The 56,045-nt window shown below is 69.0% G+C and carries 54 protein-coding genes (2 of these 54 cut by a window edge); 31 read left to right on the forward strand and 23 right to left on the reverse strand.

Annotated features, from left to right (window positions below; all coding sequences use genetic code 11):
• A protein-coding gene (locus tag ACLJRL_RS03770) for a lysophospholipid acyltransferase family protein (RefSeq protein ID WP_410654562.1) crosses the window boundary here: on the forward strand, window positions 1–54 show its final stretch. Its footprint begins 708 nt before the window's first position; only the last 54 of its 762 coding nucleotides appear in the window; its start codon lies beyond the left edge, outside the window; it ends in the stop codon at window positions 52–54.
• A gap of 20 nt (window positions 55–74) precedes the next feature.
• Window positions 75–560, forward strand: a complete 486-nt coding sequence (locus tag ACLJRL_RS03775) for a polyadenylate-specific 3'-exoribonuclease AS (protein WP_410654563.1) — start codon at window positions 75–77, stop codon at window positions 558–560.
• 82 nt (window positions 561–642) lie between these two features.
• Here ACLJRL_RS03775 and ACLJRL_RS03780 read toward each other — a convergent pair whose 3' ends face one another.
• Window positions 643–1,719, reverse strand: coding sequence for a 3-deoxy-7-phosphoheptulonate synthase (locus ACLJRL_RS03780; RefSeq protein WP_410654564.1), 1,077 nt, complete (start codon window positions 1,717–1,719; stop codon window positions 643–645).
• Window positions 1,720–2,003: 284 nt separating this feature from the next.
• Between ACLJRL_RS03780 and ACLJRL_RS03785 the strand changes: the two genes are divergently transcribed.
• Together ACLJRL_RS03785 and ACLJRL_RS03790 are read left to right on the forward strand one after the other, a co-directional pair.
• Complete coding sequence (locus ACLJRL_RS03785; protein WP_410654565.1) at window positions 2,004–3,029, forward strand: 6-phosphofructokinase; 1,026 nt, start codon at window positions 2,004–2,006, stop codon at window positions 3,027–3,029.
• 145 nt (window positions 3,030–3,174) lie between these two features.
• On the forward strand, window positions 3,175–4,689 hold the full coding sequence (locus ACLJRL_RS03790) for an amidohydrolase family protein (protein ID WP_410654566.1): 1,515 nt from the start codon (window positions 3,175–3,177) through the stop codon (window positions 4,687–4,689).
• Window positions 4,690–4,776: 87 nt separating this feature from the next.
• Here the strand turns inward: ACLJRL_RS03790 and ACLJRL_RS03795 are convergent, their stop codons facing one another.
• From ACLJRL_RS03795 to ACLJRL_RS03805, 3 genes are all read right to left on the reverse strand, one after another.
• Window positions 4,777–6,219, reverse strand: coding sequence for an aromatic amino acid ammonia-lyase (locus ACLJRL_RS03795; RefSeq protein ID WP_410654567.1), 1,443 nt, complete (start codon window positions 6,217–6,219; stop codon window positions 4,777–4,779).
• 37 nt (window positions 6,220–6,256) lie between these two features.
• Complete coding sequence (locus ACLJRL_RS03800) at window positions 6,257–6,727, reverse strand: group II truncated hemoglobin (protein ID WP_410654568.1); 471 nt, start codon at window positions 6,725–6,727, stop codon at window positions 6,257–6,259.
• A gap of 139 nt (window positions 6,728–6,866) precedes the next feature.
• Window positions 6,867–7,172: an ArsR/SmtB family transcription factor gene (locus ACLJRL_RS03805; RefSeq protein ID WP_410654569.1), complete on the reverse strand. Its 306-nt coding sequence runs from the start codon at window positions 7,170–7,172 to the stop codon at window positions 6,867–6,869.
• Window positions 7,173–7,337: 165 nt separating this feature from the next.
• Here ACLJRL_RS03805 and ACLJRL_RS03810 point away from each other — a divergent pair, with 165 nt between their 5' ends.
• The 8 genes from ACLJRL_RS03810 (at window position 7,338) to ACLJRL_RS03845 (ending at window position 17,032) form a co-directional block, all read left to right on the forward strand.
• Window positions 7,338–8,561 (forward strand): glycoside hydrolase family 18 protein, encoded by a 1,224-nt coding sequence (locus ACLJRL_RS03810; RefSeq protein ID WP_410654570.1) that lies wholly within the window; start codon window positions 7,338–7,340, stop codon window positions 8,559–8,561.
• 92 nt (window positions 8,562–8,653) lie between these two features.
• Complete coding sequence (locus tag ACLJRL_RS03815; RefSeq protein ID WP_410654571.1) at window positions 8,654–9,319, forward strand: DUF2461 domain-containing protein; 666 nt, start codon at window positions 8,654–8,656, stop codon at window positions 9,317–9,319.
• 110 nt (window positions 9,320–9,429) lie between these two features.
• The gene (gene pyk / locus ACLJRL_RS03820; protein WP_410654572.1) at window positions 9,430–10,854 is read left to right on the forward strand and encodes a pyruvate kinase; all 1,425 of its coding nucleotides are present in this window, start codon (window positions 9,430–9,432) and stop codon (window positions 10,852–10,854) included.
• 193 nt (window positions 10,855–11,047) lie between these two features.
• A complete protein-coding gene (locus ACLJRL_RS03825) occupies window positions 11,048–11,947 on the forward strand; it encodes an acyl-CoA thioesterase (RefSeq protein ID WP_410654573.1) in 900 nt (299 codons plus the stop codon).
• Window positions 11,948–12,422: 475 nt separating this feature from the next.
• The gene (locus ACLJRL_RS03830; RefSeq protein WP_410654574.1) at window positions 12,423–13,346 is read left to right on the forward strand and encodes a helix-turn-helix domain-containing protein; all 924 of its coding nucleotides are present in this window, start codon (window positions 12,423–12,425) and stop codon (window positions 13,344–13,346) included.
• A gap of 15 nt (window positions 13,347–13,361) precedes the next feature.
• Window positions 13,362–13,571, forward strand: coding sequence for a DUF397 domain-containing protein (locus tag ACLJRL_RS03835; RefSeq protein WP_410654575.1), 210 nt, complete (start codon window positions 13,362–13,364; stop codon window positions 13,569–13,571).
• A 161-nt stretch (window positions 13,572–13,732) separates the two neighbouring features.
• On the forward strand, window positions 13,733–13,945 hold the full coding sequence (locus ACLJRL_RS03840; RefSeq protein ID WP_410654576.1) for a hypothetical protein: 213 nt from the start codon (window positions 13,733–13,735) through the stop codon (window positions 13,943–13,945).
• 63 nt (window positions 13,946–14,008) lie between these two features.
• The gene (locus tag ACLJRL_RS03845; protein WP_410654577.1) at window positions 14,009–17,032 is read left to right on the forward strand and encodes a helix-turn-helix transcriptional regulator; all 3,024 of its coding nucleotides are present in this window, start codon (window positions 14,009–14,011) and stop codon (window positions 17,030–17,032) included.
• Between the two features lie 72 nt (window positions 17,033–17,104).
• Here the strand turns inward: ACLJRL_RS03845 and ACLJRL_RS03850 are convergent, their stop codons facing one another.
• The 8 genes from ACLJRL_RS03850 to ACLJRL_RS03885 form a co-directional block, all read right to left on the reverse strand.
• On the reverse strand, window positions 17,105–18,715 hold the full coding sequence (locus tag ACLJRL_RS03850; RefSeq protein WP_410654578.1) for a succinic semialdehyde dehydrogenase: 1,611 nt from the start codon (window positions 18,713–18,715) through the stop codon (window positions 17,105–17,107).
• Window positions 18,716–18,830: 115 nt separating this feature from the next.
• The gene (locus ACLJRL_RS03855; RefSeq protein WP_410654579.1) at window positions 18,831–19,664 is read right to left on the reverse strand and encodes a hypothetical protein; all 834 of its coding nucleotides are present in this window, start codon (window positions 19,662–19,664) and stop codon (window positions 18,831–18,833) included.
• Between the two features lie 103 nt (window positions 19,665–19,767).
• Complete coding sequence (locus ACLJRL_RS03860; protein ID WP_410654580.1) at window positions 19,768–20,364, reverse strand: DUF3558 domain-containing protein; 597 nt, start codon at window positions 20,362–20,364, stop codon at window positions 19,768–19,770.
• Window positions 20,361–21,065, reverse strand: a complete 705-nt coding sequence (locus tag ACLJRL_RS03865) for a hypothetical protein (protein WP_410654581.1) — start codon at window positions 21,063–21,065, stop codon at window positions 20,361–20,363. The genes ACLJRL_RS03860 and ACLJRL_RS03865 overlap by 4 nt, the downstream gene beginning before the upstream one ends.
• Entirely contained in the window at window positions 21,062–21,436 is a 375-nt protein-coding gene (locus tag ACLJRL_RS03870) for a hypothetical protein (RefSeq protein WP_410654582.1), read from the reverse strand. Before ACLJRL_RS03870 ends, ACLJRL_RS03865 begins: the two co-directional genes overlap by 4 nt.
• Window positions 21,433–21,732: a hypothetical protein gene (locus ACLJRL_RS03875; protein ID WP_410654583.1), complete on the reverse strand. Its 300-nt coding sequence runs from the start codon at window positions 21,730–21,732 to the stop codon at window positions 21,433–21,435. Before ACLJRL_RS03875 ends, ACLJRL_RS03870 begins: the two co-directional genes overlap by 4 nt.
• Entirely contained in the window at window positions 21,729–22,067 is a 339-nt protein-coding gene (locus tag ACLJRL_RS03880) for a YbaB/EbfC family nucleoid-associated protein (protein ID WP_410654584.1), read from the reverse strand. Before ACLJRL_RS03880 ends, ACLJRL_RS03875 begins: the two co-directional genes overlap by 4 nt.
• 128 nt (window positions 22,068–22,195) lie before the next feature.
• A complete protein-coding gene (locus ACLJRL_RS03885; protein ID WP_410654585.1) occupies window positions 22,196–22,816 on the reverse strand; it encodes a TetR/AcrR family transcriptional regulator in 621 nt (206 codons plus the stop codon).
• A 96-nt stretch (window positions 22,817–22,912) separates the two neighbouring features.
• Between ACLJRL_RS03885 and ACLJRL_RS03890 the strand changes: the two genes are divergently transcribed.
• Complete coding sequence (locus ACLJRL_RS03890; protein WP_410654586.1) at window positions 22,913–24,064, forward strand: acyl-CoA dehydrogenase family protein; 1,152 nt, start codon at window positions 22,913–22,915, stop codon at window positions 24,062–24,064.
• A gap of 33 nt (window positions 24,065–24,097) precedes the next feature.
• Window positions 24,098–25,240, forward strand: a complete 1,143-nt coding sequence (locus ACLJRL_RS03895) for a CaiB/BaiF CoA transferase family protein (protein ID WP_410655152.1) — start codon at window positions 24,098–24,100, stop codon at window positions 25,238–25,240.
• Here the strand turns inward: ACLJRL_RS03895 and ACLJRL_RS03900 are convergent.
• Both ACLJRL_RS03900 and ACLJRL_RS03905 read right to left on the reverse strand, forming a co-directional pair.
• Window positions 25,237–25,773: a GNAT family N-acetyltransferase gene (locus tag ACLJRL_RS03900; RefSeq protein WP_410654587.1), complete on the reverse strand. Its 537-nt coding sequence runs from the start codon at window positions 25,771–25,773 to the stop codon at window positions 25,237–25,239. The two genes, ACLJRL_RS03895 and ACLJRL_RS03900, sit on opposite strands and share 4 nt — an antisense overlap.
• Window positions 25,774–25,783: 10 nt before the next feature.
• The gene (locus ACLJRL_RS03905) at window positions 25,784–26,569 is read right to left on the reverse strand and encodes a crotonase/enoyl-CoA hydratase family protein (protein WP_410654588.1); all 786 of its coding nucleotides are present in this window, start codon (window positions 26,567–26,569) and stop codon (window positions 25,784–25,786) included.
• A 133-nt stretch (window positions 26,570–26,702) separates the two neighbouring features.
• Between ACLJRL_RS03905 and ACLJRL_RS03910 the strand changes: the two genes are divergently transcribed.
• The 5 genes from ACLJRL_RS03910 to ACLJRL_RS03930 all read left to right on the forward strand — a co-directional run bounded on the left by ACLJRL_RS03910 (window position 26,703) and on the right by ACLJRL_RS03930 (window position 29,522).
• The gene (locus ACLJRL_RS03910; protein WP_162182762.1) at window positions 26,703–26,858 is read left to right on the forward strand and encodes a hypothetical protein; all 156 of its coding nucleotides are present in this window, start codon (window positions 26,703–26,705) and stop codon (window positions 26,856–26,858) included.
• A gap of 308 nt (window positions 26,859–27,166) precedes the next feature.
• Window positions 27,167–27,649 (forward strand): helix-turn-helix transcriptional regulator, encoded by a 483-nt coding sequence (locus tag ACLJRL_RS03915; protein ID WP_410654589.1) that lies wholly within the window; start codon window positions 27,167–27,169, stop codon window positions 27,647–27,649.
• Window positions 27,650–27,780: 131 nt separating this feature from the next.
• Entirely contained in the window at window positions 27,781–28,665 is an 885-nt protein-coding gene (locus tag ACLJRL_RS03920; RefSeq protein ID WP_410654590.1) for a lytic transglycosylase domain-containing protein, read from the forward strand.
• A gap of 84 nt (window positions 28,666–28,749) precedes the next feature.
• Complete coding sequence (locus ACLJRL_RS03925) at window positions 28,750–29,145, forward strand: hypothetical protein (RefSeq protein WP_410654591.1); 396 nt, start codon at window positions 28,750–28,752, stop codon at window positions 29,143–29,145.
• Window positions 29,146–29,168: 23 nt separating this feature from the next.
• Window positions 29,169–29,522 (forward strand): DUF3817 domain-containing protein, encoded by a 354-nt coding sequence (locus tag ACLJRL_RS03930; protein WP_410654592.1) that lies wholly within the window; start codon window positions 29,169–29,171, stop codon window positions 29,520–29,522.
• On the opposite strand, the gene ACLJRL_RS03935 is transcribed toward ACLJRL_RS03930, so the two are convergent.
• Window positions 29,519–30,958, reverse strand: coding sequence for an MFS transporter (locus ACLJRL_RS03935; RefSeq protein ID WP_410654593.1), 1,440 nt, complete (start codon window positions 30,956–30,958; stop codon window positions 29,519–29,521). The two genes, ACLJRL_RS03930 and ACLJRL_RS03935, sit on opposite strands and share 4 nt — an antisense overlap.
• Window positions 30,959–31,101: 143 nt before the next feature.
• Between ACLJRL_RS03935 and ACLJRL_RS03940 the strand changes: the two genes are divergently transcribed.
• Window positions 31,102–31,665 (forward strand): TetR/AcrR family transcriptional regulator, encoded by a 564-nt coding sequence (locus ACLJRL_RS03940; protein ID WP_410654594.1) that lies wholly within the window; start codon window positions 31,102–31,104, stop codon window positions 31,663–31,665.
• A gap of 65 nt (window positions 31,666–31,730) precedes the next feature.
• On the opposite strand, the gene ACLJRL_RS03945 is transcribed toward ACLJRL_RS03940, so the two are convergent.
• Window positions 31,731–33,302, reverse strand: coding sequence for a cation acetate symporter (locus ACLJRL_RS03945; protein ID WP_410654595.1), 1,572 nt, complete (start codon window positions 33,300–33,302; stop codon window positions 31,731–31,733).
• Window positions 33,299–33,733 (reverse strand): DUF485 domain-containing protein, encoded by a 435-nt coding sequence (locus tag ACLJRL_RS03950; RefSeq protein ID WP_410654596.1) that lies wholly within the window; start codon window positions 33,731–33,733, stop codon window positions 33,299–33,301. The genes ACLJRL_RS03945 and ACLJRL_RS03950 overlap by 4 nt, the downstream gene beginning before the upstream one ends.
• 969 nt (window positions 33,734–34,702) lie before the next feature.
• Here ACLJRL_RS03950 and ACLJRL_RS03955 point away from each other — a divergent pair.
• The 4 genes from ACLJRL_RS03955 to ACLJRL_RS03970 are packed head-to-tail and all read left to right on the forward strand — an operon-like array spanning window position 34,703 to window position 40,049.
• Window positions 34,703–38,257: a nitrate- and nitrite sensing domain-containing protein gene (locus tag ACLJRL_RS03955; protein WP_410655153.1), complete on the forward strand. Its 3,555-nt coding sequence runs from the start codon at window positions 34,703–34,705 to the stop codon at window positions 38,255–38,257.
• Window positions 38,254–38,706 (forward strand): roadblock/LC7 domain-containing protein, encoded by a 453-nt coding sequence (locus ACLJRL_RS03960; RefSeq protein ID WP_410654597.1) that lies wholly within the window; start codon window positions 38,254–38,256, stop codon window positions 38,704–38,706. The genes ACLJRL_RS03955 and ACLJRL_RS03960 overlap by 4 nt, the downstream gene beginning before the upstream one ends.
• 7 nt (window positions 38,707–38,713) lie before the next feature.
• A complete protein-coding gene (locus ACLJRL_RS03965) occupies window positions 38,714–39,457 on the forward strand; it encodes a DUF742 domain-containing protein (protein WP_410654598.1) in 744 nt (247 codons plus the stop codon).
• Between the two features lie 28 nt (window positions 39,458–39,485).
• On the forward strand, window positions 39,486–40,049 hold the full coding sequence (locus tag ACLJRL_RS03970) for a GTP-binding protein (protein ID WP_007033694.1): 564 nt from the start codon (window positions 39,486–39,488) through the stop codon (window positions 40,047–40,049).
• Between the two features lie 66 nt (window positions 40,050–40,115).
• Here ACLJRL_RS03970 and ACLJRL_RS03975 read toward each other — a convergent pair whose 3' ends face one another.
• The 3 genes from ACLJRL_RS03975 to ACLJRL_RS03985 form a co-directional block, all read right to left on the reverse strand.
• Complete coding sequence (locus tag ACLJRL_RS03975) at window positions 40,116–40,673, reverse strand: dihydrofolate reductase family protein (protein ID WP_410654599.1); 558 nt, start codon at window positions 40,671–40,673, stop codon at window positions 40,116–40,118.
• A 136-nt stretch (window positions 40,674–40,809) separates the two neighbouring features.
• Entirely contained in the window at window positions 40,810–41,460 is a 651-nt protein-coding gene (locus ACLJRL_RS03980; RefSeq protein ID WP_410654600.1) for a DUF899 domain-containing protein, read from the reverse strand.
• A gap of 14 nt (window positions 41,461–41,474) precedes the next feature.
• Window positions 41,475–41,813 carry an ArsR/SmtB family transcription factor gene (locus ACLJRL_RS03985; RefSeq protein ID WP_410654601.1) on the reverse strand — a complete coding sequence of 113 codons (339 nt, stop codon included), beginning with the start codon at window positions 41,811–41,813 and terminating at the stop codon, window positions 41,475–41,477.
• A gap of 135 nt (window positions 41,814–41,948) precedes the next feature.
• On the opposite strand from ACLJRL_RS03985, the gene icmF reads away from it, so the two are divergent.
• From icmF to ACLJRL_RS04000, 3 genes are read left to right on the forward strand one after another with little or no spacing between them, the layout of a single operon-like run.
• A complete protein-coding gene (gene icmF, locus ACLJRL_RS03990; RefSeq protein WP_410654602.1) occupies window positions 41,949–45,185 on the forward strand; it encodes a fused isobutyryl-CoA mutase/GTPase IcmF in 3,237 nt (1,078 codons plus the stop codon).
• Between the two features lie 43 nt (window positions 45,186–45,228).
• Window positions 45,229–46,074 carry an LLM class F420-dependent oxidoreductase gene (locus ACLJRL_RS03995; RefSeq protein WP_410654603.1) on the forward strand — a complete coding sequence of 282 codons (846 nt, stop codon included), beginning with the start codon at window positions 45,229–45,231 and terminating at the stop codon, window positions 46,072–46,074.
• The gene (locus ACLJRL_RS04000) at window positions 46,071–47,060 is read left to right on the forward strand and encodes a TIGR03557 family F420-dependent LLM class oxidoreductase (RefSeq protein WP_410654604.1); all 990 of its coding nucleotides are present in this window, start codon (window positions 46,071–46,073) and stop codon (window positions 47,058–47,060) included. Before ACLJRL_RS03995 ends, ACLJRL_RS04000 begins: the two co-directional genes overlap by 4 nt.
• Window positions 47,061–47,141: 81 nt before the next feature.
• Here the strand turns inward: ACLJRL_RS04000 and kstR are convergent, their stop codons facing one another.
• Window positions 47,142–47,789 (reverse strand): cholesterol catabolism transcriptional regulator KstR, encoded by a 648-nt coding sequence (kstR, locus tag ACLJRL_RS04005; RefSeq protein ID WP_410655154.1) that lies wholly within the window; start codon window positions 47,787–47,789, stop codon window positions 47,142–47,144.
• 168 nt (window positions 47,790–47,957) lie between these two features.
• On the opposite strand from kstR, the gene ACLJRL_RS04010 reads away from it, so the two are divergent.
• The 3 genes from ACLJRL_RS04010 to ACLJRL_RS04020 are packed head-to-tail and all read left to right on the forward strand — an operon-like array spanning window position 47,958 to window position 54,044.
• On the forward strand, window positions 47,958–50,033 hold the full coding sequence (locus ACLJRL_RS04010; protein ID WP_410654605.1) for an acyl-CoA dehydrogenase family protein: 2,076 nt from the start codon (window positions 47,958–47,960) through the stop codon (window positions 50,031–50,033).
• Between the two features lie 52 nt (window positions 50,034–50,085).
• Complete coding sequence (locus ACLJRL_RS04015; RefSeq protein ID WP_410654606.1) at window positions 50,086–52,860, forward strand: DEAD/DEAH box helicase; 2,775 nt, start codon at window positions 50,086–50,088, stop codon at window positions 52,858–52,860.
• Window positions 52,860–54,044 (forward strand): SWIM zinc finger family protein, encoded by a 1,185-nt coding sequence (locus ACLJRL_RS04020; protein ID WP_410654607.1) that lies wholly within the window; start codon window positions 52,860–52,862, stop codon window positions 54,042–54,044. The genes ACLJRL_RS04015 and ACLJRL_RS04020 overlap by 1 nt, the downstream gene beginning before the upstream one ends.
• Here ACLJRL_RS04020 and ACLJRL_RS04025 read toward each other — a convergent pair.
• Entirely contained in the window at window positions 54,032–55,210 is a 1,179-nt protein-coding gene (locus ACLJRL_RS04025) for an epoxide hydrolase family protein (protein WP_410654608.1), read from the reverse strand. The genes ACLJRL_RS04020 and ACLJRL_RS04025 overlap by 13 nt on opposite strands.
• A gap of 82 nt (window positions 55,211–55,292) precedes the next feature.
• Here ACLJRL_RS04025 and ACLJRL_RS04030 point away from each other — a divergent pair, with 82 nt between their 5' ends.
• On the forward strand, window positions 55,293–55,865 hold the full coding sequence (locus ACLJRL_RS04030; RefSeq protein WP_410654609.1) for a CGNR zinc finger domain-containing protein: 573 nt from the start codon (window positions 55,293–55,295) through the stop codon (window positions 55,863–55,865).
• A gap of 6 nt (window positions 55,866–55,871) precedes the next feature.
• On the opposite strand, the gene ACLJRL_RS04035 is transcribed toward ACLJRL_RS04030, so the two are convergent.
• Window positions 55,872–56,045: the 3' end of an alpha/beta hydrolase fold domain-containing protein gene (locus tag ACLJRL_RS04035; protein ID WP_410654610.1), read on the reverse strand. It continues 1,080 nt past the right edge of the window; 174 of the gene's 1,254 nt are visible here — the last part of the coding sequence; the start codon falls outside the window, past its right edge — the gene reads right to left on this strand; the stop codon is at window positions 55,872–55,874.

A 56,045-nucleotide genomic window follows, 5' to 3' on the forward strand; every position in this document is an offset into this window, starting at 1 on the left:
GCGCAGCCGTCCGCCCACGACGTCGCCCGTATCCCGGAGTCCAAGGTCGGCTGAGGCACCACTAGGGTTCTGCGGTGCGATTCTTCTACGACACCGAATTCATCGAGGACGGCGTGACCATCGACCTGGTGTCGATCGGTGTCGTGGACGAAAGAGGACGCGAGTTCTACGCGGTCTCGACCGATTTCGATCCCGGCAAGGCCGGACCCTGGGTCCGCGACCACGTGCTCCCGAAACTCCCTTCGCCCGCGGACCCCGCTTGGCGCAGCCGCGAGAAGATCCGTACGGACCTCCTCGAGTTCTTCGGCAAGCCGCCCGGCGGGATCGAACTGTGGGCCTGGTTCGCCGCCTACGACCACGTCGCGCTGGCGCAGCTGTGGGGCCCGATGCCGGCGCTGCCGCGTCAGCTGCCGCGTTTCACCCGTGACCTGCGGCAACGCTGGGAAGACGCGGGGAAGCCGAAGCTCCCGGCCGCGCCGGACGACCAGCACGACGCCCTCGCGGACGCGCGCCACAACTTCCAGCGGTGGGGGATCATCGAGTCCTACTGGCACCGGTAGGCCTCTCTCGCGTGCTATGAACGGCCCGTTACTTGCAAAATTTGCAAGTAACGGGCCGTTCATAGCGTTCGCGACCCAGCACTCAGCGGCGCGAGTCGACGGCCTCCGCCAATGTGTCCAGGAGGTCGGCCGTCGCGTCCCACCCGAGGCAGGCGTCGGTGATCGACTGCCCGTAGGTCAGCTCGGCCGCCTTGCCCAGTGTCAGGTCCTGACGCCCCGGCACCAGGAAGCTCTCCAGCATCAGCCCGGCGATGCCCCGCTCACCGGCGCCGATCCGCTCGGCGAGTTCGCGGACCACCGCAGCCTGCCGCACGTGGTCCTTCGCGCTGTTGCCGTGGCTCGCGTCGATGATCACGCGCTCCGGCAGCCCCGACTTCGCCAGCCTCGCCAGCGTGTCGGTCACCGTCGCGGCGTCGTAGTTCGGCCCGGCGGCGCTGCCGCGCAGGATCACGTGGCAGTCCTCGTTGCCGGCCGTGGTGATCAGCGCCGCCAGCCCGTCGGGGTTGATCCCGGCGAACACGTGGCTCGCGCCGGCCGCGCGGGTCGCGTCGACGGCGACCTGGACGTCGCCCTCGGTCGAGTTCTTGATCCCGACCGGCATCGACAACGCGCTGCACAGCTGCCGGTGCACCTGGCTCGCCGCGGTCCGCGCGCCGATCGAACCCCAGGTCACGGTGTCGGCGATGAACTGCGGGGTGATCGGGTCGAGGAATTCACAGCCGACCGGCAGGCCCAGCGCGGAGACGTCGAGCAGCAGTTTGCGCGCCATCCGCAGGCCCTGGTTGACCTCGTAGGTGCCGTCGAGGCCGGGGTCGTTGATGAGGCCCTTCCAGCCCAGCGTCGTACGCGGCTTCTCGAAGTAGACGCGCATGACGATGTGCAGGTCGCGGCGGTGTTCTTCGGCTTTGGCGGCGAGGCGGCGGGCGTAGTCGAGCGCGGCGTCCGCGTCGTGCACCGAGCAGGGCCCGACCACGACGAGGAGCCGGTCGTCCCGGCCGTCGAGGATGTCGACGGCCGAGGCCCGCCCGGCTAGGACGGTATCGGCGATCTCCGTCGTCATCGGATGTTCGTGCCGCAGCATCGCGGGCGACAGCAAGGGGTTGATGGCCGCCGTGCGGTGCCCGTCGAGGGCGATCAAGGTGTCAGCGGAGGGAGACATCGCGGGTCTGGTTCCTTTCGAAAGGGATACCGACCCGCGGGACCTCGCCGAGCCGGTTCGAAATCCGGCTCGGAGGTGGAGGTCAGCGCAGGTTCACGCCGCCGTGCCCACCCGGGGCCGGCTTCGTAAACCAGGAATAGCGCTGCACGACGCCAAGCTAGCACATCCGGGACATGGACCGATTCCCGAGGTGGTACGCCCTGCACCGATCCAGAGAACTGCCGCTACGCTGGTGCCGGGACATGTGACTGTCATCTCTACGGAACACAAGACGGAGGCTTTTGATGCGTGTCGGTGTGCTGACCGGTGGTGGCGACTGCCCGGGACTCAACGCGGTGATCCGCGCCGTGGTGCGCAAGGGCATCGAGGTGCACGGCTGGGACATCGTCGGGTTCCGCAACGGCTGGAACGGTCCCCTCACCGGGGACAGCCGTCCGCTCGGCCTGAACGACGTCGAAGACATCCTCACCCGCGGTGGCACGATCCTGCGGTCGTCGCGGACCAACCCGTACAAGGTCGACGGCGGTGTCGACAAGATCAAGTCCGTGCTCGCGGAGCAGCAGGTCGACGCCCTGATCGCGATCGGCGGCGAGGACACCCTCGGCGTCGCGAAGCGGCTCACCGACGACGGCATCGGCGTCGTCGGGGTGCCCAAGACGATCGACAACGACCTCGGCGCCACCGACTACACCTTCGGCTTCGACACGGCGGTCTCGATCGCCACCGAGGCCATCGACCGGCTGCACACCACCGCCGAGTCGCACCACCGTGCCCTCGTCGTCGAGGTCATGGGGCGGCACGCGGGCTGGATCGCGCTGCACTCCGGCCTCGCCGGCGGCGCCAGCGTGATCCTGGTGCCGGAGCGGCACTTCAGTGTCGACCAGGTCGTCGAGTGGGTCGAGCGCCGCTTCGAGAAGGAGTACGCGCCGATCATCGTGGTCGCCGAAGGCGCGCTGCCCGAGGGCGGCGAGGAGCGACTGCTCACCGGCGAGAAGGACGCCTTCGGGCACGTCCGGCTCGGCGGCATCGGCACCTGGCTGGCCGACGAGATCGCGGCCCGCACCGGCAAGGAGTCGCGTGCGGTCGTGCTCGGCCACGTCCAGCGTGGTGGCACGCCGACGGCCTACGACCGCGTGCTCGCCACCCGGTTCGGCCTCAACGCCGTCGACGCCGTCGCCGATGGCGACTTCGGTGTGATGGTCGCGCTGCGCGGCACCGACATCGTGCGGGTCAAGCTTTCCGAGGCGACCGCCGAGCTGAAGACCGTTCCGGCGGAGCGGTACGAAGAGGCCGAAGTCTTCTTCGGCTGATCGATCCACGCTCGATCGTTCCACGACGAAGGCCCCTTACTTTGTGCTGAGCTCAGGTAAGGGGCCTTTGTCGACCTTGCGGCTCCGCACGCGCTACGAGTTGAATCGGCCACTCGGGGGATCAGGTGAAAGGGGCTGGTTTCTCATGGTCGGCGCGGAATCCAACAGGCGGGACTTCCTCCGGTGGCTGGCCGTCAGCGGGGCCGGGGTAGCGGTCGCCGGGATGCTGCCCGGCACGGCCTCGGCGGCCGGTGCGATCGTCGTCATCACGCAGGTCACCCTGATCGACGGCACGGGTTCGGCGCCGCGCCGGGACGTTTCCGTGGTGCTCGCCGACGAGCGGATCGCCTGGGTCGGCGACTCCGGTCAGGTTCCGGACACCGGTGGCGCGCGGGTGATCGACGGCCGGGGGAAGTTCCTCATCCCGGGGCTCTGGGACATGCACACGCATGGTCTGGACCTCGAGGAGATCGTCCCGCCGCTGCACCTGGTCCACGGCGTCACCGGCACCCGCGAGATGTGGGGCTACGCCGAGAACCGGGCCACCCGGGACAAGATCGAACGCGGGGACCTGCTCGGCCCGCGCAGCGTGCTGGCCAGCGGGATCGTCGACGGGCCGGTCACCCTGCTGACCCCGCCGGTGCTCCAGGTGTCGACCGAAGCCGAGGCGAAGGCGGCCGTCCGCGCGGAGAAGGCGGCGGGCGCGGAGTTCGTCAAGATCTACTCCTACCTCGGTGCCGACGCCGCGCGCGCGATCGCGGAGGAGACACGCGCGCAGGACCTGCGGTTCTCCGGGCACTGGCCGTACAAGCTGTCCCACGTCGACGCGAGCGACCTCGGGATGCACAGTTTCGAGCATTTCTTCGGCACGTCCATCCACTGCTCGACCCGGCGCGACGAGATCCTCGCCAGGCTGGTGGAGACGCCCTACGACCCCGAAGCGCCACGGGACTTCTTCAACCTGGCCCGTCAGCTGGAGTTCGAGTCGGTGTCGGCGTACAGCCCCGCCGCGGCTCGCGCCTACTTCGGCCGGCTGCGGCGCAACGGCACCTGGCATTCGCCGACGCTGACGATCAACCGGATCGTCACGCAGCCCGCCGCCACCCACAAGTACGACCCGCGGCTGAAGTACGTGCCCGCCGACCTCCGCGAGTCCTGGGCCATGGGCATCGAGCGGTTCGCGCCGAAGACGCCTGAGCAGATCGCCTTGCAGGAGCGGTATTACCAGGCGACGTTGCGGTTGGTCGGGGAGGCGCACGAAGCCGGCGTCGGGCTCATCGGCGGCACCGACTGCCTCAATCCGTACACGTTCCCCGGAAGCGGGCTGCACGAGGAACTGGCCTTTTTGATCGAGGCCGGGCTCTCGCCGGTGCAGGCGCTCAAGACCGTCACCGCCGACGCGGCGAAATTCCTCGGCAGGGAACGGACTTCGGGCACGGTCACGGCGGGGAAGGAGGCGGATCTCGTGCTGCTGGACGCGAATCCGGCCGCCGACATCCGGAACATCGCGAAGATCGACACGGTGATCACCCGGGGACGCGTCCTGGACCGGACGGCGCGGCGGCGGATGCTCGACGCCGTCGAAGCCGCCGCCAACCGCCCGCCCGCTCCGGCCACGACCGCCCGGCTCCGCTCCCTCGCCCTCCGCGGCTGCTGCTGACCCTCGCCCGCTCACGAGTCCGCGTTTCGTCCTCTAGTTGCGGTGGTTCGTGCCACCAACTAACGCAACTAGAGGACGAAACGCGGGTTAAATGCGGGCGAAGGTGTCCAAAAGGGACACCGCGCGGGCGATGTCCTCGGTGAGCGGACGGTCTTCGACGCTCGGGTCGAGCACGGCCGCGGCGGCCTCGTAGGCGTCCCTCGCGGGCAGGGCGACGAGTTCGGACTTCCGCATCCGCAGCGCCCGGACGGCCGCGACGAGTTCGCACGCCAGCACCTGCTGGTACGCCGTCCCAGCAGCGGTCGCGGCCCGTGCGGCCTGTGTGGAGAAGCTCGCGTGGTCCTCGATCCCGCGGGATACGACGGCGGTGCCCAACGTCGCCGGGAGCGCGGCCTGTCGCAGTTCGGTGAGCGCGTCGTGCGCGACGTACTCCAGGATCATCACGCCCGAACTGCCCGACGGCCCGGCCGCGAGGAACGGCCGCAGCCCGGTGAACTCCGGTTCCACCAGGTCTCCCAGCCGGGCCACCGACAGTTCGGCGACCTGGTGCACCGTCGCCCGCACCTGGTCGAGCGCGGTCGACACGTACGCGGTGTGGAAATGCGCGTGGTGATAGGCGTCCTGGTACTCCGTCGAGATCATCGGGTTCTCGGTGCTGGCGTTGATCTCCACCGCGAGCACGTCGCGCAGGTAGTGGATCGCGTCCAGCGCGGGGCCCTGCACCTGCGGGAACGCCCGGAGCCCGAACGGATCCTGGATCCGGCGCCCGGGTTTCGGCGTGCCCTCCATCCCGAGCAGCCGCCGCATCTCCGCGGCGCACGCGACCTGCCCGGCGTGCGGCCGCGCCTCGTGCACCGGCGTCGCGTAGGCCTCCGGGTTCCCGTCGAGCGCGATGTAGGTCAGCGCGGCGATGGTGTGACTGGCCCTCGTGAGCGTGTCGAGCCGCATGGCCGCGATGGTCGCTTCGGCCAGCGTCGCGGCGTTGCTGCTCATGAACGCCAGCGCGTCACCCGCCTGCACCGGTACCGGCGGCACATCGCCGGCCAGCCACGGCCGTTCCCCGGTGAGCGCGAGCGCGGTTTCGGCGAGCGGGGCGAGGTCGCCGGTGCCGATCGCGCCGAGCCGGTGCACCAGCGGCAACGCCCCGGTCCGGACGGCGTCCGCCAGCGCGCCGATCAGTTCGGGGCTGAGCCCGGCGCGCCCGGCCAGCAGCTGGTTGAGCCGGATCAGCATCATCGCCCTGGTCTGGCCGGGGGACATGACGTCGCCGCTGCCGCCCGCGTGGCTGCGCAGCAGACGCAGGCCGTGGTCGGGCGACTCGCCTTCGCCGACCGGGTCCTCCTTGTTGGCGCCGACGCCGGTGGTGCGGCCGTAGACGACGCGGCGCGTACTCAGCTCCTCGGCGAGCTTCCACGCGCTTTCGGCGTTGCGCAGGGCGGCGATCGGAACGTCAATGCTCAGCGGACCCTCGGTGCTCGCGGCGGTCACGACGTCCGCGCAGCGCAGGGTCCGGCCGTCGACCCGGATCACGGCGGCCTCCTTTCCCGACCGCCCCACTATGGGCCACTCAGTCCGACGGCGGCTGCCAGGGCGGCCTGTTACCCCAGTCCCACTTCGGCATCGGCTCGGGGACGGTGACCTCGCGGCCGGGCTGGGAGAACATCACCGCGAGCCGGCTGCCCCACTCGACATACGCGGCGAAGGCGGACCGGAACTCCGGGTCGGCCGGGAGCCCTGCCTCGTCGGCGGCGTCGAAGAGCAGGTTCACCCAGCGGCGCCGCTGCTCCTCGGTGATCGCCCTGCCGAGGTGCCGCCCGACCATGTGCCGGTGCCCGCCGTGCTCGCCGCTGTAGGTCTCCGGGCCGCCGAACACCTCGGCGAGCCAGATCGCGACGTGCTCGGGGTGGCCGGGGTCCATGTCGCGGAAGACCGGCTCCAGCAACGGGTCCTTCAGGACGTGGCCGTAGAAGATCCGGGTCAGGCTCCGGAAGGCGTCCATCCCGCCCGCCCATTCGTACAATGTCGGCGTCTCGGTCACGTAGGTCCTCCCAGCGGCGATGATCTTCCGGCACGGCAAGGCAACCACCGCCGAAAGCCGGGGGCAACCGCTTACTTTCCGGCGTACCAAGGGAGTACTCGGAGGCCGCGTGCCGCACGTTCGAACCGGTACCTATTCACTAACTGGGTTCGTCCGGGTGCTGTCCGACCGCGTCGATCCGGCCCTCCCAGAACCGGCGGTACGGCGCGAGCCAGGCGTCGACCTCCGCGAGCGGCTCGGGGCGGAGCCGATAGCACCGGCGCTGCGCGGCGACGCGGACGGTGACCAGACCAGCCTCGCGTAGTACGCGCAGGTGCTTCGATACCGCCGGTTGGCTCAATTCGAGGACCTCGACCAGCTCGTTGACCGACCGTTCGCCGTCGCGGAGGAGGTCGAGAATGGTCCGCCGCCGCGGCTCGGCGAGGATCTCGAAAGTCTGCATCATGCGGGGAATGTGCCTCGCAGGGCATATTTCCGTCAAGGAATGTTCGAAAATGTCCATCCGAAAGTCTTGGTATGAACCATTGACGCAGTGGTCTAGTCCACTTAACTTGTGCGTGTCTCCACCGCAGTCTTCTCGTCACTGGTGGTGACCTGGAAGGGAGAACGCATGTCCCGTTTGAGCAGGATCACCGCGATCGTGGGTGCCGCGGCCGTCGCACTGGGAGCGCTGGCCGTCGCCGCGCCGGCGCAGCAGGCGACCGCCGCACCCGAAGCGCAGGACGCGTCGGTCGGAAAGGTCCTCGGGTACTTCGCCGAATGGGGCGTTTACCAGCGGAACTACCATGTGAAGAACATCGACACCTCGGGCTCGGCGAGCAAGCTGACCCATATCAACTACTCGTTCGGCAACGTGACCAACGGCGGCTGCGCGATCGGTGACGCCGAAGCGGCCACCAGTAAGTTCTACGACGCCGCCGCCAGCGTGGACGGTGTCGCGGACACCTGGGACACCGGCGCGCTGCGCGGGAACTTCAACCAGCTGAAGAAGCTCAAGGCCAAGTACCCGAACCTCAAGGTGCTGTGGTCCTTCGGCGGCTGGACCTGGTCCGGCGGCTTCGCGGAGGCCGCGAAGAACCCGGCCGCGTTCGCCGACTCCTGCTACAACCTGCTCAACGACCCGCGCTGGGCCGGTGTCTTCGACGGCATCGACATCGACTGGGAGTACCCGAACGCCTGCGGGCTCTCGTGTGACACCAGCGGTGCCGCCTCGATCAAGAATCTGGCGCAGGCGCTGCGGACCAAGTTCGGCTCGAAGCTGGTCACCGCGGCGATCACCGCCGACGGCACCCCCGGCGGCAAGATCGACGCCGCGGACTACGGCGGCGCCTCGCAGTACTTCGACTGGTACAACGTCATGACCTACGACTACTTCGGCGCGTGGGCCGCGCAGGGCCCGACGGCCCCGCACTCGCCGCTGAACGACTACGCCGGCATCCCGACCGCGGGCTTCCACTCCGACGCGGCGATCCAGAAGCTGAAGAGCAAGGGTGTCCCGGCGGACAAGCTGCTGCTGGGCATCGGGTTCTACGGCCGCGGCTGGACCGGTGTCACCCAGGACGCCCCGGGCGGCACCGCGACCGGTGCGGCGCAGGGCACCTATGAAGCGGGCATCGAGGACTACAAGGTCCTGAAGAGCACCTGCCCGGCCACCGGCACCGTCGCGGGCACCGCCTACGCCAAGTGCGGCGACAACTGGTGGAGCTACGACACCCCGGCGACCATCGGCGGCAAGGTCGGCTACGCCAAGAATCAGGGTCTCGGCGGCGCTTTCTTCTGGGAGCTGTCCGGTGACACCGCCAACGGCGAGCTGATCACCGCTCTGGCCAAGTAAAGACGGAAGTACGTGAAGGCCCCCTTCCTTGCGCCTAGGTGCCGGAAGGGGGCCTTCACGTACTTGTCGGTGGCGGGGATTACCGTCACGGCATGGGTTTCGAGGGTTTCGGTGAGTACGCCATCGACTTCTACGACGGTCTCGAGGCCGACAACTCCAAGTCCTATTGGGACGCGAACCTCGCCACCTACCAGGCCGACGTCCGCGCCCCGATGGAGGCGCTGCTGGCCGAGCTGGTGCCCGAGTTCGGCGACGGATTCGGTGCGGGGAAGGTCTTCCGCCCGTACCGTGACGTCCGGTTCGCCAAGGACAAGACGCCGTACAAGACCCATTGCGGCGCGGTGATCGAGCAGGGGCGTGGCGGCGGCGCGTACTACGTCGAGGTCGGCCCGGCCGGGATGCGCGTCGGCGGAGGCTGCTTCCACTTCGAGTCCGATCAGCTCGCCCGGTTCCGCCGGGCCGTCGACACCGAACCGCACGGCGCCGACCTGGCCAAGCTGCTCGTGAAGCTGGAGAAGGCGGGCTGGGAGATCAACGGCGACCGCCTCAAGTCGAAGCCCCGCGGGTTCGCCGAGGATCATCCGCGGATCGACCTGCTGAGGTACCGCTCGGTGTACGCGGTCCGCGTCTGGGAGCCGGACGACGTCCTGCACGAGCGGGTCGCGCTCGACCGGGTCCGGAAGGCGTGGCGTCAGGTCCGGGCGTTCAACGAATGGGCGCGGGACCGGGTCGGGCCGAGCGAGAAGCCGCGCCGATAACCTTCGAACCCTGTTCAGGGGTTAACCATCGGCCAGGTCAACTGACACTTTTCTTGAACTTTCGGTATCGGTACAGACGAATCCGCGATGAGGGACTACGCTGTACGAACGTGAGCCGACGCGCGAAGATCGTTTGTACCCTGGGCCCCGCGACCGCTACGCCGGAGAAGATGCGGCAACTCGTCGACGCCGGGATGGACGTCGCGAGGATGAACTTCAGCCACGGGACGCACAGCGACCACAAGCAGGTCTACGACCTCATCCGAGCCGCCGCCGCCGAATCCGGTCGTGCGGTGGGCATTCTCGCCGACCTCCAGGGGCCGAAGATCCGTCTCGGCACCTTCGCGGGCGGTCCGGTCGAGTGGCACAACGGCGACATCGTGCGCATCACCGTCGAGGACGTCGCCGGTACGCACGACCGTGTCTCGACCACCTACAAGGGACTCGCCGACGACGCGAAGCCCGGTGACCGCCTGCTCGTCGACGACGGCAAGGTCGGCCTCGTGGTCAAAGAGGTCGAGGGCCCGGACGTCGTGTGCGAGGTCACCGAAGGCGGCCCGGTCAGCAACAACAAGGGCGTTTCCCTGCCGGGCATGGACGTCTCCGTGCCCGCGATGTCCGAAAAGGACATCGAAGACCTCGAGTTCGCGCTCGAACTCGGCGTGGACTTCATCGCGCTGTCGTTCGTCCGCTCGCCGGCCGACATCGACCTCGTCCACCAGGTGATGGACCGGGTCGGCAAGGGCAGGCTCCCGGTGGTCGCGAAGATCGAGAAGCCCGAGGCGGTCTACAACCTCGAGGCCATCGTGCTCGCCTTCGACGCGGTGATGATCGCCCGTGGCGACCTCGGTGTGGAACTCCCGCTGGAGCAGGTCCCGCTGGTGCAGAAGCGCACCATTCAGATCGCCCGCGAGAACGCGAAGCCGGTCATCGTCGCGACGCAGATGCTCGAGTCGATGATCAACAGCTCCCGCCCGACCCGCGCGGAGGCCTCCGACGTCGCCAACGCGGTGCTCGACGGCGCCGACGCGCTCATGCTCTCGGGTGAGACCAGCGTCGGCCGCTACGCCATCGAGGTCGTCCAGACCATGGGCCGCATCATCGAGGCCGTCGAGACCGACTCCCCGGTCGTGCCGCCGCTGTCGCACGTCCCGCGTACCAAGCGCGGCGTCATCTCCTACGCGGCCCGCGACATCGGCGAGCGGCTCAACGCCAAGGCACTGGTCGCCTTCACCCAGTCCGGCGACACGGTCCGGCGGCTCGCGCGGCTGCACACGCGGCTGCCGCTGCTGGCCTTCACGCCGGAGGAGAACGTCCGCAGCCAGCTCGCGATGACCTGGGGCACCACGACGCGGATCGTGCCGAAGGTGGACTCCACCGACCAGATGATCCAGCAGGTCGACCACGCGATGCTCGAAATGGGCAAGTACGCCAAGGGTGACCTGGTGGTCATCGTCGCCGGCTCGCCTCCCGGAACGGTCGGCTCGACCAACCTCATCCGCGTCCACCGCCTCGGCGAAGACGACCACGCCTGACGCACGTCGCGTACTGCTCTTGAAGTGCTATGAACGGCCCGTTACTTGCAAAATTTGCAAGGAACGGGCCGTTCATAGCGTTCCGGGGTGAGGCGAAAGGGGCCTTCATGTACTTCGGGCAGAAGGTGGCCTTCGCGACAAACGTCCCGCCTCGCGGAGGCCCCGGTCGCCTCGACCGCATAGGGTTCTGGACATGACTGAGATGGCCAGGGAGGCCGCCGCCGGATTCGACACCGCCGGTGGGGCCGGCGGTCAGCCGGTGCTCGACCGGCTGGTCGCGCTGCTGGATTTGGAAAAGATCGAGGAGAACATCTTCCGCGGTGTCTCACCGGCCCATTCGCCGGTGCGGGTGTTCGGCGGGCAGGTCGCGGGGCAGGCCCTGGTGGCCGCCGGTCGCACCGTGCCCGAGGAGCGGAAGGTCCACTCGCTGCACGCGTACTTCATCCGCGGCGGCGACCCGAGTGTCCCGATCGTGTACGAGGTCGACCGCATCCGTGACGGCCGGTCGTTCACCACCCGCCGTGTCGTGGGTATCCAGCACGGCAAGGCGATCTTCTCGCTGTCCGCGTCGTTCCAGAAGGACGAGGGCGGCATCGAGCACTCCGAAGGCATGCCGGACGTCCCGGACCCCGAATCGCTCCCGACGCTGCAGGAGCGGGCCGAGGGCTACTTCATCGGCCACCACGACCGGCCGCGGCCGATCGACCTGCGCTACGTCAACGACCCGCCGTGGGTGACCAGGAAGTCCGGCGACCTGCCCGCCCGCAACCAGGTCTGGATGCGCGCCGACGGCAAGCTCCCGGACCAGCAGCTGCTGCACGTCTGCGTGCTGACCTACGCCTCCGACATGACGCTCCTGGACTCGGTCCTCGCGCGGCACGGCGTCTACTGGGACCTCGACAAGGTGATCGGCGCGAGCCTCGACCACGCGCTCTGGTTCCACCGGCCGTTCCGGGCCGACGAGTGGTTCCTCTACGACAGCGCGTCGCCGACCGCTTCGGGAGCCCGTGGTCTGGCGACGGGCCGGTTCTTCGCCGCGGACGGGACGCATATCGCCACGGTCGTCCAGGAGGGCCTTCTCCGGGTGGTGTGAACGGTGACGTTCCGCCATCGCAGAGGCGCCTTGTCCACCCTTTCGAGGGAATGGCGAAATGCATTAACATCTGGAGCCAAAGCATTACGCATTGGTTCCGGGCATAAGCGCATAAGGGAGGGCCGGAACCGATCGGGGGACGGCTCCGGCCCTGCACCGGGGGTGAATCCGGCAACGACGGTCACCCTCTCGGGTCACCATCGGTGCAGCTCGCGGCCCCGCGCCCGTGCCGCGAGCGGGTCCGCGCTCGCCCGTTGAGGCGTGCGTACCGCGTTGCACGATGCCCAACCTACAACGGCAATCTGCAAATTGCAGGATGAAAATCCGGACGTGTCGGAAAATGGTCCTGTGACCATCTCACCGAATGTGTCTCGGGCTGGTTAGATGAACGGCATGCGGAGTTCCTGAACACTGTTCTCTTCGCCTGCCGTGATGCGCGATCATTGATGCTCGGACAGCTTGTGGAGGTGCCGCTATGACGAGGGGTCAGGGACCCACCGTGCGCCGCCGGAGACTGGCGAGTGAACTCAGGAGGCTGCGTGAGGCGGCCGATCTCACCATCGACGAGGTGAGCGAGAAGCTCGAATGCTCGGCGTCCAAGGTCAGCCGTATCGAGACAGGGCACGTCGGCGTCACCCCGCGCGACGCACGCGACATGCTCGAGCTCTACGGCCTCGCCGGTGACGAGCAGGACGCGCTCGTCCAGCTCGCCAGGGAAGCCCGCAAACGCGGGTGGTGGCATGCGTATAACGAGGTGTTCACCGGCACTTTCGTCGGCTTGGAGGCGGACGCGAGTTCCCTGCGGGCGTTCCAGGCGTTGCTCGTGCCGGGGCTCTTGCAGACCGAGCGCTACGCCAGGGCCGTGATCAGGGCGATGCGGCCCGACGCCGAAGACGCCGAGATCAGGCGCCGGGTGGCGGCGCGGATGGCGCGGCAGGAACTGCTGACGGACCCCTCGCCGCCGGAGTACTGGACCGTGATCGACGAGGCGGTCCTGCACCGCACGATCGACGGCGCCGAAGTGATGGCGGAGCAGTTGTACCGGATGGTCACGATGGCGGCCCAGCCGAACGTGACCGTCCAGGTCGTGCCGTTCGGCGCGGGTGCCCACCCCGGGATGGAGGGCCCGTTCCTCATCATGGGCTTCCCCGAACTGGCCGACACCGACGTGGTCTACGTCGACAGCACCTCCAGCGGGCTCTACCTGGAGGAACCACCGGACGTCCGGCGATACGCGTTGATGTTCGACCATCTCCGCGCCGCCGCGTTGAAGCCGGACGACTCGGTCGAGGTGATCGCCGAGGCCGCCGGCAGGTTCGCCGAGCAGGCGGCCCTGCCGGAGAAATCGCAGTATCGGGACTCGGGCGTTCTCGGAGCGCTCGAAGTCCCCGGAAACTAGTAAGGAGTGGGGAGCATGACGCTCAACGATGACCTTTCCCAGGCCCACTGGCGCAAAAGCAGCCACAGCGGTGGCGGCAACGACTGCGTCGAGGTCGCCTTCACCGGTTCCGGTGCGGCACTGAGGGACTCGAAGGACCCCGACGGAGGTGCCTTCCGCCTCTCGCCGCACGCTTGGCGGGGGCTGCTCGGCGCCGTGCGCCCGAGTGGCCCAGCTCACCGGTAAGCACGCTGGAAGTCGACCCCTTACGCCCCCCGAGCAGGGGATGGGCGGGAGTAAGGGGTCGAACCATGTCCGGGTGTAGGTGATCACCCGATGCCGCAGGGCACCCCTCAGGACGAATCTGGTCCTTACCAAACCAGGTACTGAGTTCCTAAGGGGAAAAGATGAACACGAACGACGCTCTACTGGTCGGGGTAATGGCCGAAGTGGCCTACCGCACCGAAGAGTTGCAGAAGGCCGGTCGCAGCGTGTGGGTCGACCGGGCCCGCCGGGCGAGCCGCCGGGTCCGCGCCGCTCGCACCGAGGTCCGGGTGCCCGCCCAGCAGCGCCGTGAGGCGGAGCAGATGCCCGCCCGCAGCGGCGAGATCACCCGGTAGAGGCCGAGTGCGATGAAGCTCTCGGTGAAAACACAGGCGAAGTTGTCGGCCCGGTAGGCAAGAATGCACCTCGTGCCCCGTCTTGGCTCCGGAATCCCGATCGTCGCCCGCACTCAGGAGATGCGGCAGCTCCGCGCCGCCTTCGCCCGTGCAGAACGGGCCGAGGCCGGTGCGGTGCTGCTGTCCGGTGACGCCGGGGTCGGCAAGACCCGGCTGCTGACCGCGCTCGGCGAATTCACCGCCGGCGCGGGCGCGCTGGTACTCACAGGGCGCTGTATCGACGTCCGTGAGGGCGGTCTCCCTTATCTTCCGTTCGCCGAGGCCCTGGCGCCTCTGGCGACGTCGTCCGATTCCGTGGTCACCGCCGCGGTCCGGGCCCGACCGGCGCTGGGCAGGCTGCTGCCGCAGATGCAGCAGGCGGAGTTCTTCCCCGCCATCGAAGACGGTCAGCTCACCGCGAGCGAACGAGTGTCCGCGCAGCGGCTCCGGCCTGAACAGGACCTGGGCCAGCTCCAGCTCTTCGACGCGGTACTGGGGGTGCTGACCGCCATCGCGCAACGCCGGCCGGTGGTGATCCTGCTGGAGGATCTGCACTGGGCCGACGGATCGACCCGGAACCTGCTGTCGTTCCTGCTCACCCGGTTGCGCACCCAGCGGCTGCTGGTGGTGGCGAGCTACCGCGAGGAGGACGTCCACCGGCGGCACCCCCTGCGGGCCGTGCTGTCGGAGGTGGTGCGGCTGGGCTCGGTCGAACGCGTCGAGGTCAAACCGTTCGGCGCCGAGGACGCGCGCGCGTTCGTCGAGGCGCTCGCCGACGAGCCGATCGGCCAGGACCTGATCGCCGACATCGTCGCCAGGTCCGAGGGCAACCCGTTCTTCGTCGAGGAACTGCTCGCGTCCGCGAAGGACTGTCGTGACCTTCCCTCCGGGCTCGCCGAGGTGCTCCTCGCGCGGCTGGAGCAGTTGTCCCCGATCGCTCGCCGGGTGCTGCGCACGATCTCGGTCGCCAATGACGCGGTGGCGCACGCCGCTCTCACCGAGATCTCCGGCCTGGCCGAACTCGAACTCGACGAGGCACTGCGCGAAGCGGTGCAGCACCACGTCCTGGTGATCGAGAACGGCTTCTACGCCTTCCGTCACGCGTTGCTGCAGGAAGCGGTCTACGGCGATCTGCTGCCGGGGGAGCGGGTGCGGATGCACGCGGCGTACGCGGCGCGGATCCGCACGCGGGCGCAAGGTCGCGGTCAGGACGCCCGCCTCGCGCACCACAGCCTGGAGAGCAAGGACTTTGTCACCGCGCTGGCGGCGTTGCTGCGCGCGATGGACGAGGCCGAGAAGCTGGGCGCGCCCGGCGCCGCACTGCGTCACGTCGAGCAGGCACTGTCCATTTGGGACGCGGTGGCCGAACAGGACCGGCCCGAGCACGTCGACGAACTCAGGCTGCTGCACGAGGCGTCCTACTTCGCGAGCACGTCGGGGGAGCCCGAGCGGGCGGTCGCCTATTCGCGGTCCGCGACGGAGGCGCTCGCCCCGGACGCCGACCGCGAGCGGGCCGCGAAGGTCTGGCGGCGGCACGCGGAGGCACTGCTGTCCGCGGAAGGCACCCTCGACGAGGTCGTCGAGGCGATCGACAGGGCCTGGGATCTGGTCGAACACACCGAAGCGAGCTCCGCGCGGGCCTGGGTACTCGCCACCAGGGCGGGGATCCTCCGCCTGATCGACAGGCACGAAGAGGCGCTGAAATGTGCGCTGGCCGCGGTCGCCGACGCCAGGGCCGTCGGCGCGGGCGGCGCGGAGGCGGCAGCGCTGGTCTCCCTCGGCACGCTGGCCGACTCGGCGGGCGATGTCGAAGAGGCCAGGGAGCGGCTGCGCCAGGCCGAGCGGAAGGCCAGGGACTCGGGCGCGCTCAACGGCGAACTCCGGGCACTGCACTTCCTCGGGCTCAGCTACGACGACCGCGCCGAGATCCCCGCCGCGCTGAAGTACTACGCCAAGGGGATCAAACGCGCCGAAGAGACCGGGCTGACCTGGAGTTCGTTCGGGATCGAGCTGCGGACCAAACACCTCACGCTGCGCTACGTCAGCGGGGACTGGCCCGATGACGACGACGCCGGCCGCGCGGGCCGGGGTGTTTCGAGCGTCGTCGCCGGACGGTTCCTGGGGATCTGGGCGCAGTTCGTCATCGCGCGGGGCCGGTTCGGCGACGCGGACAAGATCCTCCCCGGGCTGCGGCAGCACTGGAGCACGGACGTCTCGATCGCGCTGGCCGCCGGGGACGCGGCCATCCAGCTCGCGTCGTGGCGCGGGGACCACGCGGGAGCGGTCCGGCAGGCACGCGAGCTGATCAACTGGCTCGAGGCGATCGAGCCCGCGATTCTCGGCGGGATCCGGATCAGCGTGCACGGGCTCGCGGCCGCCCTCGCGGAGGCCGCCGAAGCCCGGGTCCGCGGGGATCTGGCGAAGGTCGAGGCGGCCGTGGCGGCGGGGGAGGCGTTCCTGGCTCACGGACGTCATTGCGTCGAACACGGCATTCCGCGCTCGGTTTCGCTGGGCCCGGAGGCGCTGGCGTGGGTCGCCCGGCTCGACGCGCTCGGCAGCGGACTGCGAGGAACCGCCGATCCGGAGTTGTGGGCGAAGGCCGTCGAGGCGTTCGGGTACGGCGCGGTGTACGAGCAGGCCATGTGCCGCCTGCAGCACGCGAAGGCTCTGCTGGCTTCCGACGGCGACACCACGCTCGCCGCGTCGGAACTGCTGGCCGCGCACGCCGTGGCCGACCGGCTGGGTGCCTGCCCGCTGCGCGAGGCCGTCCGGGACATCGGTCACCGGGCACGCGTCGAATTGCCCGGGCTGCCCGCGGCTCCGCACCGCGACGTCGTCGACCCGCTCACCGACCGCGAACGGGACGTGCTGGAACGCGTCGCGCTCGGCCGGACCAACCGGCAGGTCGGCGAAGAGCTGTACATCAGCGAGAAGACGGTGAGCGTGCACCTTTCGCGCGTGATGGCGAAGCTCGGCGCGAGCCGCCGGGCCGAAGCCGTCGCCATCGCCTACGACCGGGGACTGCTGGCCGCGCCGACGCCCTCGTAGCTCGCGTTTCGTCCTCTGCTTGCGGTCCTTGCGCGTGCAACTACCGCAAGTAGAGGACGAAACGCGGAGGGGTCAGCGGCGGGGGAGGCGGCGCAGGACCTTCAGTCCCGCGCTCAGACCGCGCGCCCAGAGCTTCGGCGGGATACCGCGTCCGGGGCGCAGCGGCATTCCGCGCTGCACCGCGATCGCCTGCGCTTCGGTGTACTTCAGCAGTCCCTCGGCACCGTTGCGGCGACCGACGCCGGACTCCTTCATACCGCCCATCGGCAGGCCGACGGTCCCGAACGTCGCAGCGAAGCCTTCGTTGACGTTGACCGTGCCCGCCTTCAGCCGCGCCGCGACCTCCCAGCCCGCGCGGCCGTTGCGGGACCACACACTCGCGTTCAGCCCGAACTGCGTATCGTTCGCACGCTCGATCGCCTCGGTGACATCGGTGTAGCCGTAGATCGACACGACCGGCCCGAAGGTCTCTTCAGCGAACAGCTTCACGTCTTCGGTGACGTCGGTGAGCACGGTCGGCTCGTAGAACAGCGGGCCGAGGTCGGGCCGGGCCTTGCCGCCGGTGAGCACCGTCGCGCCCTTGGCACGGGCGTCCTCGACGTGCGCCGACACCGACGCGAGCTGGTCTTCCGAGGTCAGGGAGCCCATCTGGGCCTGGTAGTCGAGCGCGCCGCCGAGTTTCACCGCGGCCGCCTTGGCGACGAAGGCCCGGGTGAACTCCTCGCGGATGTCTTCGTGGACGTAGATGCGCTCGACCGAGACGCACAGCTGCCCGGCGGAGGAGAAACACGCCGTGACAGCGCCCGCGGCGGTCTTGGCGATATCCGCGTCGGGCAGCACGATCATCGGGTTCTTGCCGCCGAGTTCGAGCGAGTAGCTCGTCAGCCGTGCCGCCACCTTCGCGGCGAGTCCCTTGCCGGTCGGCGTCGACCCGGTGAAGCACAGGTAGTCCGACTCTTCGACCAGCGCGTCGCCGATCCGCGAACCACGGCCGAGCACGATCTGCCAGACCCCGGCGGGCAGCCCGGCCTCCTCGGCGAGCTCCTGCAGCCACAGCGCCGAAAGCGCGGTCTGGTTGTCCGGCTTCTGCACGACGGCGTTGCCCGCCGCGAGTGCCGGCAGGACGTCCATCGCGGTGAGGGCCAGCGGGTAGTTCCACGGCGAGATGATCCCGACGACGCCCTTGGGGTGCCGGATCTCGCCGACCTTCGTCAGCACCGGGATGACGCCGGCGGCGCGACGCGGCGAAAGGAACTTCGCGCTGTGCTTGCCGTAGTAGGCGGCCACCAGCGCCGTGGCGCTGACCTCGTCGAAGGCGTCCATCCGTGCCTTGCCCGCCTCGACCTGGACCAGGTCGAGTACTTCTTCCTGGCGCTTCAGGACCAGGTCGTGCAGGCGGATCAGGATGCGCTGACGGTCGGCCACCGGCCGCTCGGCCCAAGCGCGCTGCGCGTCCCGGGCCTGGTCGAACACGATGCGGACGTCGGCGTCGGTGGCCTGGGGGAGCGTCGTGATCGGCAGCCCGGTGAAGGGCGCGCGCATCTGGACCGGCGCGGAGTCCTTGCCGCCCACGACCCGCCGCACGAGCCGTTCCGCCCTGGCCGCGGCCGGGGCACCGGGGATACCGCCGATGGTGGCCGGACCTTCGGTGTGGCTCGTGCTCGCCGGTGTCGTGCTCGTCATGACGTCTCCGTTCCGTGCCGCGCGGAGCCGGAAGGCGCCACGCAGAGCCCAGGTGTTACCGACGAGTACAGCATACCGCCGGTATGGAGGCTGTCCAGTCCGATGTGAATATATTTCACGTATTGTCGGGACGGGGCGGATTGTCGGGCGACGGGCGCAGGATGTCCTGCTGCTGCAACGCCGAGCCCGACGGCGGTGTGGGAGGCGACGGGTCCTGGGGCGGCACGTAAGGCTGGGCCTGGGGTTGCTGCGGATACTGCCGCTGGGGGACGGCGGGGGCGTACGGGACATAGCCGGGCGGGTAGGCGGCTTGGCCGGAAGACGAGGGTTCACGGCGGTTCGCCACGATCGCCAGCGCGATGGTGAGCAACGCCACCAGCCCGCCGGCCAGCAGGATCCAGAACCCGCCCCCGGTTCCGTAGCGCGAGACGAAGCGGCCGGTGTCCTGGCCGAAGCTCAGGCTCGCCGAGACGTCCATGCCGAGCATCCAGACACCGATCGCGGTACCGGCCCCGCCGGCGACCAGCAACGTCCTCGACGTCGCCGCCGCCAGTGACCTCGAACTCCGCCGGTAGGAGGCGAAGCCCACCGCGGCCCCCGCGAGCAGCGTCAGCGCGGCGGCGGACAGCGGGATGCCGTACCGGGCGACGTGGGTCTTGTCGTAGAACTCCTTCTCCTCCGGTGACGGCTCGATGTCGAAGGTCCGCGCCCAGCCGGTCTCCGACAGTTTCGACACCGCTTTGCCCTCGGAGATCTGTTCGTAGGTCGACTGCGGAAGAAAGGTCGCGATGATCACGAGAAGTCCGGCGAAAACACCCATCATCGCGGCGAACAGCCGGGGCAGGCGGGCATCCGACGGCGGCCGCGTGGCCGCCTCGGGGGCTTGGGGTGCCTGAATTGCGCTGAACGGACCAGTCGGTTGGTACGGCTGCTGCTGCGGCGCGCTCATGATCGGCTCCTCCGCCGGTTCCGTTGTCCAGCAAGGAATTCCATCACGAATCGGGCCCGGAGATAAGTGTCACCTGTGCTCTGGTCAAGCACCCTCGTGCGTGCTACGAGCGCAGGTTCTCGATGACGAACCCGGCGATCTTCTCCGCCGCACCACAGGAGTCGTACTGCCAAGGGCCTGCCTCGGCTCTGCCTCGGGTGTTGGCTCCGACATAGACCAAGGTGTCGTCGTCGACGCCGAGTGCCAGCTTGCACGCGAGCGGGCCTTCGTGCTGTCGCCGGGCGATGTTCTCCTCGGCCCGGACGACCACCGCCGGATACCCCTGGATGGCGAGTTCCTCCCAGCGGTTGCCGATATCGCGGCCGGTGGCGTGGTCTCGGTAGAGCGAGCCGATGCTCTCCCGCAACGGCGTGAGCCAGGAAACGGTCACCTCGACCGTCGGGCCGAAGCCGAGCAGACATTCGCCCGCCCGGCCGTTTCCCCTTCTCCCGTCGGTGAAACCCATACTCTCGACCTGTTCCACCGTGATGGCGGTACAGGGATCGGCGAGGAATCCGGCGCCGTCGAGCGGGGCTGGGATGGACGGGACGGAGACCGGCGGCGGACTCGACGGTCCGGGTGCGGGCGTGCCGCATCCGGACAGCGCGAGGAGCGCCGCGGCAAGGAAAGCCGTCCTCTTCCGGCCGGGCGTACGCGTCATGCCGGCTCCGCCCCGGGCTTGATCCGCCACCGCCGGGGATCGGCGACCACCACCGCGCTGGTGCCCACGGACGGGATCTTCGGAAAGTTCCGCTCGATGACCTGAAGCTGGAATCCGGCCCCGATCAGGGCCGCCATATCGGTCAGCATCTTGGTGAAGGTGGAATTGCAGTCCCGCCAGAACGTGGTGAACGCGGAATTGACGGCGTCGACCAGATCCTTGAGCGCGACCGGGGTCAACGGCGGGAAGACCACCGAACCGAGGACGACGCCGAACTTCCCGCCGAGCTGCGCCAGCGTCGAAGCGCAGTTCCCGAGCAATTCGAGGAGGTTCTTGTAGGTGCTGATGACGGTGGTCGCCAGCGTCGACACCACGCTCGTCAGGTTCCCGAGCGACGTCTGGCCCGCGGCCATGGCGTTCGTGGCCTCCGAAGCGTAGGCGTCGAACTGGTCGAAGGCGTCGCCGTGCCAGACCCCGCGGAGCGACAATTTCGTGTCTTTGATGAGGTCGGACGCGTCTTTGAGCCTGCTCTGCCTGGCGAAGGTATCGGCCAGGCCGAGGGCTTTCGTCAGATCGCCCAGCAAGAAGTTCCGGAGAGTGCGAAGCAGTTCGGTGATGCCGTCGGCGCCGACCAGATCGGCGTAGAAACGGATCTCCTCGTCGGCTTGCTCGGGATAGGGCAGCTTGGCCGGCCCGGTCACCGGATTCCTCCTTCGAGTCTTTTCATTTCGTCGTACGCTCGCTGATCGAGTTGTTCGTAGTACTCGGCGGCGTGCTGGAGAGCAGCACTCAAGGCGCCCAATTCGGTGGCGTTGGCGACCGAGATCCGCCGGATCTGTTCGACGGCCTGGTTGTACGCCTCGACGGTGCCCGCGCCTTGGACGCCGCGCATCAGCTGGGCGAGCGTCCCCGGCAGCCCCAGGGCTTCATTCTTCAGCTGGACATCGGACAGATCGGTGAGCGCGAAGGCGCGCACGAGGTCCGCCGCGTCGTCGATCGTGTTCGCGGCCACGCGGAGCTTCTCCGGGTAGACGCGGTAGCCCTGACCTGGCCCGGGATCGAAGGGGTTCACGCGAATCTCCCGCCGCTCTCCTTGTCGTGAAGTCGTTGGGTGGCCACGTTTTCGGCTCGCTGGATGCCCGCGAGCAGCTTCCGGGACAGGCTCGCCGCGGAGTAGGACTTCGCCACCGAGGCTTCCAGGGTCACGTCCACGAGTTCGCCGGCGCCGGTGACCGTCAGCGTCCCGAGTTCGCCGGGAAGCCGCCACGTCGTCCGGTCCTGCGCCGCGGTCAGCGAAGCGTGTTTCGCGGCCGCGACTTTGGCGTCGATCTCCTTTGCCAGGTGATAAAGATCGTCTTCGTGGTTCACCGGAGGTCCTCGCTCAGGAAATCGAATTCCTCGAAACTCGCCTCGGCCGCGGTATCCGCTTCGGCCATACCGAGAAGCGTCCGCATTTTGACCAGACTCACCTGTGCGGCCGCCTGCCGGGCCGTCCGAACGGCTTCCACCACGGCCGGTCCCGCCCTCTGTGGATGCGGGCCACCGGTCGCGTGATCGGCGATGAGCAGGCCGACCAGCCTGCCCTGACCTGTGACGACGGCGAGCGCCAGGCCATCCTGAGACCGGCCCGGGTACCGGCTTTGTTCGAGTTCGGCGTCGAGTTCCTCGGCCCGGTTTCTGAGTTCGTCCACAAATGAAGACACGTCGGTATCGCCCTCCCCTGCGTAACCGCTCGAATGTACAGAGTAGTGAACGCAGGTAGGGCTTGTCTCTTTCTTCATGCATCCGTAGGCGTGGCTCGCCAAGGCTTGCGAATTCGCATTCGTCGCGGCTAAGCGGAGGCGTCCTCGTAGAGCAGCACGGCGACCCGCTTCCATTCGTCGAGCAATTGGCGGCGCCGTTTCGGATCACCGCCGAGTTCGGCGTCGAGCGCCAGGCCGCGGGTGAGGTTCACGGTCAGCCAGAACAGGATCTCCGCGCGTTCCTTCGGCAGGTCGCCGGCGATCGCGGTGATGTGTTCCAGGGTGGAGCGGCCCAGGGCCCGGTCGACCGGGCGGATGGCCTCGCGTAGTTCGGGGTCGGTCCGTGCGGCGACCCACAGTTCGGTCGCGGCCGTGGACAGCGTGCCCGAGTAGCCCTCCCAGAGCAGGTCGATCGCCGCCGCCACGCCGGACGCGCCACCGGGGAGGGTCGCGATCGACGCGGCGAGCCGTCCGCGCAGCTTCTCGGTCAGATGCTCGACGGCCGCCGCCATCAGTTCGGCCTTCGCGGAGAAGTGGTGCTGCACCGCGCCCTTCGAGACCCCGGCGCGTGAGCAGATCTCCTGGACCGAGGTCCGCGCGTACCCGAGGTCGACCAGGCAGCCGATGGTCGCGTCGAGCAGGGCGGTGCGGGTCTGTTCACGCCGCTCGGCCTGCGTCCGGTGGGTCCTGCCGATCGCGGTCACGGGCATCCCCCTTTACGTGCAGCTCGGTACGGATGTACATTCCGGTTGGAACTTACATCCTAAGCGTCATGTTTTCCAGGTTGTGATCAGGAGGCGTTCGCCGTGCCCTTGCAGATTCATAAGAGCTCGTGGAGCACGACAGAGCTCGAAGACCTCCGGGACCTCGCCCGGACCTTCTGCCAGAAGGAACTGGCCCCGAACCAGGAGCGCTGGGCGGCGGAGAAGAAGGTCGACCGCGAGCTGTGGACGAAAGCGGGCGACGTCGGCCTGCTGGCGCTGTCCATCCCGGAGGAGTACGGCGGTGGCGGCGGCACGTTCGCCCACGAGGCCGTGCTGTACGAGGAGCAGGCTCGTTCCGGCGACAGCGCTTGGGGCGTCACCGTCCACAATGGAATCGTCGCGCACTACATCCTCGAGTACGCCTCCGAGGAGAAGAAGCGCGAGTGGCTCCCGAAGTTCGCCTCCGGCGCGATGGTCGGCGCGGTCGCGATGACCGAACCGGGCACCGGATCGGATCTGCAGGGCATCAAGGCCCGCGCGGTGCGCGACGGCGACCACTACGTGATCAACGGCGCGAAGACGTTCATCACCAACGGTTTCCACGCCGACCTCGTCGTCGTCGCGGTGAAGACCGACCCGGACGCGGGCGCGCAGGGCGTCTCGCTGATCGCCGTCGAGACCGACACCCCCGGCTTCAGCCGCGGCCGCGTCCTCGACAAGATCGGGCTCAAGGGGCAGGACACCGCGGAGCTGAACTTCGACGACGTCCGCGTGCCCGTCGCCAACCTCCTCGGTGACAAGGAAGGCCTCGGCTTCATCCAGCTGATGCAGCAGCTGCCGCAGGAACGGCTGATCATCGCCGTCACCGCGGTCGCCGGGATGGAGGCCGCGATCGACCAGACCATCGCCTACACCAAGGATCGCCAGGCCTTCGGCCGTCCGATCTACAACTTCCAGAACACGAAGTTCAAGCTCGCCGAGGCGGCCACCGAGGCCGCGGTGTCGCGCGCGTACCTCGACCAGTGCATCGAACGGCACCTGCGCAAGGAACTCGACGTGCAGGGCGCGGCGATGGCGAAGCTGTGGACCACCGAGCGGGTCAACAAGGTCGTCGACGACTGCCTGCAGCTGTTCGGCGGCTACGGCTACATGACCGAATACCCGATCGCGCGAGCGTGGGCCGACATCCGGATCTCCCGGATCTTCGGCGGCACCAGCGAGATCATGAAGGAAATCATTTCCCGCACTCTCTAGAAAACCGTTGCCGTACAAGGAAAGGACGTGGCGATGAAGGCTGGGCCGCTGAGCGGGCTCAAGGTCGTCGAACTGGCCGGGCTCGCCCCCGCGCCGTTCGCCTGCACGATCCTCGCCGATCTCGGCGCGGACGTCGTCCGGGTCGACCGGGCGACACCGGGCAACGACGTCATCGGCTTCCCGAACGACCCGCTCGCCCGCGGCAGGCGTTCGATCGGGATCAACACCAAGACCCCCGAGGGGGTCGAACTGGTGCTGAAACTCGCCGACGACGCCGATGTGCTGATCGAGGGCTTCCGCCCCGGGGTGGCCGAGCGGATGGGGATCGGGCCGGAACAGGTCCACGCCCGCAATCCGCGGCTGGTCTACGGGCGGATGACCGGCTGGGGCCAGGACGGTCCGATGGCGACCGCGGCCGGGCACGACATCAACTACATCGGGATCGCCGGCGCGCTCGAACCGATCGGGCACGCGGGTGAGCGGCCCGTCCTGCCGCTCAACCTCGTCGGCGACTTCGGCGGTGGTGGCCTGCTGCTCGCGATGGGCGTGCTGGCGGCGCTGTTCGAGCGCCAGACGTCCGGTAAGGGCCAGGTCGTCGACGCGTCCATGGTGGACGGTGCGGCGCTGCTGACCACCAGCCTGCACGGGCTGCTGGACTCCGGGCTCTGGCCCGGCGGACGCGGGGAGAACATGCTGGACGGCGGCGCGCCGTTCTACGACACCTACGAGACCGCCGACGGCAAGTACGTCGCCATCGGCGCGATCGAGATGCGGTTCTGGGGCGACCTGGTGAAGGTGCTCGGGCTCGACCCGGAAGAAACCCCGGTGCACGTCGACAAGAGCGAATGGCCGAAGCTGCGCAAGATCGTCTCCGAAGCCGTCGCCAAGCACACCCGCGACGAACTGGTCGCGAAGGCCGAAGGCACCGATGCCTGCCTGACGCCGGTGCTCGCGCCGAGGGAGGCGCCGTCGCATCCGCACAACGTCGCGCGCGGGACGTTCGTCGACATCGGCGGTGTGGTGCAGCCCGCGCCCGCGCCGAGGTTCGACCGGACCCCGGCGGAGACGCCGGAACCGCCGCGGCCCAAGGGTGCCGACACCACCGACGTCCTCGCGGAACTCGGGGTGGACGCCGACGGCCTCGAACGGCTCAAGGCCGCGGGCACGATCGTCTAGCCGCCTTCCGGGGCGGGGTCCGGATCGGACCGCAGCTTCGAATAGAGCACGTGGTCGCGCCAGGCCCCGTCCCGGAACCCGTAGCCGCGCAGCACGCCTTCCTTGGTGAAGCCCGCCTTCGTCAGGGAGCGCTGCTCCGCGACGTTGCCCGTTTCCGTGCTCGCCTCGACCCGGTTCATCTGCGTGTGCGCGAAGAGGTACCGGGCGAGCAGACGCTGCGCCTCGGTCCCGTAGCCGTGCCCCCGCGCCTCGGGGATCAGCACCAGCCCGGCGTTCCAGCAGTACGACGCCGACCCGGCCCTGCTCTTGTGCCAGGAGACGAACCCGAGCCGCCGGCCGTCGAGCGCGATCATCAGCATCCCGTTGTCCGGCGCGAGCATGCCGGTCGCGGCCCAGCGGCGGCGCAGGAAGTGCGGGTCGTGCCAGCCGTGCCATTCGAACTTCCCCGCGGCGACGGCATCGTTCGTCAGCGTTTCGAGTGTCGGCAGGTCGTCTTCGTACACCGGTCTGAGTGCGACCCCGATTTCGTTCATCCGACAGAGACTATGGCTTTTCGCCTTCGAAGCGGCCGTGACGCCCCGCGCCGTCGCTGAACCGGCCGGCGCCCTCGACGGCCTCCTCGGCGAGCCCGCCGCCGGTCAGCGCGTTCGAGAACTCCGCCCGCAGCGCCTCTTCCTCGGTGAGCCCGAACTGGCCGAACGCGGACCCGCGATCGGCCCGCAGGCACGCCTGCGGGAACGCGGCCAGTTCGCGTGCCAGCGCCTGCGCGGCCGCGAGCGCCTCGCCGTCGGGCACGACCCGGTTCGCCAGCCCGATCGCGAGGGCTTCGCCGGCTTCGACCGGGCGACCGGTGAGGATCAGGTCCATCGCCCGGGAGTGCCCGATGAGCCGGGGGAGCCGCACGGTCCCGCCGTCGATCAGCGGCACCCCCCAGCGGCGGCAGAAGACGCCGAAGACGGCGGTGCTGTCGGCGACCCGCAGGTCGCACCAGAGCGCCAGTTCCAGGCCACCCGCGACGGCGTGCCCGCGGACCGCGGCGATCACCGGCTTCGAGAGCGCCATCCGGGTCGGCCCCATCGGCCCGTCGCCCGCCGGGTCCAGCCTGTTGCCCCGTTCGGTGCCGACGGCCTTCAGGTCGGCTCCGGCGCAGAAGGCATCACCTGATCCAGTGAGGACGGCCACGGCGGACGCAGGATCGGCGTCGAAGGCGCGGAACGCCTCGGCCAGCGCGGCCGCGGTCGGCCCGTCCACCGCGTTGCGGGATTCCGGCCGGTTCAGCGTGATCGTCGTCACCGGCCCAGCCCGGTGGACGAGAACGTTTTGGCTCATCATCGCTCCCTCATGCGGAATCCGGGTGGGCACCGGACCCGTTCTCTCCTTAAGGTGGGGACGAGGTCCGCAGTGCGCGCGGAGTCATCGTCTGGACACTACGGTGTGATGGGATGGAGCCATGTCGCCCGGCTTGAAGAAATTCGTTGTGATCGCTGTCGTCGCGCTCGTGCTCTTCTTTTTGATCAGCAGGCCGACCCAGTCCGCCGACGCCGTCCACACCGCCCTCGGCTGGCTCCGTTCCGGTGCCGAAGCCATCGTGACGTTCGTCCGGAGCCTCTTCTCCTGATCCGTCGCGCCACCTGCGGTTATCACTCAGCGTCACCCGTCTCAGATTTCGGTCGAGCGACTCGACCATCCGGGTGGATTGACCCCGAAAACCCGCTGGTCGACGAATTTGTGCCCGTCAAGCTCTGGCGGAAAAGACCTCCGCGCCCCTACGGTGCTCACATTGCGTGATCGGTTGGTCCTCCAGGCGCCGGAGCCGGCCTCCTGGGCGAAGGTTTCCGCAGGTGCAAGCCTTACGGCGAGAGCGGGAACATTCAGCCGGGCAAGTAAGTCAGGACTTGTCAGTCGGGGAACCATGAGGAGGCAGGGATGACCGGAGATCCCGGAGTCGATGCGTTGATCCGGCAGTGGGCCGCGGAACGCGAGCAGACCCCCGAGGAGCAGGAGGTCGACCGCATCGCGAGCGCGTGGCTCGCCGATGTGCCCCGTCAAGCGCCCGGGATCCCCGGACAGCGCCAGCAATCCGGCCAGGGACGCTGGGCGCCGGTCGAGGCCGCCGACCCCGGCTATCTCGACGCCATGCGCAGCCGTCTTCCCGACGTCCCGCAGGATCTGCTCGTCGCCGCCGCGGGCTGGTGGCAGATGGTCGGCGGGGTCGCCGAGGCCGAAGCTTGGTGGGACGCGGGCCTCAGCCCGCTCGACCAGCGTGCCCTCGACTACCGCGCGGCCGGGCTCTCGCCGTCCGACCTGAGCCGTCGTCTCGGCCCGATGACCGTTCTCCAGCACCTTCGCCGCGGCAGCGCCCCGGCCTGGTGCGTGGCACGGCTCGCGAGGCAACAGAAGTCCGCCTGATGAGAACTTCTTTCACGCGCGGGTGAACCGGCGTGGCAGCGATGATTCCGATTACCGCGTAACGCTAACCTGCGCGGGCTCGTTGTTCGAGCATCGGTCGTGATCGCCGCCCACGCTGGAGGACTCGCTTCGTGCGCACCACCCCGGAAAACGACGAGCTCGTCGCCGACCAGGCCACGCCCACTCCGCCACGCCGCGGGGTGGGCGCCGCCGTGCTCGGCAGGCTGGTGATCGTGCTGGCCGTGCTCGCCCTCGCCGCGGGCGGGATCTGGCTGGTGACCAAGGCGTCCGCGCCGGTCGCGAGCCCCACGACGATGGAGATCCCCGCCCTGCAGGTCAAGGCCGCGGACGTCAAACCCGGCACCATCGCCCCGGTCAACGCCACCCTCGCCGGCGGCGCCACCCAGCAGACGGCCCCGCAGCAGGCACAGCCGAAGCCCGGCAAGGACCCCCTGGCGGCCTGGACCGAACGGGCGGCGCAGGCCACCGGCATCCCGGCCCGCGCCCTGCTCGCCTACGGCAACGCCGAACTGGCGATGCGCCAGATGCAGCCGAACTGCAAGATCTCGTGGGCCACCCTCGCCGGCATCGGCCGGATCGAGTCCAACCACGGCCAGTACGGCGGCGCCGTCCTCGGCCAGGACGGCCGCCCGTCGAAGCCGATCATCGGCGTCCCGCTCGACGGTTCGCCCGGGGTCAAGGCCATCGGCGACACCGACGGCGGCCAGTTCGACGGCGACGCGGCCGTCGACCGCGCGGTCGGCCCGATGCAGTTCATCCCCAGCACCTGGCGCCGGTACGCGGCCGACGGCAACCGCGACGGCGCCGGCGACCCGCAGCAGATCGACGACGCCACGCTCGCGGCGGCGCGCTACCTGTGCGTCAACAACCGCGACATGTCCGCCGCCTCCGGCTGGTGGGCGGGGATCCTGTCGTACAACAACTCGACGGAGTACGCGCAGAAGGTCTTCGGGCTGGCGGACGACTACGCGAAGGCCGTCCAGACCGCTCGCTGATATGTCACCGGAGCAGCCGGGACCAAGGTCCCGAGCAGCCCGGTCGGCGAAGTTTCACCGCACCGCCAGTGCTAGCGTCGGTGCGTGCCCGCCTCGTCCGTCACCCTGCGCCGCCTCGGCATCGCCGGCGTCTGCCTGGTGAGCCTGGCGCTGTGCTGCGGGCTGGCCTGGTGGCAGTGGGAGCGGTTCTCCTCGGCGAGCGGGACGTTCCAGAACCTCGGCTATGTCCTGCAGTGGCCGCTGTTCGGCGTGTTCCCCGCCTTCATGTTCTGGCGGATCCGCAAACTCCGCCGTCAAGCAGAGGAAGCGGATGCCGACGCGCTGGAGCAGGCCGGTGGGACGACGGCCGAGACCGTCGTCCCCGAAGTGCCCGCACCCCGGCAGCGGCGCGCACCCGCCCCGCGGCAGCCGGTTCCCGAGGACGACGAGCTCGCCGCCTACAACCGCTACCTGCGCGAACTCAACGCCCGCGACCAGTAGTTCCCCAGAGAGGTTCGAGATCTATGACCACCCGAACTGACGACGCCGCCCCGAGCCGTTCGGTTTCGCTGGCCGGGCCGCTGATCCGGTTCCGCGTCGCGGCGTACGCCACCGGTGTCGCGCTGCTCGGGCTGGTCGTCGAGATGCTGCTCCAGTACGTCTTCCGCGTGGAACTTCCCCAGTTCGTCAAGATGATCCCGATGGTCCACGGCGGGTTGTACCTGGTGTACCTGCTGCTCGCGGTCGATCTGGCGATCAAGGCCCGCTGGTCGATGAAGGGCACGCTCCTCGTCCTCATCGCCGGCTGCATCCCGTTCTTCTCGTTCGTGATGGAACGCAAGGTCACGCACAAGATCCAGGCGGGTGTGAAGCTCTAGGCGCTGCCGGAGGCCCGTTCCCGGCGCCGGAAGCTCAGCGCCACCAGGAACGCCAGCGCCGTCACCACACCCGCGGTGCTGAACGCCGCGGTCATCCCGTCGACGGTGGTCTCGGCCGGGCTCCCGGACGGCTGCCGTGTCGCCGCGCCGAACACCGTGATCAGGATCGCGAGTCCCAGTGTCGCCCCGACCTGCTGGAACGTCTGCAGGACACCGCCGGCGGCACCCGCGTCCTCGGTGGGCACGGTCGCCATGATGATCACGCTGAGCGGGGAGAACGCCAGCCCCGCGCCGATGCCCATCAGCAGCATCGGCCCGAACAGATGCGTGAAATACCCGCTTTCCGTGGTGAGCGTGGTCAGCCAGACGACGCCTCCGGTCATCAGCGCGGTGCCGGTGAGGGTGAGCGGTTTCGGGCCGAAACGGGGCAGTAGCCGCGGGATCAGCCTGCTCATCACGAAGATGCTCGCCGCCATCGGCAGGAACGCGAAACCGGTCTCCAGCGCGGCGAAGCCCCGGATGTCCTGCAGGAACTGGGTGAGGAAGAAGAACATCGACATCATCGCCATCGGCCCGAGGAAGAAGTTGGCGTAGGCCGCGGCGCGGTCGCGTTCGGCGAACAGCCGCAGCGGGATCAGCGGTCCGGCGACGCGCGTCTCGATCCTCAAGAACGCGGCCAGCAGGAGCAATCCGGCGGTGAGGGAGGCGAGGGTGATCGCGTCGCCCCAGCCGTGGGCGGCCGCGCGGGTGAAACCGAACACGAGCGAGCCGACGCCGAGGGTGCCGGTGATCGCGCCGGGCAGGTCCAGCCGTGCGCGCCGTCGCGGCGGTTCGGGGACGAATCTCGGGGCGAGCAGGACGATCGCGAGCCCGAACGGGACGTTGATGAACAGCGCGGCGCGCCACGAGATCCACTCGGTGAGCAGCCCGCCGAGCAGCAGGCCGATCGCGAAACCGCTGCTGGACATCGCCGAGAACAGGGCCAGCGCGCGCACCTTGGCCTTGGTCTCGGTAAAGGTGCTGGTGATCAGCGCCAGCGTGCTCGGCCCGGCGAGTGCGGCGCCGATGCCTTGCGCGACCCGCGCCGCGATCAACAGTTCCGCCGAGTCCGCGAAGCCGCCGAGCAGGGACGCGACGGTGAACACGGCGGTGCCCAGGACGAACATCCGGCGCCTGCCGAACAGGTCGCCCGCGCGGCCGCCGAGCAGGAGCAGTCCGCCGAAGGCCAGGCTGTAGGCGGTCATCACCCAGGACAGGCCGGTGTCGGTGAAGCCGAGGTCGGCTTTGACGCGGGGGAGCGCGACGTTCATCACCGTCGCGTCGAGGATGAGCATGAGCTGGCAGGTCAGCGCGATCGGGAGGACCAGCCGGTGCGGTAAAGAGGGGGCCCCGGCTGTCTCCGGCCTAGGCTCGGTACGCAGGGTTCGCTCGGTCAAGGAATACTCCAAAGAAGTAACGAGACAAAACGGAGAGACTCTCCACTTGTGGTCGTGAGCGATGATATGGAGACTCTCTCCGCTTACGCAAGCGGATTCGGAGAACGTCTCCGTTTTCGTCGCCCGAGGAGGTGCTGATCGTCATGGCCGATCCGGCCCGGCCCATGCGCGCGGACGCGCGGCGCAACTACGAGCGCATCGTGGCTGTGGCGAAGGAGACCTTCGCCGCTGAGGGCGTCGACGTGCCGGCGGACGACATCGCCAAACGCGCGGGCGTCGGTGCGGGCACCCTGTACCGGCACTTCCCGACGCGCGACAAACTCATCGAAGCCGTCTATCGCGACGAGATCGATGGGCTGGCGCAGCGGGGTTTCGACCTGCTCGAAGAGCTGCCACCGGGGGAGGCGCTCGAGAAGTGGCTGGCCACGCAGGTCATCTACGTGGTCGAGAAGCACGGGCTCGCGATGACACTGAAGGCGTCCGTCGATGCCGGGTCCGAGGTCTTCGCCTGGTGCCAGTCGCGCCTGAGGTCCGCGGCCGACACGATCGTGAAGGCCGCTCAGGAGGAGGGCGTCATCCGGGCGGACGTCACCGGGATCGACATCCTGCGGCTCGGCCACGGGGTGGGGTCGGCCGCGAGCAAGGCTTCGGAAGAGGACACGAAGCGGCTGCTGGCGATCGTGCTGGACGGTCTTCGGGTGTCATGAGTCAGTGAAGGCCTCCTTGAGGGACTCAGAGTCCCTCAAGGAGGCCTTCACGGACCGAACGCGGGTCAGGATCCGATCCCGGTGAGGGACCGCACCTCCATCTCGGCGTGTTTGTCCGGATCGGCCTTCGAGCGGCCGACGAACGTGCCGACGAATCCGCACAGGAACGAGAACGGGATCGACACGATGCCCGGGTTCTTCAGCGGGAACCAGTGGAAGTCGACGCTCTTGATGATCGAGTCCGCGGCCCCGGACATCACCGGCGAGAAGAACACGAGCACCAGGCTCGCGATCAGTCCGCCGTAGATACCCCACAGTGTGCCGGTGGTGTTGAACCGCTTCCAGAACAGCGAGTACAGCAGCGTCGAGAGGTTCGCCGACGCGGCGACAGCGAATGCCAGCGCGACCAGGAACGCGATGTTCTGCCCGTTCGCCAGGATGCCGCCGAGGATGGCGAGCGCGCCGACGACGACCGCGGTCTGCCGGGCGACCCGGACCTCCGAGGCCGGTTCCGCCTTGCCGCGTTTGAAGATGTTCGCGTAGACGTCGTGGGCGAAGGAGGCCGACGCGGTGATCGTCAGCCCGGCGACGACGGCGAGGATGGTCGCGAAGGCCACCGCCGACACGATCCCGAGCAGCAGGGTCCCGCCGATGTTCAGGGCGAGCAGCGGCGCCGCCGAGTTCTCGCCGCCCGGAGCGTTCTTGATCGCCTCCGGGCCGACCAGCGCGGCCGCGCCGAAGCCGATGACCAGTGTGCAGAGGTAGAAGAGGAACATGCACGCGGTCGCCCACACCACCGAACGCCGCGCCTCGCGCGAGTTCGGCACGGTGTAGAAGCGCATCAGGACGTGCGGCAGCGCGGCGGCGCCGAGCACCAGCGCCAGTGCCAGCGAGACGAAGTCGAGTTTCGTGATCTCGCTCTTGCCGTACGACCCGCCCGGGTGCAGGAGTTCCTGGCCCAGCGGGCTCCGGTCGGCGGCGGCCGCGAGCAGGTTCGAGAAGCTGAACCCGAACTTGCCGAACAGGAACACGGTGATCAGCGCACCGGTCAGCAGCAGGATGGTCGCCTTGATGATCTGCACCCAGGTGGTGCCCTTCATCCCGCCGACCAGCACGTACAGCACCATGACGACGCCGACGCCGCCGATCACCAGCGCCTGGCCGAAACCGCCGTGGATGTCCAGCAGCAGCGCCACCAGCCCGCCGGCGCCCGCCATCTGCGCGAGCATGTAGAAGAAGGAGATCACCAGCGTCGACGTCGCCGCGGCGGCGCGGACCGGGCGCTGCTTCATCCGGAAGCTCAGCACGTCGCCCATGGTGAAGCGGCCGGTGTTGCGCAGCAGTTCCGCGATCAGCAGCAGGTCGACCAGCCAGGCGACGAGGAACCCGATCGAGTACAGGAAGCCGTCGTAGCCGTGGATCGCGATCGCCCCGGCGATACCCAGGAAGGACGCGGCCGAGAGGAAGTCGCCCGAAAGCGCGATGCCGTTCTGGCGACCGGTGAAGGCGCTGCCCGCCGCGTAGTAGTCCGAAGTGGACGAGTTGCGGGTGCTGACGCGATACACCACGTAGAGGGTGATCGCGACGAACAGCGCGAACACCGCGATGTTCAGCACCGGGTCGTTGTCGGGGATCATCGCTCGTCCGCCTCCACCTTCGCCCGCAGCTTCTCGACCTGGGGATCGAGCCGCCGGTTCGCGAACCTGAGGTAGGCAATCGTGATCAGCACGGTGCTGGCGAACTGGCCGAGACCCAGCAGGATGCCGACGTTGACCTCGCCGAACACCTTCCTGCCCATGAATTCGTGCGCGTAGGCCGCCAGCAGCACGAAGGTCATGTACCAGGCGAAGAACAGCAGGCTCATCGGGAACACGAACCGGCGGAACGACTTGCGCAGCGCGACGAACTCCTTGCCGTGCTGGATCCGGTCGAAGTCCGGGCCGGTGCCGCGCGAGGGCGGGGGAGCGGGAACGGGAGCGGGCGGCGTTTCGCGGACGAACAGCGCGGGCATCTGCCCGGTCTCCTCGAGGGCGTTGCTCGCCGCGAAGGGGCGCGCGACGTCGGGCATGGGTTCCTCCGGGGCTTGCTTCCGTGGCGCGGTACGGGAGGCGCACATACTAACTACGCCTTCCAGCGTCCCGAAAAGGCGACCCCGCAACAGTGCGCCCCCGACCCGGTATTCGTTTTCCCGTCGCAATAGGTCCCGGGGAATTCGTTTCGGGCGGAATTCTCCCCGCTTTATCACTCGTAATAGTGAGCCCGATTGTCACGCGCGGTCGTCGCCCGAACGGCCCACTGCGGCAAACGGTGGACGATGCCACGCTGTGTCCCCCGTTTCGGTGACAGATCGTAGTTCTGCTTCCGGGCCGCGACGGGTTTCGATACCGTGCGCGCCATCCCTGGCCGGGGAAGATCCCCTGGCTCAGCGATCATCCCGAAAGAAACCACCACGTCGAGCGACATCCAGCCGACCGGATCGGCAAGGCCACAACATCGGGCACATATTTGGACTTGACCCACCCATTGGTGGCACACACAGTAGTTCGACCGGGCGACGCGGCTACCCAGCGTAGGCTGATCGGGTGACCGGGGTACGGGTACCACTGGCGCAACCCGTAACCGGAATTCCCTCGTTTGTGACGCGAAGACGGATTTCGGGCCTTCCCGATAGTGCCGGGATGTACTTTTCCCAGGTCAGCGCCCGTCCACTGAACAGAATTGACGGCACCCGGATTGGTGTACGATTCTTTGGCCCGGCTGACCCGCAGTGATCGATTGGCAAAGATAAGTTGATCTCGACGACCATGCACTTCGCAGGTTGCGACCTGCACGTGCAGGTGCAAGACCTCCCGGACCGGGCCGGTGTTCCTGGGGACACCGGACTCGCCGAGCGGGGGTCGCCAGGTCGCGATCGAGCACAGGGGCAGCCCAGGGCCGAGTTCGCCGCAGGACGATTCCTCGCGGGAGCGAACGCCTCAGACCGTGCCATGACGCCGGACAGGGAGTCACCTTCGTGACCGTTGCAGGAGAAGGCCAAGTGCCTGTCGGGGAGTTGCTCGGCCGGACTCCCCGGCCATCGCGGTGGGCCACCGGCTGGCGCGCCTTCGTGCGCTGGCGGGACTGGAGCCTGCCGGTGAAGCTGTCGGCCGTGACGCTGGTGCCGATCCTCATCGCGCTCGCGCTCGGCATCACCACTATCGCGGGGCAGGTCGGCCGTTCCGACGGCTACCAGCGCCTCGACCGTCTCGTCGCGCTGAGCGGGCAGATCCGCACGCTCGCCGACGGGCTCGAACGCGAACGCACCCAGTCCGCCGCCGGGCTGACCGCCGGCACCGTCGGCGGCACCCTCGAGCTCGGCTCCGCCCGCGCCGACGTCACCGAGGCCCTTCCTCTTTACATGGCCGCCGCGTCCCGGGCCGTCGAGACCGAGCCGTCCCTTCTCCAGGCACGGGACGCCGCGGCCCTCCAGCTGGAAAAGCTGGAGGGCATCCGGCAGCAGGCCTCCGCGGGTCAGCTCGACCCCGTCCAGGCCATCGGTGAATACACCGGCATCACCACCGCGCTGCTCGCCGTCGACACCGCGATCGCCGCGGGCGCCAGTGAAGACGCCCTCGGTGGCACCCCCGCCGCGCTGCACGACCTCACGGTGATGAAGGAACAGGTCTCGCTGAGCCAGGCGCTGGTCTCCTTCGGGATCGCCCGTTCGGGCCTCGCGCCGAGCGAGCTCAACCAGCTGCGGACCGCCGAACTGCGGCTGGCCGACCGGTACGCGGACTTCCGCGCCGCGTCCTCGGAGCCGCAGCGCCAGGAGTTCACCGCCGCCGTCGGCGCCGACACGATGGAGAACCGCGACAAGCTCGCGAAGACCGCGCTCGGCGACCAGGGCGCGCCCACCGAACAGGCGTTCCGCACGCTGTCCGCGCAGAGCTGGAACGACGCTTCGAACGCGGTGATCGGCAAGATCGGCGAGGTCGCGAGCCGCTTCGGCGCGCAGGCGAGCTCGGTGTCGGCCGAACTGGTCGACGACGCCAGCAGCGGAGCGGGCCTGCTCGCCGTCCTTCTCTTCGGCGCGATGGTGCTCGCCGTCGCGGTCGTCTTCCTCATCACCCGCCAGCTGCTGCGATCACTGAAGCTGTTGCGCGCCAGGGCCTTGGACGTCGCCGAGAAGCAACTGCCCGAAGCGGTCCGCAACATCCAGGAGGGCCGCTCGCAGGGCACCGAAGTCCACCCGGTGCCGGTCGGCAGCGACGACGAGATCGGCGAGGTCGCCAGGGCCTTCGACAAGGTGCACCACCAGGCGCTGCGCCTGGCCACCGAGCAGGCCGCCATGCGCACCGGCTACGGCAACGTGTTCGTCAACCTCTCCCGCCGCAGCCAGAGTCTCGTGCAGCGGCAGCTGCAGCTGATCGAGCGGCTGGAACGCGACGAAGAGGACGCCGACCAGCTCGCCACCCTGTTCCAGCTGGACCACCTCGCCACCCGCATGCGCCGCAACAACGAGAACCTGATGGTCCTCTCCGGTGCCGAGCCCGGCAGGCGGTCCGGCCAGCCCGTCTCCGCCACCGACGTGGTGCGCGCCGCGGTGTCCGAGATCGAGCAGTACCAGCGGGTCACCGTGCAGCCCCCGCCGCCGGTCCGGCTGGTCGGCTACGCGGCCAACGACCTGATGCGCCTGATCGCCGAGCTGCTGGACAACGCCACCGCGTTCTCCGCGCCGGAGACCCTGGTGACGGTCGCGACCCGGCTCGCCGACGACGGCTCGCTCTGCGTCGACATCCTCGACAAGGGCATCGGGATGAACGAGGCCGAGGTCGCCGAGGCCAACGCCCGGCTCACCGAGGCCCCCACCGTCGACCTGGCCACCTCGCGCCGGATGGGCCTGTTCGTCGTCGGCAGGCTGGCCAGCAGGCACCGCATCGGCGTCACCCTGCACGGTGGCAAGGACATCGTCGGCGTGCGCGCCACGGTCTCGGTCCCGGCGGACCTCGTGATGGCCCCGCACGGGGACCCCGGCCCCGCCACCGGCCCGATCACCCAGCGGCTCGCGCCCGTGCCGCCGCACCAGCAGCAACATCAGCAGCAGCCGGGTGGCGGCCTTCCCCGCCGGCAGCGCCCGACCAACGGTTCTTCGCGGCCGGGGATGCCGACCGTGCCCTCGCAGGGCGGCGACCGGTGGCCGTCGGCGACCGATCTGGCCGGGCACACCGGGTCCGGGTTGAACGGGCACACCCACACGCAGGAGCCGCGGCCGCCGTCCGATCTGGAGATCTCGGGAACGGCGCTGTTCAGCCCGATCCCGCAGGACCCGACGCCCCCTCCGCCCGCGCGGCCGCCGTCGACGCCCCAGCCCCGGCAGGCAGAACCGGAGCCCGTCGCGGAGGCCGAGCCGGTCGCGGAGGAGGCGGAGAAGCCCGCCAAGCCCGCGCGGCCGGTCCAGGATCAGCCTTCGGAAGGCGAACTGCCGAGCGGCAAGGAGCTGTTCGAGGCCAAGAACAGCACCACGCTGAGCGAATGGTGGAACCAGGCCACCACACCGCCGCCGGCCGCTCCGGAGCCCACCGCGTCGGAGACGACGCCGATCTTCGACGAGATGCTCTCGGCATGGTTCCGTTCGCCCGCTCCGGAGAAGTCCCCGGCGAAGGCCGCGGTCAAGAAGGACGCCGCTGTCAAGAAGGACAGGGCCGAGAAGCCTGCGAAGCCCGGAGAGAAGAAGGACGGGGAGAAGCCCGCCGAGACCTCCGAAGCGGACGAGGCGGCAGAAGCGGCCGAGGCGGATGCCGCCGCCGAGCAGGAGGCCCGCAACTGGGACTTCGCCAGCGACAAGGCCTTCCGCACCGTCCAAGAGGTCTCCCAGACCACGCCCTCGACGTTCACCCAGGCCGGGCTTCCGCGACGTCGTCGCGGCGAGCAGCTTCTGCCGGGCAGCGCGATGTCGTCGGCCCCGGCCGCCGCACCCGCCGCCCAGTCGAACCTGCCGGTCCGCGACCCGGCGGATGTGCGCGGCAGGCTGAGCAACTTCCAGCAGGGCGTCAAGCGGGGCCGCAAGGAGGCCGCGGACAAGGCCGCGCCGGCCACCACTCAGCTTCCCGCCACGGGGACGGTCGAGGTCCCCGAGACCGCTCCGCGGGACACGGTTCGGCAGGAGACCGCGCAGCCGCAGGCACCAGCACCGGCTCCTGAGGCGCAGGGACCGGAGACGGCCGCCCGGCCGACCGCTTCGCCCGCCGCCTTGCCGACCCGGCGGCCGGAAAAGAAACCGCAGGCAGCGCCGCCGGAACCGGAGCCCGTCGCCGCCGTCGAGCAGACCGACGCGTGGAACTTCGGCTCCGACGAAGGCTGGAAGGCCGCCCAAGCGGTGTCCCAGTCGGTACCTTCGCGGACGACTTCGGCAGGATTACCCCGGCGACGTCGCGGGGAGCAACTGCTTCCGGGCAGCGCCGGGCCGCCCGCCGGGGCGGTCACCCCCCGACCACAGCGAGACGCGCACGACGTGCGCGGCCGCCTGAGCAGTTTCCAGCAGGGCATCCAGCGCGGCCGGCACCGCAACGCCCAGGCGACCGAAGCCAACCACGAAACCCTGGAGGGTGAATGACCTCGCCGAACTCAGCCCAGCCCCAGAAGAACCAGTTCGGGTGGCTGGTGAATGACTTCGCCGAGCGCGTGCCCGGAGTGGCGCACGCCGTGGTCGTGTCGGCGGACGGCCTTCTGCTCACCGCGTCCAGCCGGCTCCCGCTGGACCGGGCCGACCAGCTGGCCGCGGTCGCGTCCGGCCTGGTCAGCCTGACCCAGGGCGCCGCACGGTGCTTCGAAGCGGGCGCGGTCAACGAGACCGTCGTCGAGATGGAACTCGGCATCATGGTGCTGATGTCCATCAGCGACGGGTCCTGCCTGGCCATCCTCGCCGCCCCGAATTGCGACATCGGGCAGGTCGCCTACGAGATGACGATGCTCGTCGACCGCGTCGGCCAGATCCTCACCCCGGAACTTCGCGCGCAATTGCAGGGCGCGGGTGGGTCGCTGATCGGCGAACCGGTGGGATGATGTCGCGATGAGCACGGGGTCCGGAACCTTCGGCGAGCCACCGGGGGCGGGTGAAGCGCAGCCACCGCACGCGGGGGCAGCCCACGCTGCCGGTTTTCGGGACGACGGCACCTTCGCCGACGTCCTGAACGGCTTCACCCTGGATTCCGGTCGTGATCGTCGGAAGCGCAAGAAGAGCAAGCAGTCCCAGGATTCCCAGGCAGGCGGAGCACACGCCGCCGAGGAATCGGAAGTCCCGCAGCCGACCGATCAAGGAGACCGCGTGACCTCACTTGCTTCTCCACCCAGCAGCGGCGCTGACGCTGCCGGGCCGAGACCAGGTGGTCTTTTCGACCCGGGCCCGCCCAGCGGCGAGTTCATCATGCCCGCCGTGTTCGAGCAGGCACACGCGCCGTTCGAGGAGACGGCCATCGTCCGTCCCTATGCCCTCACCGGCGGCCGGACCAAGGCGAACTACGCTCTTGAGCTGGAGACGCTCATCTCCACCAAGGACCACGTCTCCGCGGGTAGCCTCCCCGCGGCGGCGGAGCAGATCGAGTGCATCTCGATCATCGAAGAGTGCCGGACCCCGCGTTCGGTCGCCGAAATCGCGGCTACCCTGCGCGTACCACTGGGTGTGGCACGCGTGCTGATCAGTGACGCGGCGGACGCGGGACTGGTCAGCGTGCACAAGACGATTTCGGGTAATGACGGCGCCGAGGCACATCTGGTGTTGATGGAAAGGGTTTTGAGTGGACTCCGTCGGCTTTAAGGCACCGCGGGAAACCGCGCCCCCGACCATGACATCCGCGAAGATCGTCGTGGCGGGTGGCTTCGGTGCGGGCAAGACGACCTTCGTCGGTTCGGTGTCGGAGATCGTCCCGCTCACCACCGAGGCGATGATGACGGACGCCAGTCGGGGGATCGACAACCTCGACCAGACGCCCAACAAATCGACCACGACGGTCGCGATGGACTTCGGCCGCGTGTCCCTCGACGCGGACCTGATCCTCTACCTGTTCGGCACGCCCGGACAGCAGCGGTTCTGGTTCATGTGGGACGACCTGGTCCGCGGCGCGATCGGCGCGGTGGTCCTGGCCGACACACGCCGGCTGGCCGATTCGTTCGCGCCGATCGACTTCTTCGAGGACCGGGGCCTGCCCTACATCGTCGGGGTCAACACCTTCGACGGCATCCTCGAGCACGACATCAACGACGTGCGTGAAGCGCTGTCGATCGACCCCAACATCCCGATAGTCCGCTGTGACGCTCGGGAGCGGGAATCGACGAAGCAGACGCTGATCACGCTGGTCGAGTACGCGATGCGGCAGTGGATCGCGTTGCGGGCGAGCAACGCCAGGTGACCTGAAGGCGGCAGCACAGGGCTGCCGCCGGATTCAGTCACCCTGCGTCGTTCATACCGCGTCGTTTCACACCGCGTCGTAGGTGAGCAGCACGGCACGCTCGTCGAGCGTGCGCGTGCCGGTCAGCCGTAGGTCCGTCCGGACGCCGCCCGGGAACACCTGCTTGCCGCCGCCGAGCACCACCGGGTGCACGACGACGTGGATCTCGTCGATCAAGCCACGGTCGGCGAGCGCGGTGGCCAGCTCGGCGCCGCCCATGAGCAGCAGGTCCTTGCCGGGCCTGCGCTTGAGTTCGGCGACGCGTTCGGCGAGGTCGCCGTCGACCACCTCGGTGTTCCAGTCCGCCTTCTCCAGCGTCCGCGAGAAGACGATCTTCGGCGTCTCCCGCCAGACCGGGGCGAACCGCAGGTCATGCGGGTCGTCCGAGATCGACTCGGCCTGCGGCCAGAACGACGACATCATTTCCCAGACTCGCCGCCCGTAGACGAACGTGTCGGCACGCTCGATCAGTTCCTGCGAGTGCTCGGACAGCTCGGGACCCATCTTCGGCCAGTCGAATTCGCCGTTCGGGCCCTCGATGTGGCCGTCGAGCGAGGTGTGGACGAAGTAGACGAACTTGCGCATGGCGGTGATCCCTCTTCGGTATGGCGCCCGCTTTCGGGCGCCGGATATCGAAGGGTCGGAGCCGCCGGAAGGTTCTCGACACGCCTCCGGACATCTCTTTTCGCAAGTAGTCCTCTAAAGGCGGTGGTGCGGAGCCTCAGTACTCGTCGTGCCGCTTCCACCAGTCACCCGGGCCGTCGGTGCCCTGCCCCGACTCCTCCCAAGCCTCCTGCCGCCCGAGCGGCGTCAGGTCCAGGTAGCGCAGCGTCCCCAGCAGCTGGTCGCCGCCGCGATCGGTGGTGAAGTAGGTCCGGAACACGTCGTCGCCGTCGCGCAGGAAGACGCTGACGCCGAATCCGCCGTCGATGCCGCAGTCGGGGTTGAAGTCGCTGCCGTCGGTCGAGACCCAGGGGACCGTCCAGCCCATCCGCTCCTTGTACCGCTCGATCTCGGGCAGTGTCGCCGGCGCGACGACGTACAGCGTGGTGTCGCGGGCGTGCAGGTGGGCGAGGTGACCGATGTTGTCCACGATCATCGAGCAGCCGGGGCAGCCCGCCTTTTGCCCGGGGGCGAGCATGAAGTGGTAGACGATCAGCTGACGTCGTCCTTCGAACAGGTCCAGCAGCGTGACCCTGCCCTGCGGTCCGTCGAATTCGTACTTGCCGTCGTAGCGGACCATCGGCAGGCGACGGCGTTCGGCGGCGATCGCGTCCGCGGCCTTGGTGAGTTCCTTTTCCTTGACCAGCAACGCGTCTCGCGCGACTTGCCACTGGTCTTGCGAGACGATCTCCGGGAGTGCGATGGTCATTTCTCTCTCCGATCTCAGTCGTCCGTGCGGTCTTTCTGGAGTTCTGCCAGGTGCCGTTCCATGCGGTCGAAGCCGCCTTCCCAGAACCGCCGGTACTGCTCGACCCACTCGGCGACGTCGCCGAGCGGGGCGGCCTCGATGCGGCAGGGCCGCCATTGCGCGTTCCGGCTCCGGGTGATCAGGCCGGCGCGTTCGAGGACCTTCAGGTGCTTGGAGATGGCCTGGAGGCTGACGGAAAAGGGCTCGGCCAGCTCGTTGACGCCGGCCTCGCCGGTGGCCAGCCGCGCCAGGATGGCTCGCCGGGTGGGGTCCGCCAGTGCGGCGAACGTGGCGCTGAGTTGATCAGTGGTCATCGATACTCAATCACTCAGTTGATTAACCGTTAGGTTGAATATACTGGTCCCCGTTGATCTGTCAAGCCGGGATGAGGCCGCCATCACATGAGTGGATGGGTTTAAAATAGTCGGAAGTCCTAGTATTTTGGAGAGATGAGCAGCGACCTGCACCGACCCGTGAACCCAGTTCGCTTCGTGACGGCGTCGAGCCTCTTCGACGGGCACGACGCGTCCATCAACATCATGCGGCGGATCCTGCAGTCGCAGGGCGCGGAGGTCGTGCACCTCGGGCACAACCGGTCGGTCGACGAGGTCGCCACCGCGGCCATCGCCGAGGACGTGCAGGGTGTGGCCATCAGCGCCTACCAGGGCGGGCACGTCGAGTACTTCAGCTACCTGGTCGAGCTGCTGAACGAGCGCGGCGCCGGGCACATCAAGGTGTTCGGTGGTGGCGGCGGCGTCATCGTCCGCGAGGAGATCGACCTGCTGCATTCGCGCGGCGTCGCGCGCATCTTCTCGCCCGAGGACGGCTACGAGATGGGCCTCCCGGGCATGATCAACCTGATGATCAAGGCCTGCGACACGGACCTGTCCGCGCAGTCGCCCGGTTCGATCGACAAACTGCTTTCGGGTGACATCCCGGCGCTGTCCCGCGTCATCACCCAGCTTCAGCGCGAGGCGTTGCCGCAGGAATGGCTCGTCGCGATCACCGAGGCCGCCAAGGCGCGGACGACGCCGGTGCTGGGCATCACCGGAACGGGTGGTTCCGGCAAGTCGTCGCTCACCGATGAGCTGATCCGCCGGTTCCGGCTCGACCAGGAGGACAAGCTCCGCATCGCCGTGCTGGCCGTCGACCCGTCGCGTCGCAAGGGCGGGGGAGCGCTGCTCGGCGACCGGATCCGGATGAACTGCCTCGACGGCAGCCCGGTCTACTTCCGGTCGCTGGCCACCCGGACCACCAGCGGCGAGATCCCGACCGGGCTTTCCGAGTCGATCCTCGCCTGCAAGGCCGCGGGTTTCGACCTGGTGATCGTCGAGACCCCGGGTATCGGCCAGGGTGACGCCGGCATCGTCGACTACGTGGACCAGTCGCTGTACGTCATGACGCCGGAGTTCGGCGCGGCGTCGCAGCTGGAGAAGATCGACATGCTCGACTTCGCCGACGCGGTGGCGATCAACAAGTTCGAGCGCCGCGGCGCCGAGGACGCCCGTCGCGACGTCGCGCGCCAGCTCGTGCGCAACCGCGAGGCGTTCAGCTCCCCGCCCGAGGACATGCCGGTTTACGGGACCAGCGCGGCGAAATTCAACGACGACGGCGTCACCGCGCTCTACCAGCACCTGCGCGACACCCTGGCCGAGCGCGGCCTGGTCGTCTCGCCCGGCGTGCTGCCGAAGGTCGTGGGCAAGGTGTCCACCGACGCCAGCACGATCATCCCGGCCAACCGGTCCCGCTACCTGGCGGAGATCTCCGACACCGTCCGCGGCTACCACGGCAAGACCGAGCAGCAGGTCGCCGCGCTCCGCAAGCACGAGCACCTCGCCGTCGCCAAGGAGGCGCTGGCCGCCGTCGACGCGAGCACCGACGCGCTCGACGGGCTGCTCGCCGCCGCCGAGTCCGATGTGGACGGTGAGTCGACGAACCTGCTGGCGCGCTTCGCCGAACTCGCCGACTCCTACCGGGCCGACGAACTTATCGTGAAGATCCGCGACAAGGAACTGCACACCCAGCTCTGGCGCGAAACACTGTCGGGCAACCGGATCCCGCGGGTGGCGCTGCCGCGCTACACCGAGTCCGGCGAGCTGTTCTCCTTCCTGCGCCGCGAACACCTGCCCGGATACTTCCCCTACACCGCGGGCGTCTTCCCGTTCAAGCGCGAGGGTGAGGACCCGGCGCGGATGTTCGCCGGCGAGGGCGATCCCTTCCGTACCAACAAACGGTTCAAGCTGCTGTCGGCGGATTCCGACGCCAAACGCCTTTCGACCGCGTTCGACTCCGTCACGCTCTACGGGCACGACCCGCACACCCGCCCCGACATCTACGGCAAGGTCGGCACCTCCGGCGTCTCCATCGCGTCGCTCGAGGACATGGAGGTGCTCTACGACGGCTTCGACCTGACGTCGCCGAGCACGTCGGTGTCGATGACGATCAACGGTCCGGCGCCGACGATCCTCGCGTTCTTCCTCAACACCGCGATCGACCAGCGCGTCGAGGCGTTCAAGGCCGAACACGGCCGCGAGCCGTCCGAGGCCGAGGCCGCCGAACTGCGCGAGTGGGCACTGCGCAACGTCCGAGGCACCGTGCAGGCGGACATCCTCAAGGAGGACCAGGGGCAGAACACCTGCATCTTCTCCACCGAGTTCAGCCTGCGCATGATGGCCGACATCCAGGAATGGTTCATCGAGCACGGCGTCCGGAACTTCTACTCGGTGTCGATCTCCGGCTATCACATCGCCGAGGCCGGGGCGAACCCGATCTCGCAGCTGGCCTTCACGCTGTCGAACGGCTTCACCTACGTCGAGAGCTACCTCGCGCGCGGGATGAGCATCGACGACTTCGCGCCGAACCTGTCGTTCTTCTTCTCCAACGGGATGGACGCCGAGTATTCGGTGCTGGGCCGGGTCGCGCGGCGGATCTGGGCCGTCGCGATGCGCGAGCGCTACGGCGCGAACGAGCGTTCGCAGAAGCTCAAGTACCACGTGCAGACCTCCGGGCGTTCGCTGCACGCGCAGGAGATGAGCTTCAACGACATCCGGACCACGCTGCAGGCGCTGTGCGCGCTGTACGACAACGCGAACTCCTTGCACACCAACGCCTTCGACGAGGCGATCACGACGCCGTCGGAGAGCTCGGTGCGGCGCGCGATGGCCATCCAGATGATCATCAACAAGGAATGGGGCCTGTCGAAGAACGAGAACCCGTTGCAGGGTTCGTTCATCATCGACGAGCTGACCGAGCTGGTCGAAGAGGCCGTTCTGCTGGAGTTCGACCGGATCTCCGAGCGCGGCGGCGTGCTGGGCGCGATGGAGACCGGCTACCAGCGCGGCAAGATCCAGGACGAGTCCATCCTGTACGAACGCCAGAAGCACGACGGCACGCTGCCGATCGTCGGGGTCAACACCTTCCGCAACCCGAACAGCGGCGAGAACGACGTCGAGGTCGAGCTGGCGCGGGCGACCGAGGACGAGAAGGTGTCGCAGCTGAACCGGCTGGAGGACTTCCAGCACCGGCACCACGCCGAGGCGCAGGTCGCGCTCAAGACGCTGCGCGAGGCGGCGACCCGCGGCGGCAACCTGTTCGGCGTGCTGATGGACGCGGCGCGGGTCTGCACGCTCGGCCAGATCACCGAGGCGTTCTTCGAGGTGGGGGGCCAGTACCGCCGCAACGTCTAGCGGCGCGGGAATATTGCGGGGCGTGCTCGGGTAGCTACTGGACATGGAAATCGGAATCGCCACCTTCATCACCGATGAAGGAATCAGGCCGGACGTCCTCGCGGCCGCAGCCGAAGAGCGCGGGTTCAGCTCGCTGCACATCGCGGAGCACTCGCATATCCCGGTCAGCCGGGAGACGCCGTATCCGGGTGGCGGGGACCTGCCGCGCGTGTACTACCGGACGCTGGACCCGTTCGTGGCGCTGACGGCCGCGGCCGGGGCCACCTCGGACCTGAAGCTGGGGACGGGCGTCGCGTTGCTGCAGCAGCGCGACGTCATCCACACGGCGAAAGAGGTCGCTTCGCTGGACCTGGTTTCGCGAGGCCGGTTCGTCTTCGGGGTCGGCGTCGGCTGGAACCGGGAGGAAATGCGCAATCACGGCACGGATCCGCGCACGCGGGGCGTACTGGTGGACGAGCAGCTCGCCGCGCTGAAGGAGATCTGGACCAAGGACGAGGCCGAGTTCCACGGCAAGTTCGTCGACTTCGACCCGATCTTCGCGTGGCCGAAGCCGGTGCAGAAGCCGCATCCGCCGATCTACATCGGCGGTGCTGGGGAGAAGGCGATGGCGCGGATCGCCCAGTACGGCGACGGCTGGCTCCCGCATGCCCACACGCCGCCGGAGGAACTTCGCCAGGCGCGTCAGTGGCTGGCCGACCAGGGCCGGAGTGACGTCAAGTTCTCGGCCTTCGGTGCCACTCCGGAAGAGGCCGCGCTGGGCAGGCTGGTCGAAGGCGGCGTCGACGAGGCCACGCTCTTCCTGCCGACCGAGCCCGAAGCGGCGACACTGGAGCGACTCGACCAGTACGCGAAGGTCGCCGAGAGCTTCCGGAAGGGGCAGCAAGCGTGACTGAGGTTCAAATCGGCTTGGCGGCGGCGCTGGAGCAGTTCTCCCCGCGCGAATCGATCCGGCTGGCCGCGCTGGGTGAACAGCACGGGTTCTCCGGCCAGATGGCCGCCGACCACTTCCAGCCGTGGGTCCCTCAACAGGGTGAAGCGTCCTTCGTGTGGAGCGTGCTCGCCTCGCTGGCGGAGAACACCACCGGAGACCTCGGGCCTGGCGTGACCTGCCCGTCGTTCCGGCTGCACCCGTCGATGGTCGCGCAGGCCGCGGCGACGCTGGAGGCGACCTATCCGGGCCGGACGTGGCTCGGCATCGGTTCCGGAGAAGCGCTCAACGAGCACATCATCGGCGGCTACTGGCCCGAAGCTCCTGAGCGCGTACGACGGATGTTCGAGGCGCTCGAAGTCATCCGGAAGCTGTTCACCGGCAAGGACGTCAAGCACAGCGGCGAGTTCTTCAAGCTGCACACCACTCGCTTGTGGACACTGCCGGACGAGCCGCCGCCGATCTACATCGCCTCGGCCGGCCCGTACACCTCGCGCAAGACCGGCGAACTCGCGGACGGCCTGATCACGCCGGGCGCGTCGATCGACAAGCTGGCGGGCATCCTAGAGAACTTCGGCACCGGCGCGCGCAAGGCGGGCAAGGACCCGGACACGATGCCGAAACTGCTGCAGGTGCACCTGTCGTGGGCCGAGGACGACGAGACGGCGTGGACCAACGCGATGGACCAGTGGCCCAACGGCGGGATGAAGTTCCCGAAGGCCGACATCCGCTCACCGTTCGACTTCGCGCAGATGGCGAAACTGGTGCGGCGTGAGGACTTCGAGGGCCGCATGGTCGTCTCGTCCGATCCGGACGTGCACCGTGCCGCGCTGCAGAAGTACGTCGACGCCGGATTCAACCGGATCTACGTCCACAACGTGGGCCGGAACCAGGACGAGTTCATCGAGACCTTCGGGCGGGACGTGCTGCCGAAGCTGACTGCTTGAGGCTCGCGCAATGCTATGAACGACTCGTTACTTGCGAAATTCGCAAGTAACGAGTCGTTCATAGCACGACGGGCCGGAGCTTCAGTCGTTCTTGTCCAGCAGCAGGTGCACGGAAAGTTCGAGCCGGTTCGCGACGTCGGCGGCCGACGCGCGCCGCGTCACCCAGGCGACCAGGTTCGCCATCCAGACGTCGGCGATGACGTGGAAGATGTCGCGGTCGGCCTCGGTCGGGTCCTCGATGCCCATGGCCTTGGCGAACATGTTCTCCATCAGCCGCCCGACCTGCTCGACCTCGGCGGCCGCGGTGGTGTCGGCGAACATGAACGCGCGGACCATGGCCTCGGTCAGGTGCGGGTCGCGCTGCATCAGCCGGGTGTTGCGGCCGAGGACGAACATCAGCCGCTCGCTCGCGGTGTCCCCGGGGATGGCGGCGCGTTCGAGTTTCTCTTGCGCCCGCTCGAATTCCCTGGCCAGCCCGGAAACCAGCAGGTGGATCTTCGACGGGAAGTACCGGTACAGCGTGCCGAGCGCGACGTCCGCCTTCTCGGCGACCGCCCGCATCTGGACCGCGTCGTACCCGCCCTTCGCGGCGAGTGTGAGGGTCGCGTCGATGATGCGGCGGCGCCTGTCGCGCTGCGCGGCGGACCCGAGTTCTTCGCCGCCCAGCGCCGAGAGGCCGTTGCCGCTCCGCGCCTTGGTACCCGTGGGTGCCTTCGCCTTGCCTGGCATCGCCACGCCCCCTCTCCCGAATCCGATCTTCGGAACTTGTTCCACTTTCACCGCGTAGCGTACCTAAGCGGAGGAACTGTTCAAGTCGCGACCCACTGGGCAAGAAACTGTAACACGTTCTACACTCGCCGGTAGGTCTGCGCAGGACAGCGGCGAGGAGGTCCACCCGTGTCGATCGCGATCACCGACGAACAAACGGCACTGGCCGCGTCGATCCGGGCGTGGGCGGCCGCCGCCCGGCCGGTCGACGCCGTCCGGAGCGGACGGATCACCGAGCCACCGCCGGGATTGGCGGATCTCGGCCTGTTCGGCGTCGCCATCCCCGAGGACGTCGGCGGGGCGGGCGGAACGATCGCCGATCTGGCCGCCGGACTCGCCGAGGCGGCCGAAGCGCTCGTGCCCGGCCCTGTCCTCGGGACGGCGTTGGGCGGCGCGCTGCTCGCGACGGTTCCCCAAGCGGCCAAAGAGATCCTGCCCGGATTGGCCGACGGCACCGAACGGCTGGCGGTGGTGCTCGGCTCGGGCTTCTCCGTCTCCGGCTCGGTCGTCGACGGCGAATCGGGACCCGCGCTCGACGTTCACCCGTCGGCATGGCTGCTCGTTCCCGCGGGCGACGTCTCCGTGCTCATTCCGCCCGGGACGTCCGGTGTGGACATCGAGCAGCAGGACCCGTTCGACGTCACCCGTCCGGTCGGCCGGGTGCGCTGTACGAAGGTGACGCCCGAAGCGGTCTTCGAGTCGTTGCCGGTCGACGCCTATGCCGCCACGCTCGGTGCCGCCGAAGCCGCCGGGATCGCACGATGGTGTCTCCGGACCGCTGTCGAGTACGCGAAGGTGCGCGAGCAGTTCGGTCGTCCTATCGGGTCTTTCCAGGCGATCAAACACTTGTGCGCGGAAATGCTCTGCCGGGCCGAGGCCACCGACGCCCTCGCGTGGGACGCGGCGACGGCGGCCGAGGATCCGGCGCAGCACCCCCTCGCCGCGGCGACAGCGGCGGCGTACGCCCTCGACGCGGCCGTAGCCAACGCGAAGGACTGCATTCAGGTCCTCGGCGGCATCGGATTCACCTGGGAGCATGACGCGCACCTCTACCTGCGCCGCGCGCTCGCGTTGCGGCAGTGGCTGGGCGGCTCGTCCCGCTGGCGCCGCCGCGCCGCCGAACTCTCCCTGAACGGCGACCGCCGGACGCTGGGCGTCGACGTCGGCGAGGACGCCGAACTCCGTGACCTGGTCGGCGAAATCGCCGCGCTGCCGGAGCCGGGACGACGCGTCGCACTGGCCGACGCGGGACTGCTGGCCCCGCACTGGCCCGCCCCGTACGGCCGCGGCGCGACAGCCGCCGAGCAACTGCGGATCGACACCGCGCTCGCCGACGCCGGCGTCCGGCGTCCCGACATGGTGATCGGCGCCTGGGCCGTGCCGACGCTGCTCGAACACGGGTCCCCGGAACAGTGCGAGCGCTTCGCCGCGCCCACCCTGCGCGGCGAGATCACCTGGTGTCAGCTGTTCAGCGAGCCCGAAGCCGGCTCTGACCTCGCTTCGCTGCGTACGACGGCTCGCCGCGTCGACGGCGGCTGGTCGCTCAACGGCCAGAAGGTATGGACCTCGCTCGCGCGTGAAGCCGATTGGGCGATCTGCCTGGCACGCACCGATCCGGACGTGCCGAAGCACAAGGGCATCACCTACTTCCTCGTCGACATGACCTCCGGTGGGATCAGCACGCGTCCCCTGCGGGAGATCACCGGTGACGCCGTCTTCAACGAGGTCTTCCTCGACGACGTCTTCGTTCCCGACGACCACGTGGTCGGGGAGATCGACGGCGGCTGGCGGCTCGCGCGGACGACGCTGGCGAACGAACGGGTCGCCCTCGGCAGCGGCTCGGCGGTGGGGGAGGGCGTCGAAAACCTGCTCGCCACCGTGCGAAACGATGCCGATCTCGACGCTCTCGGCGGCCTGATCGCCGAGGGCAGCGCGTGTTCGGTGCTGGACCTGCGCGCGACCCTGCGGCGGCTCGACGGCCAAGACCCGGGCGCCGAGTCGAGCGTGCGCAAACTGCTGGGCGTCCGGCACCGGCAGACGGTGGCGGAGTTCGCGCTGGAGGCCCTCGGAGAGAACGCGCTCGTGGACGGCGACCCGGCTCAGCACGAGTTCCTGCTGACCCGGTGCCTCAGCATCGCGGGCGGGACCACTCAGGTGCTGCTCTCCCTGACCGCCGAACGTCTTTTGGGGCTCCCACGGTCGTGACAGGTCCGCTCACGGCACCTTCTCCCACCGGTTGTCGGTCCCGTGCTCTAACGTGCGGGTCGTGGAGTTCGACACAGGAACCCAGGCCATCTTCGTCCCCTCGGATCCCCCGCGGGACGGTGTGCTGGCGCTCTGGGGAGACGGCGTGGCGGGTGACACCGCGATCGAACTCGTGCTTCCGGCGGGCAAGGAGAACAAGGTCTTCCGGCGCACGAAGGTCGACGCGGCACTCGTGCCGTTGTCGCGCGCGATTCCGCGGCTGCTGACCGCCGAGGGCGACCTGAGCCCGGCCATCGCCGCGTGGTCGGCCGCGGTCGAAGCGGGCGTGAACCTCATCGCGCGTGGCCGTCTGCTGCCCGCGGCCTCCCCCGGCGGGGTGGATTCGTGGCGGGTCGGCCCGCTCGACGTCGCCGACGAGGAGATGCTGCGCGGGCTCGCCGCCGCGTTGCCACCCGAGGCGCACGCGCTGCCCTTGTCCGGGCTGAAACGGATCCGGCTGCATTCGCCGGAGGCGCTGATCCGCGCGCTCTGGGACGCGACGGCGGACGTGCTGGTCCGCACGCCCGCGGCGAGCGTCGCGGCCGGTGGCCCGGCGTTCGCGGCGGCCGAGCCGACGCTGGTCGGGCCGGATGGTGCCGCCTGGCTCGCGGAACTCAGTGCCCGCCAGGCCCAAGGCGCGCATCTCGTGCTGCGGATGGAGGTGCACGAGGGCGAGACCCCCGAGGTCGAGCCCGCCTTCGCCGCCGTTCTGGCCGTGCGGAGCGCTGCCGACCCGAGCCTGATCGTCGAGGCAGAGACTCTCTGGGACGCGCCGGAGGCGGTGCTGGAGCGGATGGGCGAGCAGGTCGAGACGCAGTTGCTGCTCGGCCTGCGGCGAGGTGCCCGGGCCTGGGCGCCGCTCGGCCGCATGCTGCAGTCGGCCGCCCCGACCGAGCTGGCGCTGGACTACGACGAGGTCGTCGACCTGCTGACGCACGGTGACGCCGCGTTGGGCGGCGCCGGCATCGAGGTGCAGTGGCCGAAGGACCTCTTCGCGGGCGAGCTCAAGGCGAAGGCGAGCGCGACGCAGGCGCCCGGCAGCGTCAAGGGGCCCGAATTCACGCTCAAGAGCCTGCTGCAGTTCCGCTGGCGGCTGAGCCTCGGCGACGAGGACCTCACCGACGACGAGGTCACCGCGCTCGCCGAGGCGAAACGGCCGTTGGTGCGGTTGCGCGGAAAGTGGGTCAAGGTCGACGCGCGCCTGATCGCGAAGGTGCGTGCCCACCGCACGAAGAAGCTGTCCGGGGCGGAGGCACTGGCCGCGGCGCTGACCGGCGAACTGGAACTGGACGGCGAGAAGGTCGAGTTCACCGCGCCTTCGGTGCTGACGGGGCTGATCCAGCGGATCCGCGACAGCGCTGCCGAAGAGATCGAGCAGCCCGCCGACCTGAAGGCCACCTTGCGGCCGTACCAGCGGGCCGGCCTGGCGTGGATGGCGACGATGACCGGGCTCGGGCTCGGCGCCTGCCTGGCCGACGACATGGGGCTGGGCAAGACGATCCAGCTCATTTCGCTGCACCTGCATCGCCGTCCGCGCGAGGAAGGCCCGACGCTCGTCCTCTGCCCGACGTCCTTGCTGGGCAACTGGGAACGCGAGTTCGCCCGGTTCGCGCCGGACATCCCGGTGCGCCGGTTCCACGGAGGCGGGCGGCATCTCGAAGACGTGGCCCCGGACGAGGTCGTGCTCGCCACCTACGGCGTCCTCCGCCGGGATCGCGAGACACTGTCCGAAGTGGACTGGGGGATGATCGCCGCCGACGAGGCGCAGCACGTCAAGAACCCGCTTTCGGCGACGGCGAAGGAACTGCGGAAGATCCCGGCCGCCGCGAAGGTCGCCCTGACCGGCACGCCGATGGAGAACCGGCTCACCGAGCTGTGGTCCATTGTGGACTGGACGACGCCGGGCCTGCTCGGCTCGCTGGACGGGTTCCGCCGCAAGGTCGCCCGCCCGATCGAACGTGACCGCGACACCGCCGCGACCGAACGGCTAGCCGTGACGGTGCGGCCGTTCCTGTTGCGGCGCAAGAAGACCGACCCGGATATCGCACCCGAACTGCCGCGTAAGACCGAGACCGACCGGTTCGTCCCGCTCACCGCCGAGCAGACGACGCTGTACGAAGCGGTGGTCCGCGAGAACCTCGCGATGATCCGCGAGCTGGACGGCGTCGCGCGGCGCGGGCAGGTGCTCAAACTGCTCACCGAGCTCAAGCAGATCTGCAACCATCCGGCGCAGTACCTCAAGGAGCCCGGCGTGCTGCACGGCCGCTCCGGCAAGCTCGCCGCCTTCGAAGAACTGCTCGACGTCGTCCTCGACGAGGGCGACAGCGTGCTCGTGTTCAGCCAGTACGTCCAGCTGTGCCGCCTGCTGGAGAAACGGCTGGCCGAACGCGGGCTGCCGACGATGCTGCTGTCCGGGTCGAGCACGCCGAAGGCCCGGGAGGACATGGTCGCCCGCTTCCAGGCGGGCGAGGTGCCGGTGTTCCTGCTGTCGCTCAAGGCGGGCGGTGTCGGGCTCAACCTGACCAAGGCCACCCACGTGATCCACTACGACCGCTGGTGGAACCCGGCTGTCGAGGACCAGGCGACCGACCGCGCCTACCGGATCGGGCAGGACAGGCCGGTCCAGGTGCACCGGCTGATCGCCGAGGGCACCCTGGAAGAGCGCATCGCCCAGATGCTGGAGACCAAACGCGGGCTCGCCGACGCCGTCATCGGCGCGGGCGAGAACTGGATCACCGAACTGTCCGACGACGAAATCGCCGACCTCGTCCGGCTCGGGGACACCTGATGCCCAGCGCGACCCGGCGGAAGCGGCGGACCTTCGGCAACACGTGGTGGGGCGCGGCGTGGGTCGAGGCACTGGAGGAACGCGCCAAGCTCGATCCGAACCGGCTGCCGCGCGGCCGGACGTACGCGCGCAAGGGCTCGGTCAGCAAGCTGGCGGTGGCCGTGGGCGAGGTGACGGCCCGGGTGCAGGGCAGCCGGGCCGTCCCGTACCGGGTGACCATCCACATGCGGGCGTTCACGGAGGAGCAGTGGGAGAACCTGCTCGGGATGGTCGGCTCGCGGCTCGGGCACGTCGCCGCCCTGCTCGACGGCGAGTTGCCCGGTGAACTGGCCGAGGACGCCCGGGCCACCGGTGCGGACCTGTTGCCCGGCCCGGGTGATCTGCGTCCGAAGTGCTCGTGCCCGGACAGCGCCAACCCGTGCAAACACGTCGCCGCGGTCTACTACCTGGTCGCGGACGAGGTCGACGCCGATCCGTTCGTCCTGTTCCTGCTTCGGGGCCGTCCCCGCGAGGCCGTGCTCGCCGAACTGAGGGCCCGCCGAGCGCCCGCCAAGGCCCCGGGCAAGCGAGTGCGCGCGCCGGCCGCTCCGGGCGTGGACCCGAAACGCGCCTACACCCGCCGGATCGCCGCATTGCCACCGCGGCTCGCCGTCCCCGGCACGGTCGGCCCGCCCGCGGTGCTCGACGTCGACCCGCCGCACCGCACGGGCTGGAGCAGCGACACGTTCGCGGAACTCGCGGCCGACGCCGCCGCGCGGGCCTGGGAACTGCTGGTCATGGGCCCCGAACACGCCGTCGAGTTGTCCTTCGAGGAGGACCTGGCTCGCCGGGCCGCGGCCGCGAGCGTGGACGAGGTCGCCGATTTCGCCGACGCCGCGCAGGTCCCGGCGCGGGATCTGGCCGTCTGGGCGCAGGCCTGGCGCGAGGCGGGCCGGGGCGGGATGGCGGTGGTCCGGGACGTCTGGAAGCCGGGTCCGGCGCCGCTCGCGCAGGCCCGGGCCGATCTGGCCGAGTCCGGCCTGCCGGGGGAGCCCAAGACGTGGCGGAACCGGATCACCCAGGGCGATCTGCAACTGCGCTACGGTCAGGATGAGCGGTGGTACCGGTTCGTGCGTGACGGCGAAGGCTGGCGGCTCGACGGTCCGCCGTCCGCCCGCCCGACGGACGTGATCTACCCGGCTTGACCGGCGGCCAGCACTGCCGCGAGGCCCTCTCGCAGATCTTTGACGAAATACTCGGGAACCTCCAGCGACGGGAAATGTCCTCCGATTTCGGGTGCCCTCCATCGGACGATCTGCCGGTATCGCTCCTGTGCCCAGGCGCGCGGATATTTCTCGATGTCGCGGGGATACATGGTGATCGCCGACGGGACGTCGACCCGAAGTCCGGGGTCCAGCGAGTTGTGGCTTTCGTAGTAGATGCGGGCCGACGACGCGCCTGTCCGCGTCAGCCAATAGAGGGTGACGTCGTCGAGAATCCTGTCCCGGGAAATCGTCTCGAACGGGCTGTCTTCGGTATCCGTCCACTCGGCGAACTTGTCGAGGATCCAGGCGAGAAGCCCGACCGGTGAGTCGACGAGCGAGTAGCCGATGGTCTGCGGCCGGGTCGCTTGCTGCTTCGCGTACGCCGCGCGGTGGTGCCAGAAATCGTGGGTTTCCTCGGTCCACTCGCGCTCGACCGCCGTCAGCCCGTCCGTGGTCGATCCGGGCAGTCCCTCCGCGAAGGTGGTGTGGATGCCGAGAACGTGCGCCGGGAACCTGCCGCCGAGGACCGTGGTGATGTTGCCTCCCCAGTCGCCGCCGTGGGCTAGAAACCTGTTGTAGCCGAGCCTTTCCATCAGTTCCACCCAGGCGGCCGCGATCTTTTCGGTTCCCCACCCGGTGGTGGCCGGCTTGTCGCTGTAACCAAAGCCCGGTAGCGACGGGACCACGACGTGGAACGCCGGCGCGTCGGCGTCTTTCGGATCTGCCAGCTCGTCCACCACATCGATGAACTCGGCGATGCTGCCTGGCCAGCCGTGCGTCAAGATCAGAGGAGTGGCATCCGCGCGCGCGGACCGGCGGTGCAGGAAATGGATTCCCAGACCATCGATGATCGTGCGGAACTGGCCGATCCGGTCGAGGCGCTCTTCGAACGACCGCCAGTCGTACCCGGTGCGCCAGTAGTTCACGACCTCGACGAGGTCGGCGAGAGGAACGCCCTGGTCCCATCGGCGAGGGTCGGGCCCGGCGCGATAGACCGTCTCGGCCTCCGGCAGCCGCGCCGCGGCCAATCGCGCGCGCAGATCGTCGAGGTCGGCGTCGGTCGCGTGGGCTTCAAATGCTTGCACGTCGCTGGTCGAGCGGGGCATGAGACCTCCTGACTAGTGCGGAACCGGCTAAGACGGTTCTAGCAGGCCTTCGCGCCTGTGCGCAACCGGCTAAGGTGGTTCCATGCCTCCTGAGTTCCCTGACTTCCGCCTCGGTAGCGTGCTGGCGACCAGCTTCACGGCGACTCTGACGGAGCGTCGTGGCGAAGCTGTGGAGCGCATTCCCGCGCCGCACCGGCTCGTCGACTGGCTGGCGGTGAGCGGCCTCGCCGTGGACTCCTGCACCACCGCCCAGCTCGACCTCGCCCGGGAACTGAGGGAGTCGATTCACACCGCCGCGACAGCGGCCGCGAGCCAAGACGCTCTCCCCGCGGCTGCTGTCCAAGTCATCAATGACCGCAGCGCCCAGGGGCGGGCCGCGGCCATCCTGACGCCCGAGGGTGAGCGGCGATGGCGGCTCAGCTCGGCTTCCTGCGTGGAAGACGCCCTCAGCGTGATCGCCGCCGACGCGATCAGCATCATCGCGGGCGAACGAGACGGAAGATTGGCCTTGTGCGCGTCGCCGACCTGCCAAGCCGCCTTCTTCGACACCAGCCAAAGCCGCACCCGCAAATGGTGTGACATGAACACGTGCGGGAATCGTCAGAAGAAGGCACGCTTCAACGCCAACCAGCGAAAAGCCACCAGAAGTACGTGAAGGCCTTCACGGCCTTGCGGTCTCGGCCCTTGCCTGCCGGGTTCGGTAGGTCCACTCCAGGAATCGCTCCACGCCGCGGACCACGTGCGCGCTGCGGACCGACGGGAAGACGTCGAAAGCGTGCTGGGCGCCGGAGATCTCCGCGTAGGCGACCTCGCGATTCGACTTGTTCCGTAGCCG

It is taken from the genome of Amycolatopsis sp. lyj-112 (genome assembly GCF_046549055.1).
Classification (GTDB): domain Bacteria; phylum Actinomycetota; class Actinomycetes; order Mycobacteriales; family Pseudonocardiaceae; genus Amycolatopsis.

What these genes read in the sequence shown, in the direction of transcription:
- ACLJRL_RS03780 (WP_410654564.1), bottom strand. Translation starts at nt 1,719, where the DNA reads ATGTCTCCCTCCGCTGACACCTTGATCGCCCTCGACGGGCACCGCACG.
- ACLJRL_RS03785 (WP_410654565.1), top strand. Translation starts at nt 2,004, where the DNA reads ATGCGTGTCGGTGTGCTGACCGGTGGTGGCGACTGCCCGGGACTCAAC.
- ACLJRL_RS03790 (WP_410654566.1), top strand. Translation starts at nt 3,175, where the DNA reads ATGGTCGGCGCGGAATCCAACAGGCGGGACTTCCTCCGGTGGCTGGCC.
- ACLJRL_RS03805 (WP_410654569.1), bottom strand. Translation starts at nt 7,172, where the DNA reads ATGATGCAGACTTTCGAGATCCTCGCCGAGCCGCGGCGGCGGACCATT.
- ACLJRL_RS03810 (WP_410654570.1), top strand. Translation starts at nt 7,338, where the DNA reads ATGTCCCGTTTGAGCAGGATCACCGCGATCGTGGGTGCCGCGGCCGTC.
- ACLJRL_RS03815 (WP_410654571.1), top strand. Translation starts at nt 8,654, where the DNA reads ATGGGTTTCGAGGGTTTCGGTGAGTACGCCATCGACTTCTACGACGGT.
- ACLJRL_RS03825 (WP_410654573.1), top strand. Translation starts at nt 11,048, where the DNA reads ATGACTGAGATGGCCAGGGAGGCCGCCGCCGGATTCGACACCGCCGGT.
- ACLJRL_RS03830 (WP_410654574.1), top strand. Translation starts at nt 12,423, where the DNA reads ATGACGAGGGGTCAGGGACCCACCGTGCGCCGCCGGAGACTGGCGAGT.
- ACLJRL_RS03835 (WP_410654575.1), top strand. Translation starts at nt 13,362, where the DNA reads ATGACGCTCAACGATGACCTTTCCCAGGCCCACTGGCGCAAAAGCAGC.
- ACLJRL_RS03840 (WP_410654576.1), top strand. Translation starts at nt 13,733, where the DNA reads ATGAACACGAACGACGCTCTACTGGTCGGGGTAATGGCCGAAGTGGCC.
- ACLJRL_RS03845 (WP_410654577.1), top strand. Translation starts at nt 14,009, where the DNA reads ATGCACCTCGTGCCCCGTCTTGGCTCCGGAATCCCGATCGTCGCCCGC.
- ACLJRL_RS03850 (WP_410654578.1), bottom strand. Translation starts at nt 18,715, where the DNA reads ATGACGAGCACGACACCGGCGAGCACGAGCCACACCGAAGGTCCGGCC.
- ACLJRL_RS03855 (WP_410654579.1), bottom strand. Translation starts at nt 19,664, where the DNA reads ATGAGCGCGCCGCAGCAGCAGCCGTACCAACCGACTGGTCCGTTCAGC.
- ACLJRL_RS03860 (WP_410654580.1), bottom strand. Translation starts at nt 20,364, where the DNA reads ATGACGCGTACGCCCGGCCGGAAGAGGACGGCTTTCCTTGCCGCGGCG.
- ACLJRL_RS03885 (WP_410654585.1), bottom strand. Translation starts at nt 22,816, where the DNA reads ATGCCCGTGACCGCGATCGGCAGGACCCACCGGACGCAGGCCGAGCGG.
- ACLJRL_RS03895 (WP_410655152.1), top strand. Translation starts at nt 24,098, where the DNA reads ATGAAGGCTGGGCCGCTGAGCGGGCTCAAGGTCGTCGAACTGGCCGGG.
- ACLJRL_RS03900 (WP_410654587.1), bottom strand. Translation starts at nt 25,773, where the DNA reads ATGAACGAAATCGGGGTCGCACTCAGACCGGTGTACGAAGACGACCTG.
- ACLJRL_RS03905 (WP_410654588.1), bottom strand. Translation starts at nt 26,569, where the DNA reads ATGAGCCAAAACGTTCTCGTCCACCGGGCTGGGCCGGTGACGACGATC.
- ACLJRL_RS03915 (WP_410654589.1), top strand. Translation starts at nt 27,167, where the DNA reads ATGACCGGAGATCCCGGAGTCGATGCGTTGATCCGGCAGTGGGCCGCG.
- ACLJRL_RS03930 (WP_410654592.1), top strand. Translation starts at nt 29,169, where the DNA reads ATGACCACCCGAACTGACGACGCCGCCCCGAGCCGTTCGGTTTCGCTG.
- ACLJRL_RS03940 (WP_410654594.1), top strand. Translation starts at nt 31,102, where the DNA reads ATGGCCGATCCGGCCCGGCCCATGCGCGCGGACGCGCGGCGCAACTAC.
- ACLJRL_RS03945 (WP_410654595.1), bottom strand. Translation starts at nt 33,302, where the DNA reads ATGATCCCCGACAACGACCCGGTGCTGAACATCGCGGTGTTCGCGCTG.
- ACLJRL_RS03950 (WP_410654596.1), bottom strand. Translation starts at nt 33,733, where the DNA reads ATGCCCGACGTCGCGCGCCCCTTCGCGGCGAGCAACGCCCTCGAGGAG.
- ACLJRL_RS03960 (WP_410654597.1), top strand. Translation starts at nt 38,254, where the DNA reads ATGACCTCGCCGAACTCAGCCCAGCCCCAGAAGAACCAGTTCGGGTGG.
- ACLJRL_RS03965 (WP_410654598.1), top strand. Translation starts at nt 38,714, where the DNA reads ATGAGCACGGGGTCCGGAACCTTCGGCGAGCCACCGGGGGCGGGTGAA.
- ACLJRL_RS03970 (WP_007033694.1), top strand. Translation starts at nt 39,486, where the DNA reads ATGACATCCGCGAAGATCGTCGTGGCGGGTGGCTTCGGTGCGGGCAAG.
- ACLJRL_RS03975 (WP_410654599.1), bottom strand. Translation starts at nt 40,673, where the DNA reads ATGCGCAAGTTCGTCTACTTCGTCCACACCTCGCTCGACGGCCACATC.
- ACLJRL_RS03980 (WP_410654600.1), bottom strand. Translation starts at nt 41,460, where the DNA reads ATGACCATCGCACTCCCGGAGATCGTCTCGCAAGACCAGTGGCAAGTC.
- ACLJRL_RS03985 (WP_410654601.1), bottom strand. Translation starts at nt 41,813, where the DNA reads ATGACCACTGATCAACTCAGCGCCACGTTCGCCGCACTGGCGGACCCC.
- icmF (WP_410654602.1), top strand. Translation starts at nt 41,949, where the DNA reads ATGAGCAGCGACCTGCACCGACCCGTGAACCCAGTTCGCTTCGTGACG.
- ACLJRL_RS03995 (WP_410654603.1), top strand. Translation starts at nt 45,229, where the DNA reads ATGGAAATCGGAATCGCCACCTTCATCACCGATGAAGGAATCAGGCCG.
- kstR (WP_410655154.1), bottom strand. Translation starts at nt 47,789, where the DNA reads ATGCCAGGCAAGGCGAAGGCACCCACGGGTACCAAGGCGCGGAGCGGC.
- ACLJRL_RS04020 (WP_410654607.1), top strand. Translation starts at nt 52,860, where the DNA reads ATGCCCAGCGCGACCCGGCGGAAGCGGCGGACCTTCGGCAACACGTGG.
- ACLJRL_RS04025 (WP_410654608.1), bottom strand. Translation starts at nt 55,210, where the DNA reads ATGCCCCGCTCGACCAGCGACGTGCAAGCATTTGAAGCCCACGCGACC.
- ACLJRL_RS04030 (WP_410654609.1), top strand. Translation starts at nt 55,293, where the DNA reads ATGCCTCCTGAGTTCCCTGACTTCCGCCTCGGTAGCGTGCTGGCGACC.